We start from the raw sequence: 57,671 nt of genomic DNA, 5'->3' as shown, positions 1-57,671 counted from the left end.
TTAAAAGAACAGGCTGTAAAACTCTATGAGGAGAAGGAAGCTGAGTTCCCAGAGCCGGAGGCTGTCCGTGAATTAGAGCGCGTTATCTTACTGAAAGTCATTGACCGTAAGTGGATGGATCATATTGATGATATGGATCAGTTACGTCAGGGTATCGGTTTACAGGCTTATGGCCAGAGAGACCCGCTGGTGGAGTATAAGATGAGCGGTTATGACATGTTCGAAGAGATGATTAACAGTATTCAGGAAGATACCGTACGTCTGTTATTCCATGTCAGAGTAGAGCAGAAGGTAGAAAGAGAGCAGGTTGCAAAAGTAACCGGAACCAATAAGGATGAAACAGCACAGGGCGTGCCGAAGAAACGTGCGGCAGCAAAGGTTTACCCGAATGATCCGTGCCCATGCGGAAGTGGTAAGAAATACAAACAGTGCTGCGGAAGAAAAGCTTAAGAATAAAAGCACAAAAATTAAATCGACTTATAATAATTAAATTGCATTACATTATAACAGCAAATATGGCAAAAGGAGGAAAATAGATGCATTGCACAAGAAAAGTAACAGAAGATATCATCTGGATTGGTGGAAGTGACAGAAGACTTGCTTTATTTGAAAACATATTCCCGATTCCAAGAGGGGTATCCTATAATTCCTATCTTTTAAAGGATGAAAAAACAGTATTGTTAGATACCGTAGACCGTTCCATTGCAGGACAGTTTTTAGAAAATCTGGCATTTGCACTGGATGGAAGAAATCTGGATTACATGATTGTAAACCATATGGAACCGGATCACTGTGCTTTAATCGAAGAAATCGTAAGACAATATCCGGAAGTAAAGGTTGTGGGAAATGCCAAGACCTTTGGCATGATACAGCAGTTCTATACCTTTGATATTGCAGAACGTTCCGTTACTGTGAAAGAGGGCGAGACATTAAATACCGGAAAACATACCCTTCACTTTGTGATGGCACCGATGGTACACTGGCCGGAAGTAATGGTAACATATGATGAAACGGACAAAGTATTATTTTCAGCAGATGCATTCGGAACCTTCGGTGCATTGAACGGAAATATTTTTAATGATGAAATTGATTTCGACCGCGACTGGCTGGATGACGCAAGACGTTATTATACCAATATTGTTGGAAAATACGGCGGACCGGTTCAGACAACCTTGAAGAAGGCAGCAGGACTTGATATTTCCATTATCTGTCCACTGCATGGCCCAATCTGGCGTTCCAATCTTGGTTACATTCTGGATAAATACAATACATGGAGCAGCTATGAGCCGGAAGAGAAGGCAGTTATGATTGCTTATGCGTCCATGTATGGAAATACAGAAAATCTTGCAAATATATTCGCAGCAAAGCTGGCAGAAGCAGGCATTCACAATATTGCGGTATATGATGTATCCAATACACATGTTTCCACTTTGATTTCAGAAGCATTCCGCTGCAGTCATATTGTACTGGCAGCGCCAACCTATAATGGAAATGTATATCCGGTTATGGAGAATTTCTTAAATGACATGAAAGCACTTGCAGTTCAGAAGCGTACCGTTGCGGTTCTGGATAATGGTACCTGGGCAGCAACAGCTGGAAAACAGATGGCAGATAAGATCACAGAAATGAAAGATATGAAGATTATTGAACCAAAGGTAAGTATTAAATCTTCATTAAAGAACGAACAGCTGGAACAGCTGGATGAGCTGGTGGCAGAGATTAAGAAAGATTTCTAAAGCACTGGAAGTTATCAGAAGAGAAAATGAAATAAAATAAAAACGAACAGAGTAAAAATAAGTACAGAACAAACATTCGGTTTTGTTCTGTACTTTTTTGCTATGGGGTGCTATAATGAGCGGAGAAACGTGGTAATACTAAAGGAAGAGTAAATGAACAGAGGAGAAATTGAGTGGATCATTTTAAATTAGTTTCCAAATATCAACCCACCGGTGACCAGCCGCAGGCAATTGAGAAGCTGGTGAAGGGATTTAAAGAGGGCAATCAGTTTGAAACACTACTGGGTGTAACCGGTTCCGGTAAGACATTTACCATGGCAAATGTCATTGCCCAGATGAATAAACCGACATTGATTATTTCACATAATAAGACACTGGCGGCGCAGCTCTATGGAGAATTCAAGGAATTTTTCCCCGAAAATGCAGTAGAGTACTTTGTCTCCTATTACGATTACTACCAGCCGGAGGCATATGTGCCATCCACGGATACTTATATCGCAAAGGATTCTTCTGTGAATGATGAGATTGATAAACTGCGTCTGTCTGCTACAGCAGCATTGACGGAACGGCGGGATGTTATTGTCGTTTCCAGTGTATCCTGTATCTATGGACTGGGTGAACCAGAGAACTTCCAGAAGATGATGGTATCTCTGCGGCCGGGCATGGAACGGGATCGTGATGATGTTATCCGGCAGTTAATTGATATACAATATACAAGAAATGATATGGATTTCCAGCGAGGCACCTTCCGGGTACGGGGAGACGTTTTGGAAATCTTTCCGGCAGACCGTGGAGAGACTGCTATCCGGGTAGAATTCTTTGGCGATGAAATAGACCGGATTACAGAAATCGATGTATTGACCGGCGAGATTAAGAATAGTCTGAATCATATCAGTATTTTTCCGGCATCACATTATGTAGTGCCAAGAGAGAAAATCCTGCGGGCATGCGATACCATTGAAGCAGAGCTGGAAGAGCGTGTGAAATACTTTAAGGGGGAAGATAAGCTCTTAGAGGCACAGCGGATTGCCGAGCGGACGAATTTTGATATTGAAATGTTAAAAGAGACAGGCTTCTGTAGTGGAATTGAAAACTATTCCAGACATTTATCCGGACAGCCGGCAGGTTCGAGACCGTTAACACTGATTGATTATTTCCCGGATGACTTCCTGATTATGGTAGATGAGTCCCATATTACGATTCCGCAGATTCGTGGAATGTATGCGGGAGACCAGTCCAGAAAGACAACGCTTGTGGATTATGGCTTCCGTCTGCCTTCGGCAAAAGACAACCGTCCAATGAATTTCGAAGAGTTTGAAAGCCAGATAGACCAGATGCTGTTTGTATCTGCAACGCCAAATGATTATGAAGAAGAACATGAACTTTTACGGGTAGAGCAGATTATCAGACCGACAGGACTTTTAGACCCTGACGTGGAAGTGCGTCCGGTAGAAGGCCAGATTGACGATTTGATTGGAGAGGTCAATAAAGAGACTGCGGCAGGACATAAGGTGCTGGTAACGACACTGACCAAGAAAATGGCAGAAGATTTGACAGAATATATGCGTGAAGTGGGTATTCGTGTGAAATACCTGCATTCGGATATTGATACTTTGGAAAGGGCAGAGATTATCCGGGATTTGCGGCTGGATGTATTTGATGTGCTGGTGGGAATTAACCTTTTGCGGGAAGGACTTGATATACCGGAAATTACATTAGTGGCAATTATTGATGCGGACAAGGAAGGTTTCTTGCGTTCCGAGACTTCGCTGATTCAGACTATCGGACGAGCGGCAAGAAACAGTGAAGGTCATGTTATCATGTATGCAGATAAGATTACAGACTCCATGCGGGTTGCGATTGATGAGACAAAGCGCCGCCGTGAGATTCAGCAGAAATACAATGAAGAGCATGGCATTACGCCGACTACCATTCAGAAATCTGTCCGTGAGTTAATCAGTATTTCTAAGAAGGTAGCCAAGAATGAAATGGAATTCAAGAAAGATCCGGAATCCATGGATAAGAAGGAATTGGAGAAGCTGATTGCAGATATTCAGAAGAAGATGAACCATGCTGCTGCAGAGTTGAACTTTGAGGCTGCGGCAGAATATCGTGATAAGTTAATTGAGTTAAAGAAGATGCTTCGCGATTTGTAAGGTAGAGAAAGAGGAAGAAAAAGTGGCAAAGAAAGAGAGAAAATATATCAGGATTCGTGGTGCAAGCGAACATAATTTGAAGCATATTGATGTGGATATACCAAGAGATGAATTTGTGGTACTGACAGGACTCAGCGGCTCCGGTAAATCCTCACTGGCATTTGATACGATTTATGCAGAGGGACAGCGGCGTTATATGGAGAGTCTGTCATCTTATGCAAGGCAGTTCTTAGGACAGATGGAGAAACCGAATGTAGAGAAAATAGAAGGTTTGTCTCCGGCAATTTCCATTGACCAGAAATCCACAAACCGTAACCCGAGATCTACTGTAGGAACGGTAACGGAGATTTATGATTATTTCCGTCTGCTCTATGCGCGGATTGGAATTCCGCACTGTCCGAACTGCGGCAAGGAGATTAAGAAACAGACCGTAGACCAGATGGTAGACCAGATTATGAAGCTGCCGGAGCGTACCAGGATACAGCTTTTAGCACCGGTAGTCCGTGGAAGAAAGGGTGAACACCAGAAGCTCTTTGAACAGGCAAAGCGAAGCGGCTATGTGAGAGTACAGGTGGACGGAAATACCTATGAACTGACGGAAGAGATAAAGCTGGATAAGAACAAGAAACATAATATCGAAATCGTAGTGGATCGTCTGGTGGTAAAGGAAGGTATTGAAAAGCGTCTGACGGATTCTATTGAAAATGTGTTAGAACTTTCAAACGGACTTCTGATGGTGGATATCATTGATGGAGAGACCATGCAGTTTTCCCAGAGCTTTTCCTGTCCGGATTGTGGAATCAGTATTGATGAAATCGAACCGAGAAGCTTTTCCTTTAACAATCCGTTTGGCGCCTGCCCGGAATGTTTTGGACTGGGTTACAAGATGGAATTTGATGAAGAACTGATGATACCGGATAAGAGATTGAGCCTTGCAGAGGGAGCAATTCAGGTGATGGGCTGGCAGTCCTCTACCGATAAGAAGAGTTTTACTTATGCAATCCTTAAGGCACTTTCTGAGGAATATGGCTTCAGTCTTGATACACCATATAAGGAATTGCCGGCAGAAGTCCGGAATATGCTGATTCATGGAACCAATGGAAGGACTGTAAAGGTATATTATAAAGGTCAGCGTGGGGAAGGTGTATATGACATTGCCTTTGAAGGACTGATTAAAAATGTGGAACGCCGCTATCGTGAGACCGGCTCTGATACCATGAAACAGCAGTATGAGGAGTTTATGCGGATTACACCGTGTAAATGCTGTGGCGGACAGAGGTTGAAGAAGGAGTCACTGGCAGTAACGGTTTCCGGTAAAAATATATATGAGATAACAGCAATGTCCATCCGTAATCTGGATGCCTATTTAAAAGAAATGGAACTGACGGAACAACAGCATCTGATTGGTGACCAGGTCTTAAAGGAAATCCGGGCGCGTGTAGGCTTTTTGATGGATGTGGGACTGGATTATCTGTCACTGTCCCGCGCAACCGGAAGCTTATCCGGTGGAGAAGCACAGCGAATCAGACTTGCAACCCAGATTGGTTCCGGACTTGTAGGCGTGGCTTATATTCTGGACGAGCCTAGTATCGGTCTGCATCAGCGGGATAATGATAAACTTTTGAATTCTTTAAAGGGGTTAAAAGACCTTGGAAATACACTGATTGTAGTAGAACATGATGAAGATACTATGCGTGCAGCGGATTATATTGTGGATATCGGACCGGGAGCCGGTGAACATGGCGGAGAAGTCATTGCTACCGGAACAGCAGAAGAGATTATGAAAAATAAGAACTCTATCACCGGTGCTTATTTAAGCGGAAGAATCAAGATTCCGGTACCGAAAGAAAGACGGAAACCAACCGGATTCATTACTGTAAAGGGTGCAAGAGAGAATAACCTGAAGAATATTGATGTGAAGATTCCACTGGGTATTATGACCTGCATTACCGGAGTGTCCGGCTCCGGAAAGAGTTCACTGACCAATGAAATTCTCTATAAACGTCTGGCGAGGGATTTAAACCGGGCAAGGTGTATTCCGGGTGCCCATGATGATATTGAAGGTCTGGAACAGTTAGATAAGGTAATTGATATTGACCAGTCTCCAATCGGAAGAACACCCCGTTCCAATCCGGCTACTTATACCGGTGTGTTTGATATGATAAGAGATTTGTTTGCGTCCACTCCGGATGCCAAGGCAAGAGGATACCAGAAGGGAAGATTCAGCTTTAATGTGAAGGGTGGCCGGTGCGAAGCCTGCTCCGGCGATGGTATTCTTAAGATAGAAATGCATTTCCTGCCGGATGTATATGTTCCGTGTGAAGTGTGTCAGGGCAAACGATATAACCGTGAAACACTGGAAGTAAAATATAAGGGCAAGAGTATCTATGATGTGCTGAATATGACAGTGGAAGAGGCACTGGAATTCTTTCAGAATGTGCCTTCTATTGCAAGAAAGATACAGACCCTTTATGATGTGGGCTTATCCTATATCCGTCTGGGCCAGCCATCTACTGAACTGTCTGGTGGAGAAGCACAGAGAATTAAGCTTGCAACAGAATTAAGCAAACGCAGTACAGGAAAGACTATTTATATTCTGGATGAGCCGACAACAGGACTTCATTTTGCAGATGTCCATAAATTAATTGAAATTCTGAGGAGATTGTCTGATGGTGGCAATACAGTAGTTGTAATTGAACATAATCTGGATGTAATCAAGACGGCAGATTATATTATTGATATGGGGCCGGAAGGCGGAGACGGTGGCGGAACTGTGGTTGCCCAGGGAACGCCGGAAGAGATTGCCAAAGTACCGGAATCCTATACCGGACAATATGTAAAGAAATATCTGGAATAGTAATACCGGATAAGTATAAGACAATGAAAAATGGCATCTGCTAGAAACTGCCAGTGGCGGGTTCGGCAGGTGCTATTTTCTATAGGCACATTCTTTGTTCCTGTTATGTGCACAAAAAAACTGCTGAAACATTCAGCAGTTACAATCTTGGGGAGTACCCTCCGGACATCCCGAGGGACATCCGAAGGGCTGAGTTATGAAAAATTATATTAGCTTAATAGCTAGTACATAAATGATATTATAGAAGACCTGTGACTATTATGTGAACAAAAAGTTAAGACAATTAGAAAGCAAAAGAAAGTTAAGAAGATGTTGCGATTTCATTAAAAATAAGTAAAAACAGAAAAAAACCTTTGAAAAATGCCATTTATTGTATATAATGTGATTATATATGTAAGAATATGATTGAATGCGTAGTCTGCCTTTTTTGTAGATTACTCCACATATAATGAAACAGATGAAAGGGGAAACATTGACATGGTTTCAACAGATATTGGAATTGATTTAGGAACAGCCAGCATATTGGTTTATATTAAAGGAAAAGGCGTAGTTTTAAAAGAGCCGTCCGTAGTAGCGTTTGACAGAGATACAAACAAGATTAAAGCGATTGGTGAAGAAGCAAGACTGATGCTTGGTAGAACACCGGGCAACATTGTAGCAGTAAGACCACTCCGCCAGGGTGTTATTTCTGATTATACCGTAACAGAGAAGATGATTAAGTACTTTATTCAGAAGGCACTGGGAAAGAAAACATTCCGTAAGCCAAGAATCAGTGTCTGTGTACCAAGTGGTGTAACAGAGGTTGAGAAGAAGGCGGTAGAGGATGCAACTTATCAGGCAGGAGCAAGAGAAGTTGCAATTATTGAAGAACCAATTGCAGCAGCAATTGGAGCAGGTATCGATATTGCAAGACCTTGTGGAAATATGATTGTAGATATCGGAGGAGGAACCGCAGATATTGCAGTAATTTCACTGGGCGGTTCGGTAGTAAGTACATCAATTAAAATTGCCGGAGATGATTTTGATGAGGCAATTGTCCGTTATATGAGAAAGAAACATAATCTTCTGATCGGAGAAAGAACTGCAGAAGATATTAAGATTAAGATTGGAACCTGTTTCCCACTGGCACAGCCGGAAACGATGGATGTCCGTGGACGTAATCTGGTAACAGGACTTCCTAAGACAGTAACTGTTTCTTCTGAAGAGACTGAGGAAGCATTAAGAGAACCGACTTTACAGATTGTAGAAGCGGTACACAGTGTTCTGGAAAAAACACCACCAGAGCTGGCAGCAGATGTTGCAGACAGAGGAATTGTGCTGACAGGTGGCGGTTCATTACTTAGAGGACTGGAAGAGCTGATTGAAGATAAGACAGGAATTAATACAATGACAGCAGAAGAACCAATGACTTGTGTAGCAATTGGTACAGGTAAATTCGTAGAATTCTTAGCTGGTAAAAGAGACGACGATTAAGATTTCGGGAGGACTGTAGATGGTAAAAGGATTATATACCGCATGGACCGGAATGTTAGACGAACAGAACCGTCTGGATATTCTGACAAATAATCTGGCAAATGCCGACACAACCGGATATAAGAAGGAAGGTACCACAAATCATACATTTGCTGATACACTGGCAATTAAGATTAAGGATACTTCTGATTATGGGCAGCCGCGGGTACTGGGAAATATCAGTATGGGTGTGCATATTGGCGAAGCATATACCGATTTCAGCCAGGGCAGCTTTAAAGTGACAGACAGAAGTACCGATATGGCATTGGATGGAAATGGTTTTTTTACGGTATCATTTACCAATAAGAATGGTGAAACATCTATGAAGCTTACCCGGGATGGAGCATTTACACTGACCAGAGAAGGCTATCTGGTGACCAAAGACGGTGATTATGTGCTGAACCAGAATGGAGCTTCCACTGGCAATCCTGGTGCAGAGAATTATATCCGGATTAATCCGAATCTGGATTTTGAAGTGCTTTCCGATGGAAGTATTATGCAGAATAATCAGGTGGTTGCAAGACTTGGTGTGGTAGATGTAGATAATTATGACTATATCAGCAAATATGGTGAGAATCTCTATGATGTAGTAAATGGCGGACAGCTTGTGGCATCGAATGCGAGAGTAGAGCAGGGTGCATTGGAAGCTTCCAACATTAATGTAGTATCCGAAATGGTAGATATGATTACAATCACCAGAGCTTACGAGGCTGGACAGAAGATTATCCAGACGATGGATTCAACACTGGACAAAGCCGTAAATAATGTAGGTAAAGTATAAAAAGAACTAAAGAAAAGAGCAAAAGAAGCCGATATAAATAAGTAGGAAACAGGTACGTTTCATAAAAGGCTGGCCACGGATGGCGCAAGAGAGATAAGGAGCGCAGGGCTTATGATGAGAGCATTGTGGACTGCTGCATCAGGAATGATTGCACAGCAGACAAATATTGATTCGATTTCTAATAACTTATCGAATGTAAATACAACAGGTTACAAATCCGAACAGGCAGAATTTAAATCGCTGCTGTATCAGACACTGCAGTCTAAGACAACTTCTGCAAATGGTGATGAAAAGCCGGTTCCGGTTCAGGTAGGACTGGGAACCAGAGTAGCCTCTATTACATCTGATTTTACCAATGGAGCATTAATTGCCAATTCCAGCAATACGGCATTTGCGTTGGAAGGAAAAGGATTTTTCACAGTGCGTGGAGAAGATGGACAGACATACTATACCAGAAATGGTAAATTTGGCTGGGCAATCGGAACTAATGGAACGACACTTTGCAATGAAGCCGGCCTTCCGGTATTAGATAGTAATGGAAATGAAATTGTTCTGCCGGATGGTGTGACGGCATCATCTATCGAAGTATCAAATGATGGAAAGTTCTATTATAAAGATGCGGCAGGCAATACCATAGATATGAACAGACAGATTGGCGTATATCAGTTTACCAATCCGGCTGGACTGGAAAAGGATTCCGGAAGTCTTTTGGTTGCAACAGCAGCATCCGGTAATCCGATGAATGAGCTGACTACTCCGGGACTGACCAGAAGCAAGGTATGCCAGAATTATCTGGAAGCATCCAATGTCCAGGTAGCAGACGAGATGGTTAATATGATTATTGCACAGCGTGCATATGAATTAAACTCTAAGGCGATTCAGGCAGCAGATGAGATGCTTGGACAGGCAAATTCATTAAGAAGATAGTTTTAAAGGCAGGGTAAAATATGAGTATATCGATGGATAATATTTCGACATTACTGAATACAACTGCATCACAGGCAAGTAACAGTTCCAATGGACTGGAGAAGACATTGAATTCAGATTTATCAGGTGCAACGGATGATGAACTGATGGATGTCTGCAAGGAATTTGAAGCTTATTTTTTGGAACAGGTTTATAAGGAAATGAAGAAAACCATTCCGGAGAACGAAGACCAGGATGCCAGTATGAGCCAGATGACGGATTATTTTGAAGACGAGATGATTCAGAAGCTGGCAAGCCAGTCAGTAGAACAGAGTGGCGGAAGTAACAGTCTGGCGCAGCAGCTGTATGAGCAGATGAAGCGTAATTATAATATGGAATAGAATTTAGAAAAGACGATAAAAGGGGCTGTCATTATATGACAGCCTTCTCTTACTTTACAGGAAATTGCTTTCCTGTAAAGTAAAAAACGCTCCGCGAGGATGCACACTGCGGCGTATAAGGCAGATGTCGCAAGCGACCGCCGCAGGCGCAAGAATGTGCCAAGTCACATTCTGTGTTCGATTGGAAAGGAAAGACGATGGAGACAATAACCGGTTATGTAGATCATATCATATATCGAAATGCTGACAATGGCTATACGGTACTGGTGCTGGTTTGCGAAGAAGAAGAGATAACCTGCGTGGGAATCTTTTCGGGAATCAGTGAGGGAGAGAATATCGAAGTGACCGGTGAATATACGGCACATCCGACCTATGGAAAGCAGTTTAAAGCTGAAAGTTATGTGGAGAAAGAACCAACCGATGAACTGTCCATTGAGCGTTATCTTGGCTCCGGAGCAATTAAAGGGATTGGTGCGGCACTTGCAGCAAGAATTGTAAGAAGATTTAAAGGCGATACCTTCCGGATTATCGAAGAAGAACCGGAGCGGTTAGCGGAAGTGAAAGGAATCAGTGAACGGAAAGCAATGGAAATATCAGACCAGGTCTCTGAAAAACGAGATCTGCGTCAGGCAATGATATTTTTGCAGCAGTATGGCATTACACTGAATCTTGCGGTGAAAATCTATAAAGAATACGGACAGGAAGTATACGGCATCATTCAGGAGAATCCATATCGTCTGGCGGATGATATCAGTGGTGTGGGATTTCGGATTGCAGATGAAATTGCTAAGAAAGTCGGTATTCATACAGATTCTGATTTTCGAATCCGAAGCGGTATATTGTATACACTTTTGCAGGCATCCGGAGAGGGACATACCTTTCTGCCGGAGGAAGAACTGACAAAGCGTGCAGGAGAGCTTCTGGGTGTAACAGAAGAAGCAATCGAAAAGCAGTATATGGATTTGTCGATAGAGCGGAAAATCATTATGAAACAGGAGGGCGAACAGGTTCAGATTTATGGTGCACCACTCTATTATACGGAAGTAAATACAGCCATGATGCTTAAGAATCTGGATATTGCCTATGATGTGTCAGATGCAGAGATTACCCAGCGAATCCATAAGATTGAGAAGCAGACCGGCATGGAACTGGATGAACACCAGAAAGAGGCTGTTTCGGAGGCAGTAAGAAACGGACTTTTGATAATCACCGGTGGACCCGGAACTGGTAAGACGACGACAATTAACAGTATTATCAAATATTTTGAACTGGAAGGCCTGGACATTTTCCTGGCAGCACCTACCGGAAGAGCTGCAAAGCGAATGAGCGAAATGACCGGATATGAAGCTAAAACCATACACCGGATGCTGGAATTAAACGGTGGAATGGAAGGAGCGGTAGGATTCGAACGAAATGAAAGTAATCCACTGGAAACGGATGTTGTAATTATCGATGAGATGTCTATGGTGGATATCAGCCTGATGCAGTCCCTTCTGAAGGCAATGGTAGCCGGAACAAGACTGATTCTGGTAGGAGACGTAAACCAGCTTCCGAGCGTAGGACCGGGAAGCGTATTAAAGGATATTATCGACAGCGGACAGTTCCATGTGGTACAGCTTACCAAGATTTTCCGACAGGCATCCCAGAGTGATATCATTGTCAATGCCCATAAAATCAACCGGGGAGAAGAAGTAGTGTTAGATAACAAGAGCATGGATTTCTTTTTCCTGAAACGATATGATGCAGATGTGATTATCAATGTGGTACTGCAGCTGATTATGCAGAAACTGCCTAAATTTGTAAATGCACAGCCTTATGATATACAGGTGCTGACTCCGATGAAAAAAGGAAATCTGGGCGTAGAACGATTGAATGCCATCCTGCAGCGATACTTAAATCCTCCCGCTCCGGATAAGAAAGAAAAAGAGTATGGCGATAAAGTGTTCCGCGAAGGGGACAAGGTCATGCAGATAAAAAATAATTATCAGCTGGAGTGGGAGGCCTTGAGTAAATATGGATTTGCCATTGACCGTGGAACCGGTGTGTTTAATGGGGATACGGGAATTATCCGTGAAATCAATGATTATAAAGAGACAATGACCGTGGTCTATGATGAAGACAAGGTGGTAGAGTACTCCTTTAAAATATTAGAGGAACTGGAACTGGCATATGCCATTACAATACATAAATCCCAGGGTAGTGAATATCCGGCAGTTGTAATTCCACTTCTTGGGGGACCGAGAATGCTGATGAACAGGAACCTTTTGTATACAGCGGTAACCCGTGCAAGAAAGTGTGTAACACTTGTGGGAAATGAAATGTGCTTCTATGAGATGGAACAGAATATTACAGAACAGACCAGATACAGCGGTCTGCGGGCAAGACTGGAAGAAAATGTGTAGAGGTGGTTGACTGTACAGACATGCAGAACCTTCCACCGACCGCTTCTTACGGGTGCCTGGAAAGAAAGAAAAACCAGCCGAAATGCTGTATTTTGCAGAATTCCGGCTGGCTTTTGCGTGTCTGACAACTTGCAAAGCAAGTCATTTGTCAATTTTCGTTTAAAAACCGGCAGATACCAATTACTTGGATAATAAAGCTTTGTCATTGGCAAATTCTTCGCCGCTGATTTCTTCAAATTTCTCTAATAGATCTTCTACGGTAAGATTCTTTTTCTCTTCTCCGGAAATATCTAAGATAACCTGACCTTCATTCATCATAATCAGACGGTTGCCATGAACAATTGCATCACGCATGTTGTGTGTTACCATCAGAGTGGTAAGGTTCTGCTCTGCAACTATTTTATCCGAAAGAGTAAGAACCTTTGCAGCAGTCTTTGGATCCAAAGCAGCGGTGTGCTCATCTAAGAGAAGCAGCTTTGGACGGTTTAAAGTAGCCATAAGAAGAGTCAGTGCCTGACGTTGACCACCGGAAAGCAGTCCGACTTTAGAGGTAAGACGGTTCTCAAGTCCTAAATCCAGCTCTTTTAACAATTCTTTGTAATGTGCTCTTTCTGCCTTGGTAATACCGCTTCCAAGACCTCTGCTTTTACCACGACGGGCAGCGAGAGCAAGATTCTCATCGATTCCCATGGTAGCAGCGGTTCCCATCATAGGGTCCTGGAATACGCGTCCTAAGAAACTGGCACGTCTGTGCTCGGACATTCTTGTAACATCTACGTCATCAATAGAAATGGAACCTTCATCTACAAGAAAGACTCCTGCAATGGCATTTAATAAAGTGGATTTTCCGGCACCATTTCCACCGATGACAGTAACGAAATCACCTTCGTTTAAAGTAAGGGTAGTGCCATTAAGAGCGGTTTTTTCGTTAATGGTTCCCGGATTAAATGTTTTGTAAATATGATCAACTTTAAGCATTGGTTTTGGCTCCTTTCTTTACTGGTTTTGTAAAATATTTCTTCTTCCAGTAAGGAACTGCAAGGAAGAAAGCAACCACAAGTGCAGATAACAGCTTTAAGTAGTTAGTATCAAGACCAAGCCAGATAACAATCTGAAGTACAGCGTAGTAAATAACAGCACCGATAGCGACAGATAAAAGCTTCAACGCAAAGTTGTGGAAAATCTTTTCGAACAATACAGTACCGATAATAACGGCAGCAAGACCGATTACGATAGCACCACGTCCTGCATTGACATCAGCAAATCCCTGATACTGTGAGTAAAGAGCACTGGCAAGACCAACAAGACCGTTGGAAATCATTAAACCGATTACGGTATTGAAATTTGTGTTGATACCCTGGGCACGGCTCATATTCGGGTTGCATCCGGTAGCACGGATAGAACAGCCTCTTGCAGTTCCGAAGAACCAGTACAGGATAGCTATAATGGCGATGACAAAGATAGCAACGATAAATATGGTATTTTTATAAAAAGCCACATTTTTTACATATCGTAAAGATACAATTAAATCGTATTTGTCAGCGCTGATTGCCTGGTTGGATTTGCCGCCAAGAATCTTTAAGTTAATGGAGTATAATCCAAGCTGGGTTAAAATACCTGCAAGGATTACCGGGATTCCCATTTTTGTATGGAAGATTCCGGTAATTAATCCTGCCAGCATACCGGATATGGTAGCGGCAAGGATTGCTATCCAGATATTCTGTCCAGAAGCAATCAGAGTAACACAGACAGCACCGCCAAGACTCATGGTTCCATCCACGGTTAAGTCTGCCACATCCTGTATTTTAAAAGTGATGTATACACCGATTGCCATAATACCCCAGATTAATCCCTGGGCTACAGCACCGGGCATAGCGTTTAATAAATCAGCAATTTGCAATTCCACAATAAGTTCCTCCGGTTTCTAAATAAATAATTCAAAAGTAAAAATTACTCAGACATGTCTAAAGCTTTGTAATCGTCTGGGACAGTGATGCCAAGCTTCTCACAGATGTCAGGGTTGTACTGTTTGGTAACTGCTGGAGCAAATTCAACTTCCATAGTGGATGGGTCTGCACCATTTACTAAGATTTCGTATGCCATTTTACCTGTCTGATATCCAAGGTCATAGTAGCTGATGGATAAGGTAGCAACACCACATCCTTTGCAGATACCGGCTTCACCTGCAATAATTGGAACACCGGCTTCCCCTGCAATGTTATTGATAACTTCTGTATTGGAAGCTGCAGTGTTGTCGGTAGGAACGTAAAGAACATCGTTATCATTTACAGCACTCTGGACAACACTTGCAATATCGTTGGAATCAACGAAAGAATATGCAGTACAGGTGTAATTTAATTTTTCTAATTCTTCTTTGATAACATCAATCTGATACTGTGAGTTTGCTTCTGCGGAGCAGTAAAGCAGTCCGACATTTTTAGCATCCGGGAATAATTCATTTAACATAGCTGCCTGCTCGGACAGAGGAGCTAAGTCAGAAGTTCCAGAAATGTTACGTCCTGTTGTGCCTGACCAGTCAGAAATGTCAAGAGCGGTTGCGTAATCTGTTACGGAAGTTCCAAGAATAGGAATATCTGTAGTTGCAGCAGCTGCAGACTGAAGAGGAGCAGTTGCATTTGCAAGAATCAGGTCTTCGTTTTTGGAAACGAAGGAGTTGACGATAGTTGCACATGTGGCAGAATCACCCTGGGCGTTCTGCTCGTCAAAAACAACGTCATCACCTAATTTCTCGGTAAGATAGTCTTTGAATCCTTTTGTTGCAGCATCTAATGCCTCATGCTGTACGAGCTGACAGATGCCAACGGTGTACTTTGCGTTGGATGAACTTTTCTCTGTAGCGTCAGCGTTTTGGGTATCTCCTGCTTTGGAGCCACAGGCGGTCATGCTGAGTGCAAGAACTGCTGCAACTGAAAGAGAGAGAAATTTCTTCATTTTTTTCATAATAATTTCCTCCTGAAATATGTAATATTTTTTTGATTTAACGCGTTCGTGCGTCTGTGCGTTTATGCATTAAAGCGTTAATTCGAATAGACTAATTATAATAAGTAGAGAAAAATAAGTCAATAAATTAAATCCTATTTTTATCAGGAAAAATTAAGAGAATGTTAATGTTTTTGCAAAAGGGACTGTGCTAATATGTGCAAAGAGAGTTTTGGAAAGGAAATAATGAATATACTTGATATTATATTCCCAAGAAGATGCCCACTGTGTGATGAGGTGATACCGCCGGATGGAAAAATCTGCCCGGAGTGCATCGGAAAGGCAGAACTGGTGAAGGAACCGGTCTGTAAACGGTGCGGAAAACCCATTGGGAATGCCAGGAAGGAATATTGTGGTGACTGTGACCGGAAAAAACATTTTTTTGATTCGGGAAAGGCAGTATTTGTCTATCAGGGGGCAGTGCAACACTCGCTGTATCGTTTTAAATATGCCAATCGGCGTGAATATGCAGCTTTTTATGGAAAAATGGCATGTATACAGTATGCCCGGTGGATTTCAAGACTGGGGATAGATGCAATCATACCGGTTCCGCTGCATCGGAAACGCAGGAGGGAGAGAGGGTATAATCAGGCAGAACTCTTTGCAAAGGAAATAGGAAAACGTACCGGAATTCCGGTAGAAACGAAATTGCTATATCGGTGTATAAATACCAGACCCCAGAAGGAACTTAATGACCAGGAACGCAAGAAAAATCTGAAAAAGGCTTTTACAATCGCACAAAATATAGTACAATTAAGAAAAGTTCTGCTTGTAGATGACATTTACACAACTGGAAGTACCGTGGATGCAGCAGCAGAATGTTTGAAGGTATCAGGAATACAAGAGGTTTATGTACTTTGCATTAGCATTGGCAGGGGACATTAGGAGGAGAAAGAATGGACGTAAGAAACTGCAAAGGATGCGGAAGATTATTTAATTATTATGGGGGCGTACCGTTATGTAAAGCCTGCAAAGATAAACTGGAAGAGAAGTTCCAGGAGGTAAAAGAATATTTGCGGCAGAACCCGAATACTCCGATACAGGTTGTATCGGAAGATAATAATGTTTCTGTAAAACAGATTAAACAGTGGGTGCGTGAAGAAAGACTTGTCTTTTCAGAAGATTCACCACTTGGTCTGGAATGTGAAGGCTGTGGAACAATTATCAAAACAGGGCGTTTCTGTGAAAAATGCAAACGTAAAATGGAAACGGACTTCCAGAGTGTAATAAAGAAAAAACCGGTGGAGCCTCAGTTGGATAAGAGACCGAAGGAAAGAGATAAGATGAGATATCTGTAACTGTAGATTAAGAACTGCCGCAGTGACTGGTGGCAGTTTTTTCTTTTCAGAAGATAATATCTATGTTATACTAAAGAGAGTTTGTTTAGGAGCAGAGTATGATTAGTAAAGAACGCGTCAGACATATGACAAAGCTGTCAGAATTCGAAAATGAAGAAAGTAAAGCCTGCCAGAAAGCAACACAGTATTTTAGAAGAGATTATGTTGCCATGGAGTTGATAAAAAGCTTTTTTGCCGGAACCATTGCGTTCGGACTTCTTTTTGTGCTGTGGCTTTTTTACGACATGGAGAATCTGGTAAAGAAAATTAATGATATGGATATGATTGGATTTGGCATCCGGATTGTAATGGTGTATCTGGTATTTCTGGCTGCTTATCTTATGATTACTTATATTATTTATAATCGTAGATATACAAAGGGGAGAAAAAAGGTAAAGGAGTATTATAACAGACTGAAGAGAGTGAGCAGTCTGTATCGTGAGGAAGAAAATATATCTAATACGGATGACTGGGAGGTTTAGGATGACGGGTTTACTCGAACTGAAGGAGCGGTTAATCCGCTTTTTTGGAAAAAATGAAATATATGTGGTGCCGGTACTTAAGTTTATTCTGGCAACAGTGGTATTTCTGCTGATCAATCAAAATATTGGCTATATGACCAGACTGGCCGGACTTCCGGTAACACTGGTACTGGCACTGTTATGTGCGGTTCTTCCGGTCAATGCTATCCTGTTGTTTGCGTTCATTCTGATTGCTGCACATTTATTTGCACTGTCTATGGATGTATGCGTGGTAGGACTGATTCTTATGCTGGTTATCGCACTGCTGTATTTACGGTTTTCACCAAAAGATGGTTATTATGCAGTGCTGACACCGATAACATTTGCATTACATACCCCATATATCATGCCGATTTCAGCAGGACTGTTACGGACACCGGCATCTGCTGCATCTATTGTGAGCGGAACTGTGATGTTTTATTTCCTGAAGGGAATAAAGGAAAATGAGGCAGTATTAAGTGCAGTGGAAGAGGACAGCAATGCGGCTTCTAAGATGGTGGTAGCAATCAACCAGCTGCTGGGAAATAAGGAAATGTATCTGGTGCTGGCAACTTTTATTGTGATTTTACTGGTGGTTTATGTAGTGCGCCGCCTGTCTATAGATCATGCATGGACAGTGGCATCACTGGCTGGTATTCTGATTGGACTTACTGTGCTGACCAGCGGTTTTGTAATGCTTGGAATCAAGGGACGAATCGTCTGGATTATTGTAGGAGGCGTAATTTCTACGGTGATTGCATTGATACAGCAGTTCCTGTTCTTTAACCTGGATTATAGCAGGACAGAACGGGTACAGTTTGAGGATGATGAATATTACTATTATGTAAAAGCGGTACCGAAGATTTATGTTACAACCAAGGAGAAAAGGGTAAAACGTATCGCAGCCAAGGATGAGGAAAAAGAACGTATTTCCCGCAAAGCATTGGCAGAGGAAATGGATATAGACGAAGATTTGCTGAAATAAGACAGAGAGGAAGTGGAACAGGTGCAGTCATTTTTGACAGTGTTGGAAAATTTTAAAGAAAATTATCTGGCGTGGGTAAGCGTTTTGAACATTACGGTATCAAAGACTGATATTGTAGAAATGCTTATTATTGCATTCCTGTTTTATCACGTCCTGAAATGGATTAAGGATACACGGGCATGGATGCTGTTAAAAGGAATTCTTGTGATTTTAGCGTTTGTACTTGTGGCAGCAATCTTCCAGATGAATACAATTCTCTGGATAGCAGAGAAGACGATTAATGTAGCAATAATTGCAATCGTTGTTATCTTCCAGCCGGAGCTCCGGAAAGCACTGGAAGAATTGGGACGAAAGAAATTTATTTCATCCCTCTTTTCTTTTGATTTTGGGAAAGACGGAGTGGAACGTTTCAATGACCATACGATTGGAGAACTGGTAAAGGCAAGCTATGAGATGGGTAAGGTGAAGACCGGAGCCCTGATTGTAGTGGAAAATGAAATTATGCTGACAGAATACGAAAGAACCGGTATTGCACTGGATTCCCTGGTATCAAGCCAGCTTCTGATTAATATATTTGAAAAGAACACTCCGTTACATGACGGAGCTATTATTGTACGTGGGGACAGGGTTGTCTCTGCAACCTGTTATCTGCCACTGTCTGACAGCCTGGAACTGAGCAAGGATCTGGGAACCAGACATCGTGCGGCAGTTGGAATTAGTGAAGTGAGTGATTCTCTTACAATTGTGGTATCAGAGGAAACCGGAAAGGTTTCTATTGCGATGGGTGGACAGCTGTACCGTAATGTGGATGCGGAGTTTCTGCGCAGCAAACTGAAATTTCTCCAGAGCAGCAATATCGAACCAAAGCGCTTCCAATTACTGAAGAGGAGGTTACGCAATGTTAAAAAAGCTGACAAAACTGGTGACGAATAATTTTGGACTGAAGGTTGCAGCATTATTCTTCTCTGTTGTGCTGTGGCTTGTTGTTGTCAACATTGATGATCCGACACAGGCGAAGAACTTTACCACGTCTATTACGATAACCAATTCGGATTATATGACACAGCAGGGCAAATACTTTGAAGCAAAGGACAGTAATCTGCAGGTAACCTTTAAGGTTTCTACTGTGCGTTCTGTTATGAAGAACTTGAGCAATACTGACTTCCGGGCAGTAGCAGATATGGAAAATGTTGAGCAGGTAGACGGTGTATACCGGGTACCGATTGAGATAACTGCAACACGATATGCGTCTGCGGTGAACTTCCAGGGCAAAACACAGTATATGGAAGTAAATGTAGAAGATCTGATGCTGTCACAGTTTTCTATTAAGGCAAAAACGGTAGGAGATGCAGCTGAGAATTATGCGGTGGGAGATGTGCGGGTATCTCCGAACATCTTAAAAGTAACCGGACCGGAATCGGTGGTGAATCAGATTGATCATGTAGAAGCAACCATTGATGTAACAGGTGCATCCGCAGACTTGACGGATAGTGTAGTCCCGGTTGTATATAATGCAAACGGTGAGGCGGTAGACACCTCAAAGCTGAATTTTAATATTGATAAAGTGACAATTTCGGCTACGATACTTAATATCCGTAAGCTTTCAGTAGAAATTGAACCGAGTGGAACGGTTGCAGATGGATTTGTATGCACCGGAGTGACGATTAATCCGAATAAGATAACGATAAAGGGAACACCGGAAGCACTGAACGCAGCCGGAAGTATTGTGATTCCGTCAGACCAGCTGGATATCAGCGATGCAACTGGCAATGTAGTGAAGACAATTAACATTTCTTCTTATCTGCCGGATGATGTAGAGGTGGTCGATGCTGACAATTTGAATGTTGAAGTAACCGCAGTGGTGGAACAGATTGTATCAGAATCTTATAGCATACCGGTTGAAAACATTGCAATTCAGAATCTGAAAGAGGGTTATGAAGCAGTCTTTGCAGAGAGTACAGTTACAATAACCTTAAAGGGACTGCGGAATGATCTGGATAAACTTATGGCAGACAGTATTAAGGGAAATGTAAATGCAGCAGGACTGGCAGAAGGTAATCATACCGTAACAGTTACCCTGGAACTGGATGACAGCTTATATTCCGTAAATGGAACACAGTCTGCAGTGATAACCATAACAAAGAAATCAGAAGATACATCAGATACCACGAATACCGGAAATGACAATGGAACCCATACGGGTTCGAATGGTGGTACAGAAACGGGAACGGGCAGTACCAATGGAAATAATACGAATAATGGAAATTCGGAGGAAGATTAGAAAATGAGCAGAATGTTTGGAACAGATGGTGTAAGAGGTGTTGCAGGAGCGGAGCTGACCATTGAATTGGCAACAAAGCTTGGGCAGGCAGGTGCCTATGTGCTGACGAAAGAGCAGGAACATCAGCCGACATTAATTGTAGGATGTGATACAAGAATTTCAGGTGGAATGCTTGCCAATGCACTGATGGCAGGAATCTGTTCTGTAGGAGCCAATGCAATCTATGTAGGGGTAATGCCGACACCGGCGATTGCCTATCTGACCAGAAAACATAAAGTAGATGCAGGCGTTGTGATTTCCGCATCCCATAATCCGATGGAATTTAACGGAATCAAATTCTTTAATGGAGACGGATATAAGCTTTCTGATGCGTTGGAAGATGAAATCGAAGAGCTGATCCGCAATAATATGAAAGATGTTGTACTGCCGATTGGATCCGGTGTGGGAAGAATTGACTATCGTTTTGATTTGCGTGATGAATATGTGAAATTTATGAAGAAATGTGTGCCGGTTGATTTGACCGGTATGAAGATTGTGATAGACTGTGCAGAGGGTGCATCCTACTATACATCGGTTAAGACATTAAAAGACCTGGGTGCAGATCTGGTTGCTATCCATACGAAGCCGGATGGAACCAATATCAATGCCAACTGCGGTTCCACCCATATGGAAGAACTTCAGGCAAGGGTTGTTTATGAAAAAGCAGACGTTGGCCTTGCATTTGATGGCGATGCTGACCGTATGCTTGCGGTAGATGAAAAAGGTAACCTGGTGGATGGCGACCAGCTTATGGCAATCTGTGGATGCCATATGAAGAAAAAAGGAACTTTAAAGAAAAATACCATTGTAGTAACCGTTATGACCAATCTTGGCTTCAGTCTGATGGGAGAGCGGGAAGGCATCCACGTAGAGAAAACCAAGGTCGGAGACAGATATGTCCTTGAAAATATGCTGGAGAATGGCTATAATATCGGGGGTGAGCAGTCAGGACATATTATATTTTTAGATGATAATACAACTGGTGACGGACTTCTTTCCGGACTTCATTTATTACAGGTAATGAAGGAAACCGGCAGGAAATTATCTGAGCTGGCAGAGGTGATGGAAGTATTGCCGCAGGCACTTGTGAATGCCAAAGTGCCGAATCACAAGAAAGAAAAATTCATGGAATATGCTGAGATTGCAGAGGCAATCAAGGCATTGGAAGAGAAATTCAATGGGGAAGGAAGGGTACTGATTCGTCCATCCGGAACCGAGCCGCTGGTAAGAGTTATGATTGAGGGAAAGAACCAGAGCGAGATTGAAGAAGAAGCACAGAAGCTGGCTGAATTAATTACCAACACAATGCTGTGATCAGGAGGGGAATAGAAATGGTAAGTCAGAAAGTTAAAATAAAGAATCCAACAGGATTACATTTGCGTCCGGCAGGAATACTCTGCAAGGAAGCAATGCAGTATAAATCGTTAGTAACATTTCATTATCGCGGAAATACCGCTAATGCCAAAAGTGTTTTAAGCGTACTGGGTGCGTGCATCAAATTTGGAGATGAAATCGAATTTGTCTGCGAAGGTGATGATGAGGACGAAGCATTAAAGGCAATGGTAGAAGCCGTAGAAAGTGGATTAGGAGAATAAAAGATGAAAAAAATACTGGTAACTGGATGTAATGGACAGTTAGGAAGAGCAATTCGCAAGGAATATGCAGCAAGTGATGTGGAATTTATCAATACAGATGTAGTAGAGGGAGAAGGTGTTGTATCTCTTGATATTACTGATGTAGATGCAGTACTGAAGCTGGTACGTGCAGAGAAACCGGATGTTATCATCAACTGCGCCGCACATACCAATGTAGACAAGTGTGAGGAACAGTGGGATCTTGCATATAAGATTAATGCAATCGGACCAAGAAACTTAAGTATTGCAGCAACCGAAGCAGATGCAAAAATGATTCATGTATCTACGGATTATGTTTTTGAAGGAAATGGGACAAGACCATACACAGAGTTTGATGCACCAAATCCGGTAAGTGCTTATGGAAAGACCAAGTTAGAGGGTGAAAACTTTGTAAAGGAATTTGCAAAGAAACATTTTATCTTAAGAACAGCATGGCTTTATGGGGATGGAAAGAACTTTGTCAAGACAATGCTGGCATTGGCAGAGAACCATGATGAATTAAATGTAGTCTGTGACCAGGTGGGAACACCTACCAGCGCAGTGGAATTAGCAAAAATGATTCATTATCTGGAAGGCACAGAGAATTATGGAACCTTCCATGCAACCTGTGAAGGAGATACCAACTGGGCAGATTTCGCAGAAGCAATCTTCAAAAGAGCAGGAAAGAATGTAAAAGTAAATCATGTAACCAGTAAGCAGTACAAAGAGATGAATCCGGCATCCGCTAACAGACCGGCATACTCTATCTTGGAGGATTATATGATTAAGCTTACCAGTGACTTTGTAATGGCAGACTGGCAGGATGCACTGGATGTCTATATGAAAGAACTGTTGGGATAATAGGTGAAAAAATGGAACCATTAGTAAGCGTATGTATTCCGGCATATAATAATGCGGAATACATTAAAGATACGATTGATTCAATTCTAAATCAGACATATCAGAATATAGAGCTTGTAATTGTGGATGATAATTCAAAAGATAATACTTATGAACTGATTCAGAAAATCGGGGATGAGAGGATTAAGCTTTATCATAATGATAAGAATCTTGGAATGTCAGGAAACTGGAACCGCTGTCTTTCCTTATGCACCGGTAAATATGCAAAGCTTGTCTGTGCAGATGATATTTTATCACCGGATGCATTGAAGCGGGAAGTAGATGCTTTAGAGGCAAATCCTACAGCAGTGATTGCAGAAAGTGATACCAAGCTGATTGATTTAAATGGAAAAGGAAAAGGCTTTTATAAACGCTATAAGAAGAGCGGACTGGTAGATGGAAAAGAAATCTGCCGGAAGGGCTTCTTTTCACAGGATTATTTCGGAGCACCACAGGCAAATACTTTCCGGAGAGATGTGGCAGAGAAAATCGGAGGATTTGATACAGATTATACCTATATCTTAGACTATGATTTCTTTGTTTCCCTGGCATGTGAAGGCGATGTTTATATCATACACGAACCACTGAATTTCTTCCGTGTGCGAAAAGGTTCAAATACCGGAGAAGTTATGGGGGGCAACAAGGAAAAAACAAAAGTATATGTAGAGGAACATCTGTATTTACTGGAGAAAAACAAAGAACGCTTGAAACTGACACCGAAAGATATCAGGCGCAGTGTTATGATTCGCAAGTTCCGCTGTTTTGCGGCATCTGTATATCTGAAACTGTTTGTGCATAAATAAGCGAAAGGGGACTAAAATGGATAAAATTGCAGTATTGATTCCCTGCTATAACGAGAGTAAAACAATCGTAAAGGTAGTAGAGGATTTTAAACGGGTAATTCCGGAAGCTGTTATTTATGTATATGATAATAATTCCAATGATGGAACGGACGAGCTCGCAAGAAGTGCCGGTGCGGTCGTACGTTATGAATATCAGCAGGGAAAAGGAAATGTTATTCGAAGAATGTTCCGTGAAATTGATGCGGAATGTTATATCATGACAGATGGAGATGATACCTATCCGGCAGAATCAGCACCGGAGATGATAAAACAGGTGCTAGAGCATGGAGCAGACATGGTAGTAGGAGACAGACTTTCTTCTACTTATTTCCAGGAAAATACCAGACCATTCCACAATTTTGGTAATTCCCTGGTGCGTAAATCTATCAATCTTTTCTTCCACACGGATATTAAAGATATTATGACAGGTTATCGAGCGTTCAGTTATCAGTTTGTAAAATCATTCCCGGTATTATCCAAGGGATTTGAAATTGAAACAGAAATGAGCATTCATGCAGCAGATAAGAATATGCAGGTAGACAATGTGATTATTGAGTACCGTGACAGACCGGAGGGAAGTGTATCTAAGCTGAATACCTATTCAGATGGGTTTAAGGTGCTGCGTACCATTGCAAGACTGTACCGGACCTATAAGCCAATGTCATTCTTTGGCATTATTGCATTTATACTGGCTGCTCTTGGAGTTGGTTTCCTGATACCGGTATTGGTAGTATATGCAAAGACCGGAATGGTGCCGAACTTCCCGACTTTATTTGCTTGCTGTTTTACGATATTGGCAGCAACCCAGGCATTCTTCTCGGGACTTATCCTGCAGACCATTGGACAGAAGAACCGGCAGGATTTTGAAATGGAACTGCAGGCAATCGAAGAGAGAAAGAAAAGACTGGATAAAGAATAGAACTGTTAAATCATGTACAAAAATGTGCACAAACTTCTAAAAAGTTGACAAATAAATGAGGACTGTGCCATAATAAAACGATTTTTAAATCAGGAGGAGAATAAGATGAGAACTTATTTAGTAACTGGAGGAGCCGGATTTATTGGTTCAAACTACATTCACTACATGTTTCGTAAATACGACAATGAGATTCGTATTATCAATGTAGACGCATTAACTTATGCAGGAAACTTGGAAAATTTAAAAGACATCGAGAACAGAGACAACTATACATTTGTAAAAGCAGATATTACAGACAAAGAAGCAATCCGCAAAGTGTTTGCAGAAAATGACATTGACCGCGTGGTACATTTCGCGGCAGAGAGTCATGTTGACCGTAGTATCAAAAACCCTGAAGTATTCGTTCATACCAATGTAATGGGTACTGCAGTTATGTTAAACTGTGCAAAAGAAGCATGGGAACTTCCGGATGGAAGCTTCAAGGAAGGTAAGAAATTCCTTCACGTATCCACAGACGAAGTATATGGTTCCCTTCCGGATGATGGAAAGAGCTTCTTCTATGAGACAACACCATATCAGCCACACAGCCCATACTCTGCAAGTAAGGCATCTTCTGATATGTTAGTAAAATCTTATATTGATACTTATCATTTCCCGGCAAATATTACCAATACATCCAATAACTATGGACCTTACCAGTTCCCGGAGAAACTGATTCCGTTAATCATCAACAATGCTTTACACGGAAAGAAACTCCCGGTATATGGTGATGGAATGAACATCCGTGACTGGTTATATGTAGATGACCATGCAAAGGGAATCGATATGGTTCAGGAGCAGGGACGTCTTGGACAGACTTATAACATCGGTGGACACAATGAGAAGCGTAATATCGAAATCATCAACATCATTATTGAAACTTTACAGGAGATTCTTCCGGATGATGATCCAAGAAAAGCAAATGTAAGCAAAGATTTAATCACTTACGTAGAAGACCGTAAAGGACATGACAGACGTTATGCAATCGCTCCGGACAAAATCAAAGCTGAGATTGGCTGGGAGCCGGAGACCATGTTCAAAGATGGTATCAAGAAGACAATTGCATGGTATCTTGAGCATGAAGACTGGATGAACAATGTAACCAGTGGTGACTACCAGAAATATTATGCAGATATGTATAAAGATAAATAAATAGAAGTATAGAAAGAGAAGCGGATAGGAAAATACAAGACCTGTCCGCTTTTTTTATGCGTTTTCGCCAGTATTTCTATAGGTTCTACAGAAATTATTAAGGAAAATATAGATGAAAAATACGATGTAATATGTTATAATTAAATGATTTATTGAGTGAGAGAATGCGTTGGAGAACGTAAACAATATGATTAAGGAGGAGATTATTCCATGAAAGGTATTATTTTAGCCGGAGGATCCGGAACAAGACTTTATCCATTGACAAAGGCAGTATCGAAACAGATTATGCCGGTATATGACAAACCAATGATTTATTATCCATTATCTACACTGATGTTAGCAGGAATCCGTGAGGTGCTGGTTATCTCTACACCAAGAGATCTTCCGGTATTTGAGGAGTTATTAGGGGATGGAAGCCAGCTTGGAATGTCTTTCTCTTATGCAGTACAGGAACAGCCGAGAGGACTTGCAGATGCATTTATCATCGGTGAGAAATTCATTGGAAATGATGCAGTAGCATTGGTATTAGGCGATAATATTTTCTATGGACAGAGCTTCTCTAAAGTGCTTCGCAGTGCAGCAGAGCGTACAGAGAGCCAGCCAGGAGCAACCATTTTCGGATATTATGTAAAAGATCCAAGAGAATACGGTGTAGTAGAATTTGATGAGAATGGTAAAGCATTGTCAATTGAAGAAAAACCGGCTCAGCCAAAATCCAATTATGCAGTTCCGGGACTCTATTTCTATGACAATGATGTAGTAGAGATTGCCAAGAATGTAAAACCATCTGCAAGAGGAGAAATTGAAATTACAAGTGTTAATAATGAATATCTGAACCGTGGAACCCTTCAGGTTGAGACCTTAGGAAGAGGATTTGCATGGTTAGATACCGGAAACCATGACATGCTTCTTGATGCAGCAGACTTCGTAGCAGCATTCCAGAAACGTCAGGGATTATATATTTCCTGTATCGAAGAGATTGCATACAAGAGAGGATTCATCGATAAAGCACAGTTAGAGAAGCTGGCGCAGCCATTACTTAAGACTGCATATGGTCAGTATCTGATAGACGTTGCTAACGGATTATAAAATAGAGTTGGGTATTATTGTAGAAAAGCGAGGAAGAGAAAAATGGGAAAAATCAAAGTAACAAACGACTGTAATGGAATCAAAGGATTAAAAGTAATTGAACCTGCAGTATTCGGAGATGCAAGAGGATATTTCATGGAGACCTATAACTATAATGATTTCAAGGAAGCAGGAATTGACTGTGAATTCGTACAGGACAACCAGTCTGCATCCAAGAAAGGTGTGCTCCGTGGACTTCATTTCCAGTTAAACTATCCACAGGACAAGCTGGTGCGTGTAGTAAACGGTGAAGTATTTGACGTCGCAGTTGACTTAAGAGAAGGTTCTGAAACCTTTGGAAAATGGTTTGGAGTTACTTTGTCTGCTGAGAATAAGAAACAGTTCTTCATTCCAAAGGATTTTGCACACGGATTTATCGTATTAAGTGATTATGCAGAATTCTGCTATAAAGTTACTGATTTCTATCATCCAAACGATGAGGGCGGACTTCTGTGGAATGACCCGGATATCGGAGTAGAATGGCCGATGCCGGAAGGAATGACAGAGGCAGACTTGATTTTATCCGACAAAGATAAAGTATGGCATGGCATCAAGGCATATGCAGAGAATAAGAATAACTGCAAGAAAGACTGATAGGCAGTTGAAGTAACATAAGGAGTAAATGATATGTCTAAGAAGAGACTCGCAGCCAGCCTGCTGGTGGTACTGTTTGGTATATTGGCGAACATCCTGGTTTTCAGATATGAACCGGCTTTAAGTGAGAAGAAGGTTACGGTAAAGGTAACACTTACATCCGATGAAGAAAATTATATGGAGATGTTCTATCTGACAGACGGACAGAAAATGCCGGATGATTTCAAGGCAGAACAAAGCAGCGGAGTGAATTATAAAAAAGCTGGAACAGAGAAAACGTTAGAATATACCGTGCCGGCAGATGCTTCATATCTTCGCTTTGATTTGGGAAGCGGAGCATCCGAGACAACTATTTCCGGCATAACCGTTGAAAGTAATGGAAAAACTGCGGTAATAGATCAGAATGTTTTTTCAGAAACAGTGCGTCTGCAGGAAGTAAAACAGAATAATGTTTCAGACGGTATTAACCTGACAGCAGAAAAAGAGGATCCTTACCTGGTATGGAATACAGAGAACTGGGGAATTGCGAAGCTGGTAAAGGACAGCCTGTGGCTTCGGTATCTTCTGGTTAAAATCCTTGCGTGTGTTGTATTAGATATCATTCTTATTGTTACATTAAAAGCAGGTAAAAAGCTGATTGTTCTTCCGAAAGAAGTGTATCAGAACAGAAAGCTGCTCTGGAATTTGTCAAAGAATGATTTTAAAACTAAATTTGCAGGTTCCTACCTTGGTATTATCTGGGCATTTATACAGCCGATTGTAACGGTAGTGGTATACTGGTTCGTATTTGAAAAGGGATTAAAGGCTGGCGGAATCAACACCAGAGCCGGAATTGATGTTCCGTTTGTACTCTGGCTGGTTGCAGGTCTGGTGCCTTGGTTCTTCTTCCAGGATGCATTAAATGGTGGAACCAATGCACTGATTGAATACAGCTATCTGGTTAAGAAGGTTGTATTTAAGATAAGTATTCTCCCAATTGTGAAAGTAGTATCTGCACTGTTTGTACATGTATTCTTCGTAGTATTTACGCTGGTGCTGTATAGTGCATATCACTATTATCCGGATTTATATACATTGCAGATTGTGTATTATACCTTTGCCATGTTTATTATGGTATTGGGAATCGTGTATGCAACCTGTGCGATTGTAATCTTTTTCCGTGATTTAACACAGGTGATTAACATTGTTCTGCAGGTTGGGATGTGGATGACACCGATTATGTGGAACATTGATACCATGGAATTATCTCCAGTGCTGATTACCATATTCAAACTGAATCCGATGTACTATATTGTGGCAGGATACCGGGATGCGTTGATTAATAAGGCGTGGTTCTGGGAAAATGCACCACTGACTTTATACTTCTGGCTTCTGACAGCGGTATTATTCGGTATCGGAACCATGATATTTAAGCGGTTGAAGATTCATTTTGCAGATGTATTATAGGAAGGCATAGGATATGAGCGAAGTAGCAATTAGAGTAGATGATGTAAGCAAATTATATAAGCTTTATGATAAACCTTCAGACAGACTGAAGGAATCGTTAGGCTTGACACGAAAGAAATTATATAAGGAACATTATGCACTGCATAATGTTTCTTTTGATGTAAAAAGAGGAGAAACCGTTGGCATAATCGGAACCAACGGTTCCGGAAAATCTACGATTCTTAAGATTATTACCGGAGTCTTGAATCCATCCGGTGGTCATGTAGAGATTGATGGAAGAATTTCTGCACTGTTGGAGCTGGGCGCAGGCTTCAATATGGAATATACCGGAATTGAGAATATCTACCTTAATGGAACCATGATTGGTTTTTCCAGGGAAGAGATTGATGCAAAGATGCAGGATATTCTTGATTTTGCAGATATCGGTGACTTTGTGCATCAGCCGGTCAAGACATATTCCAGTGGTATGTTTGTGCGGCTGGCATTTGCGGTAGCGATTAATATTGACCCGGAAATCCTGATTGTCGATGAGGCGTTGTCGGTAGGAGACGTATTCTTTCAGGCAAAATGCTACAAGAAATTTGAAGATTTTAAGAAAATGGGAAAAACCATCCTTTTTGTCAGCCATGATCTGGGCAGTATCAGCAAATACTGTGACCGTGTTGTACTTTTAAACAGAGGAAAGAAGCTGGCAGAGGGTACACCAAAAGAAATGGTAAGCATGTATAAGCGAATCATGGTCAATCAGGATAAGGCGGAGGAAATCGCAGCACACCAGATGGACATGAGCTCCTTGGAAGAAGATGATGAAAAGGAAATCAAAGAGGCTGCCTGCGAAGGACAGTGGAAGAATCATTACAATCTGAATCCGGATGTGGATGAATATGGCAATGGTGCCGCTGAAATTGAAGACTTTGCCATAATAGATGAGAATGGTAATTATACCAATGCAATTGTAAAAGGAACACGATTCCGGCTGAAATCCAAAGTAAAATTTAAACAGGATGTTCATGATCCGATATTTACCTATACCTTTAAAAATATACAGGGTGTGGCAATAACCGGAACCAATACCATGTATGAGAAGAAGGATGTTCCATTGGCAAAAGAAGGGGAGACTTATGTTGCAACCTTTGAGCAGGATATGTTCCTGCAGGGAGGGGAATACTTATTGTCCATGAGCTGTACCGGATATCGTGACGGTGAGTTCCAGGTATACCACAGATTATATGATGTATGCAATGTGACGGTGGTTTCAGATAAAAATACCGTAGGTTTTTATGATATGAATTCTGTTACGACAGTGGAGAAGATAGAAGAGTAAGAGAAAGTTGTAGGGTCAGGATTTGAATATAGTAGAAAAGGCAGAAAAAAATAATACTGAAAACCAGAAAATGGAAGAACTGCTCAAAATAGTGCAGCAATATACTGAGGATGATTTTCAGAAAATTATATCTGAAAAGAAGGACTTCTTTTTTCTATATCATCTTTCGCCTATGCGAAGAAATATTCTGGAATGGTATCCTTTTAAGAAAGATGCAAAAGTATTAGAAATAGATGCAGAATGCGGGGCTGTTACAGGATGTATTGCTGATAAAGTATTACAGGTGACAAGTCTTGAAAACAATGATTTGCAAAGACAGATAAATGAATGCAGAAATAGTAAAAAAGAAAATCTCAGAGTGTTTACAGGAACATATGACAAAATGGAAAATGAGTTAGAGAGAGATTATGATTATATTGTAATGGTCGGCTCATTTGCAAAAGCACCTGATTATTTTGCTGATGAAAAACCATATCATACATTTATAAAAAGTGCATTTAATCATCTGAAAGACGGTGGAGAAATACTAATAGCGTGTGATAATCGTATAGGAATGAAGTATTGGTCAGGTTGTCAGGAAGAATTATATTCTGATTATTTTAGTGGAATACAGGACTATATAGGTTTTGATAACCATAAGATGAGAAACTTTTCAAAAAAAGAAATAGAGAATATATTACAGGAAATAAGCAATCTGGAATATAAATTTTATTATCCATATCCGGATTATAAGTTTCCGATGGCAATATATTCTGATGAATATCTGCCTAAGAAGGCGGAATTAAGTATGAATATAAGAAATTTTGACAGAAGCCGTCTGCTTTTATTTGATGAGACAAAAGCATTCGATGGAATTATTGGTGCCGGACTTTTCCCGGAGTTTTCCAATTCTTTTTTGCTTAGGATAAAAAAAGGAGACTAAAAGAGAATGGATAAAATTCTTTTTGTTAAATATTCTAATGATAGAGCCAATCAATTCGCCATTTGTACAGAGATTTTTGCAAATGGGGATAAGAAGCTTTTAAAAAAAAGAGCGACAACGGAGAGCGCAAGAGAACATATAAAAAATATAGCATCATATTATGCACCTTTAAAAAGACAATTTGAAGGAGCCCTTAATGTTTCCGGATGCCAAAAAGAGTATGATGAAATAAACTTTGAGATGGTAGAGGGGAATGGATTAGATAAAATTATTGACTCATATTTTGAAAAAAATGAGATGGACAAAGTTTTTCAAATCATATCAGAGTTTGCTCAAAAAATATATGGATTAAAAGATAAGGATGTATTTACAATTACACCCTCTTTTGAAAAAGTTTTTGGTATGGTGCATTTTGAAGAAACACAGTATGCTTTAAAAATAACAGATATTGATATGCTGTTTGATAATATTATCGTAAAGGATAATAACTGGACAGTTATTGATTATGAGTGGAGCTTTCAATTTCCTATACCGGTAAAATTTGTTATATATCGTACATTAGCTTATTGGTATGCCCGCCTGGAAAATAGAAGAAATATGGAACAGGATTTTTTGATGGAAATGGTTGGAATAACTCCACAAGAACAGATTCAATTTGCAAAAATGGAAAAGAAATTTCAACAGTATATCATGGATGATAATATTCCATTACGAGATATGCCGAAAATGATGAACCATAAAACTGTAGATTTAAATCACATCCTTTCCGCAGTTGAACTTGAAGAAACTATGCAGGTATTCTATGGAAAGGATAGGAATTTTAAAGAAGAAAATTCTTACTTTAAAAAAGTGCAGGAATTAGAAGATGGAAACCTGAAGGTGAAAGTAGAAATTCCAGAGGGAATGCAGCAACTCCGACTAGATCCGGTTGAGGAGCCATGTATCATTAGCATAGAACATATTTATAATGCGCAGGGCGAAGAAAAAGAAAAGATAGAAACAAATGGTGTTGAACTCTCAAATAAGATTTTTTTCTTTGAAACGAGTGATCCGCAGATTTTATTGCAGGCAAGAGAAGAAGATGGATGCTTAAACATCGTTTATAGAAAAATAAATTTAAATGCTTTTTCAAAAGATATCATTCATAATATAGATTTTATCATTAGGGATGAGAGAGAAAAGAATCGACTGGGACAAGCTGCATTACAATTAGAAGTAGAAGAAAGAAAGAACAAAGAAGCTTTATTGAAGAACCAAATAGAGATAAATAATGAACTATCAAAAAACAATGAGAATTTAAAACTTGAAAAGGAAAATTTAAATTTCCAGATAGAACAATATAAAGAAATGTATGAAGCAATCATAAATTCAAGGTCATGGAAAATAACAAAACCTATCCGTGATATGGCAGATAAAATGAAAAGGGTTAAGAAAAAATGATAAGAGAACATGTTGCAATTGAAGAAAAAGAATATATTTATAGTATTGATAAAATTTGTTGCTATGTCAATGATGATAACAGGGCATATTTACAAATTGTAGGTTGGGCATTTCTTAAAAGTGGCAAAAACAAAAATTTGCAGGTTTATATAAATAATAAGCAAACTGAAATGTATATGAAATATATAGACAGAGCAGATGTCCAAAAAATGTATAAAGACTATAATATTAACTTAAATTCCGGCTTTGTAATAGATGTGGAATTTGAGGTGGAGAATCAGAACGAGTGCAATATTGGTATTGGATATGAAAGTGGACAAATATTGTTTGAGGCAAACTTAAAGGAATATATGGAATTCGAGGTAGAGCCTGAAATCAAGTATTATATCGAGCAAACCGTATATAATAATGAAATTATATCTATTGATGGCTGGGGATTTACCACATCAGTTATTGATATGCAGAAAATAGACAGTGTACCAGTAGAGTTGAGCGTTATAAATGAAGATGGTCAGCAGGAAACGATTATGTTGAAAAGAAAGTATCGGGCTGATGTAAATGAAAATTTTGGGTTAGAGAAAAGTAAAAAAGAATTTGGATTTGAGGTAAAGTGGAAAAATACGCAAAAAAATAAAGGCATTTACACTGTTGTTTTAAAAGGCGGAAAAACTTCTGAAAAATTTATTGTGGAATGCAATAAATTAGTAGATCAGGCCAGGGAAGAAAACAGAAAATATGAAAATTTTTTCGACATGTTAAAGAATAGAGATGAAGAATTGTTCATAGATGATTGGCATTATCTGGTAAACTTTGGATGGAAGAAGTATTGTGACAGAATAAAAAAGCGGTTTCAGGATACAGAAGAGGTTTATAATGTCTGGAGAAAAAAATATATCCCGAATGCCAGAAAATTGAAAAAGCAGAGGGCAGAAAAGCTGGATTATGAACCATGTATCAGTATTATAGTGCCTACATATAAAACACCGGAAAAATTCTTGAAGGAGATGATTGATTCCGTAAGAAATCAGAGCTATGAAAACTGGGAATTGTGCATTGGAGATGGCAGCGTTACAGAGGATACCGTTAAAAATGTTGTTGAAAGTTATCAGAAAAAGGATAAGCGGATAAAGATGCTTTGCCTTTCAGAAAATCTCGGAATAGCAGGAAATACCAATGCGGCGTTGTCTATCGCAACGGGAGATTATATAGCATTACTGGATCATGATGATATACTGGCACCAGATGCACTTTATGAAGTCGTAAAATGGATGAATGAGCATTATAAAGATGAAACAGATGTCATTTATACCGATGAAGATAAAGTTTCCTTTGATTTAAAGGATTATTTTGAACCTCATTTCAAATCAGATTATAATTTGGATTTGATTCGGAGTAATAACTATATCTGCCATTTATTTGTGGCTAGAAAAAGTATTGTGGACCAGGTGGGTGGCTTCCGAAAAGAATATGACGGTTCACAGGATTATGATTTTATATTGCGTTGTATAGAACAAAGCAAGCATGTAGAACATGTTCCGAAAGTATTGTATCATTGGCGTTGTCATCCGGGCTCAACAGCAGCAAATCAGGAAAGCAAAATGTATTGTTATGAAGCTGGAAAAAGAGCAATAGAAGACCACTTAAAACGCAGGGGAGAGGATGGATGTCAGGTTGTGATGACAGAGCATCTGGGATTTTATCATGTGATATATCCAATACGTGAACATAAGAAGGTATCAATTATTATACCGAATAAAGACCAGAAAGAAATACTGGAGCGTTGTATAGAGTCGGTTATACAGAAAACAGATTACAAAAACTATGAGATTATTATTGTAGAGAATAATAGTACAACAAATGAAATATTTGAATATTATAAAACAATAGAGCAGCGTGAAAACATCCGGGTTGTAATATGGAAGGACAAGTTTAATTATTCTGCAATAAATAATTTTGGAGTAAAGTATGCGAATGGAGAGTACCTTCTGTTTTTGAATAATGATATAGAAGTAATCAGGGAAAACTGGCTGAGTGAAATGCTTGCAAATGTTCAACGTAAAGAAGTTGGAATCGTAGGAGCAAAATTGCTTTATCCGGACAATATGGTGCAGCATGCAGGTGTTATTATTGGCATGGGTGGAATTGCCGGGCATCCTTTATCCAGACATCCGGCAGATGATTGTGGTTATTTCGCAAGAGGAATTATCCAGCAGAATCTGAATGCTGTAACAGCAGCGTGTATGCTCACGAAAAAAGAAGTTTATGAGAAAGTGAAGGGATTTGAAGAAAAGCTGGCAGTGGCTTTTAATGATATCGATTTATGCCTGAAAGTAAGAAAAGCGGGCTATTTAATAGTATATGATCCAGAAGCGTTATTGTATCACCATGAGTCTATTTCCAGAGGAAAGGAAGATACTTTGGAGAAACGAAATCGTTTTGAGGGCGAAGTAGATTATATGGCGAAAAAATGGAAAGATGTTTTAGAAAAAGGTGACGAGTATTACAATCCTAATTTAAGCTTGTTATCCGGAAATTTTGAACTGAAGAAAGAATCGGAGATGCAATGAAGAGAAAAGTAAAGAAAAGAGCGCAAAGGTTATTAACATTAGTGCTGGCAGCATGTTTCATGCTGGCACAACCGACAGAAGCTACGCAGGTAGTAAATGGGGTCAATTCTACCATAAATACATATTATGACGGTGGATACAGTATTATGGGACCGACAACGGTTACCATTGGACAGATGATTAATTATTATCAGGCAAATCAGGCTTATCCGGCATTTTACGCCAATACGGATGCACCAAATATTTATGTATTCTGCATGATGTATATGGAAGAATGTAATGCCGAGGGCGTCCGTGCCGAGGTGGCATTCGCGCAGGCAATGAAGGAAACAGGATTTCTCCGTTACAGAGGAGATGTCCATATTGAGCAGTTTAACTTTGCAGGACTTGGTGCTACCGGTAATGGCAATCCGGGTAACAGCTTTCCAACCGTTCGTATGGGAATCCGTGCCCAGGTGCAGCATTTAAAAGCATATGCGACATCAGAACCATTGAATCAGGAAGTCGTAGACCCGCGTTACAGCCTTGTAAATAAAGGCAGTGCACCATATGTAGAATGGCTTGGCAAACATGAGAATCCAACGGGAATCGGCTGGGCAACTGCATGGGGCTACGGAAACAGTATTGTAAATGATTATATTGCAAGAATGCGGAATTATTCTACCTATTCCACCTGGTATCAAGGAGTGAACTATGAGGCAGTATACAACCCGGATTATTATATGTTACATAATCCGGATGTGGCAGCCGTATGTGGCGGAAGTTCCGACAGTCTGCTTTCTCATTTCCTGAATTATGGAATGAAGGAAGGACGGCAGGGAATTGTATATTTTGATGTAAATTCTTATAAACGCCGGTACAAGGATCTTCGAATGGCTTTTGGAAATGACCTTAAATCATATTATCTTCACTATGTATATTATGGACAGAGTGAACACAGAATTGCATCCGGACCGGTTGACAACTTTGATGCGGTAACGGTTTATAATGGAGTGGATTATTCTCCTGTCTATGATTATAATTATTATGTAAATAAGTATCCGGATATCCGGGCAGCCTTTGGAGATGATGATATGGCAGTTCTTGCTCACTTTGTAAATTATGGAATGGGCGAAGGACGGCGGGGTAATGAGGCATTTGATATAAATTCTTATCGGAATGCGTATTCTGACCTTAGGGCAGCTTTTGGAATGGATTTAAAACAGTATTATCTGCATTATCTATATGCCGGTAAATCGGAAAAACGTGTAACCAGTGGCGTAACAGAACTGGTTAATCCGTTGACTGTATATAATGGGGTAGATTATTCTTCTGTATACGATTATAATTATTATATCAATCTTTATCCGGATATAAGAGCAGCCTTTGGAAATGATGACAGAGCAGTCCTTGCACATTTTGTAAACTGTGGAATGGCAGAGGGAAGAAGAGGAAATGCAACCTTTGATGTAGCTGCTTATCGTAATAAGTATGCGGATTTGCAGCAGGCATTCGGAAATGACTGGAAGGGGTATTATGAGCATTATGTGCAGTATGGAAGATTAGAGGGCAGATAAGAAAGTGATGTAGATGAAATGGGCAATACGAAGAGTAGAAAACGAGCAGTAATTCTTATTTTAATAAGTGCATTATGCTTAAGTGGATGTGGAAAAGAAGTGCATGAAACTGCATTTACAGACAGTGTTGCACCGGAAGATTATGGCTTGGAAATGGAGACAGTTCCTATTTCCGTAGATGGAGTAAAGGGAAGTTACACCTTCCTTTATATGACGGATGACCAGGCAATCTTTGAAAACAGAGATGATCTGGGCTGGTTTGGAAATACCGAAACCCGTGCATTTCGGGATGATGCAGGTATTCCATCAGGAGAAAATATAGAGCATTGGATACAGTATGCCAATGACAGCAAGGTCGATGCATTTCTTACCGGCGGAGATATGATTGATTATGGCTCTACAGAAAACATACAGACCGTTCAGAAAAAAATGTCAGAGCTTACGATGCCATACTTATATACCTACGGAAATCATGATTCCTATATTCCGTGGGAGAATACCTTTGTGGATACGGATGAAACATTCCTTAAAGTATTTAAAGATAACAACTGCGAGTTTCAGAGCCTTGATATGGGAGAGTTCTATGTTGCATCTATCCGGGATTATCAGGTAGATGGATTTGCACAGATTTCAGCAGAAGCTCTAGAGGGATTTCAAAGCTTATATAAAAAGGGAAAACCGATTATTTTAATCTGTCATGTTCCAATTTATACAGCCGGGGCAGAAGATTTGAGGAAGACACTTCAAAATGAGTATGGAGAACTGGTTGTGCAGTATGATGCCGGTGATTTTGGAACAGTAAATAAATCACTTCTGTTGGGAGAAGATTGTGGCTATGAATTAACGCCGGAAACAGAAGAATTTTTAAATCTGCTGACAGCAGATGGCAGTCCGGTGGTAGCAGTTCTGGCGGGACATCTGCATTCCGGTTGGAGTGGCAATCTGACAGACCATATTTATGAATATGTGGGCAAACCTGCTTTCTTAAATCAGGGAGCATTAGTTAAGGTACAAGGAAGTGAGTAGAAAGGATTGGGATAGATTTATGGAATGGATGATACAATGGACAGATAAAAAGAAAGAGAAAGTTGCAGTTGGTCTGGCGGTTCTGCTCTGCTTTATTGTACATCTCCTTACAAGCACACAGTTTACTGGCTGGTTCTCAGGTGATGTATATGGGTATCTTTCCCATGCAGCAACGTTCACTGGAAGAAACTGGTCAGGCGTATTGAGAAATGCAAGTTCTTTTTATTCATGGGGATATAGTGCCTTGCTGGCAATTCCGATGGCATTTAGCAGCAATATAATAACAGTCTATCGGGTGGCAATGCTTTTCAATGTGCTGATAAGCTGTGGAGTACTGCTTTTGTGTTATAGTATTGCAAAAATGTTGGCGCAGGATGTAAATAAGTACCTGTTACTCTTATGTGCAACAGCAGTATCACTTTATACCAGTTATATTTTCCAGGGAGCAGTTATGCTATCGGAGATGTGGCTTTATTTCTTTGTGCTATTAAGTATTTATTTTGTGCTTAAATATTTAAAAACATATGCTATACGGTGGGGAATCTGCGCAGGGTTGGCAGTTGGATACACTTATATTATTCATAACCGTTCATTGGCAGTTGTGATTGCTTATGCAATAGTTGTGCTGGCACGGAGTATCCGGCAGAAAGATTGGAAGAGCTTGCTGATTCTTCTGTTGCCGCTGGCATTTATGCTTGCACTGAATCAGGGAGTATTGCAGTACCTGAATGTGCATGAGAAACAAGGACGTTCTTATACATATAATACATATGCAAGTCAAGCACAAAATGTTGGAAGCAAAGTTAATTTTTATTTTTTGATTTCCGGAATACAATGTATATTGGGAGAAATTTGGTATGCAATAATAGGGTCATTTGGCATTGTTTTGATTGGAATTTGCAGTGGAATAAAAACGTACATTAAAGAAAAAAAAGAAAAGAATGATTTGAAATATTTCTATGTATTTGTTGGACTGGCATTGGTCGGAACAGAGATGGTTTCAGTTTTAGATTTGGCATTAGCAAAGGTACCGCTTGATACATTGAGATATGATGTTTACATATATGGAAGATACTGGGAAACAGTATTTGCTTTCTTTTTGCTGCTAGGAATGATAGAATGTTGTAGAGGCATTGAAAGAAAAACCTGGATAGCGATTATTTCAGGTAGCGTTGTATTGTCTGTTTTTGTAGAATATATGACGAGGATATATCAGAATAATGCATTTAATTATTGGGCAATCCCAGCAGTGTTATTGCCATATTTCTCGACACAGAATCGCTTTACAGTAATGCAAAGCAGTATTGTTGGAATTACGTTTATGATATTTATTGCAGTCATATATTATAATTATAAAAAAATGGGAAAAATCGCTTTGATAGGCATATGGACTGGTATGTGTGTATTTAGTGGATATAATGCAAATTATCATGTAGCGGAATTGTATAAGGATACACCAAATGTCATTAATATGCCGCTTTATGAGACTCAGTTTCAAGTAGCGTGTGATTATTTGAGTGAGAATGGAATAGAAGAGTTTGCTGTGTGTGCAACAGATGGTTATCGTGCAGTTGCTTTCCAGATAAAATTTATGGAAGCAAAAGTTACTGGAATCACGGAAGGTGAGCTGGATGAAATAGAAAGTGGAAAGACATATGTTGTGGATAAAATGGCATGGGCAGAACCAATGGAAGGTACCGTGTTATATGAAAATGAAAATTATTACATTATAAGAAAAAAATAAAGTGAGGAACTAAAAGATGAAACTGATTATACAGATTCCCTGTTATAATGAAGCAGAGACACTTGAGGTAGCATTAAATGATTTACCAAAACATATTGATGGAATTGATAAAATAGAGTATCTGATTATCAATGATGGAAGTAAAGACAACACCGTTGAAGTAGCAAGAAATTGGGGCGTGCATTATATTGTGAGCTTTAAGAGAAATAAAGGACTTGCAAAGGGGTTTATGGCAGGTCTTAACGAATGCCTGAAACATGGAGCAGACATAATAGTGAATACGGATGCGGATAATCAGTATTGCGGTGAAGATATAGAGAAACTCGTAAGACCTATTATTGATAAAAAAGCAGATATAGTCATAGGGGAAAGACCTATTGATCAGACAAAACATTTTTCGCCGCTTAAAAAGAAATTACAGCATTTTGGAAGCTGGGTTGTGCGTAAGGCTTCTAATTCAGATATACCAGATGCACCATCTGGATTCAGGGCATATAGCAGAGAAGCAGCGCTTAAGATGAATGTAGTGAATGAATATACATATACACTGGAAACAATTGTACAGGCTGGGCGTGGTAAGATTGCCATGACATCAGTGCCGATACGTACGAATGCTGAACTGAGACCGTCAAGACTGTTCAGCAGTATGTTTGGTTATATAAAGAAATCCATGCTTACAATAATCAGAGCTTATATGATGTATAAACCATTGATGGCATTTACTACACTTTCTACAATTCCTATTTTAGGTGGAATTATATTGGGAATCAGATATATTGTTAGATTAGTGAACGGTGTAGGAGGAGGAAATGTACAATCGTTGATTTTATGTGCTATGCTTATCATTATAGGGGTACAAACTTTTGTAATGGGTATGCTTGCTGATGTAATATCTGCAAATAGAAAAATAATGCAGGATGTACAATATAAGGTAAGAAAAATGTACTATTCTTCTGATGCATGCATGGATAATACATTTGATGAGGCAAAAGATGAGGCTCCATTATCATAAAGAAAATTTTATTTATGCATAGGATTATGTATTTAATCTAAGAAAGTAGGAAGGAAAAATAAAATGAAAATAGTAATGGTTGGCCCTGTGTATCCTTATAAAGGCGGGATAGCACACTACATGGGAATGATGTGCAAGACTTTTGCGAAAAAGCATGAAGTGATTGCATTATCATATAAGATGCAATATCCTAAATTTATGTATAAAAAAGAACAAAAGGATTATGAAAGCGATACATTTAAAGTTGACGGCACGAACTATTGTATAAATACAGCAAACCCTTTTAACTGGGTTCATGTTGCAAAAAAGATAAATAAGTTATCTCCGGACTTAGTGGTTTTTCAGTGGTGGCATCCGTATTTTGCACCTTGTTATCAAATAATATGTAGCTTATTAAAGACAAAGGAAATTTTATTTGTGTGTCATAATGTTTTTCCACATGAAAGATTTCCTATGGATAGACTGCTAACTCAAGCTACTCTGAAGAAGGGAAAGTATTATATTGTTCATTCCAAGTTAGATGAAGTGGACTTACTTTCGGTAAAAAAAGATGCACGTTATAAAAAGGCTGTAATACCCACATATAATGTTTTTAATAAGAGTCAACTGGAAAAAGATGATGCAAGAAAAATATTAAATGTTGCTCAAAATGAATTTGTGTTATTATTTTTTGGATTGATTAGAGAATATAAGGGATTGAAGTACTTATTAAAAGCATTGAGTATTATAAAAAATAAAATACCTAATGTTAAGTTATATATTGTAGGTGATTTTGGAGGAGAAAAGGATCATTATTTAAAAATAATAAAAGATTTAAACATAGAGAATTATATATTAATAGAAGATGCATATGTCTCGGATGATGATGTAGAAAAGTACTTTACAGCAACAGACATGGTTATTCTACCATATGAATCTGCAACACAAAGCGGAATTGTTCAAATTGCATATGAGTTTTTAAAACCTGTAGTTGTTACAAATGTAGGGGGATTGCCAGAAGTTGTTGCGGATGGAAAGACAGGCTATGTTGTTCCGCCATTTAATGCAGAAGAACTTGGACAGGCGATAGTTAAATTTTATAAATGCAATGATAAACGGCATTTTGAAAAGGAAATAGAAAACGAAGCGTACAAATTTAGCTGGGATAGAATGAACGAAATATTAGATGAAATCGTAGAAGGAGGCAATTAATGGTTATATCACAAACTCCGTTTAGAATGTCATTTTTTGGCGGGGGAACGGATATGGAAAATTATTTTAGAAAGTATGGAGGGGCAGTTTTGTCAACAACATTCGATAAATATTGTTACGTTACTGTTAGACATCTGCCGAGATTTTTTGATTATAAAACCCATTTAACATATTCTAGAATGGAATATGTAAATACATATGATGAAATTCAACATCCTGCAATTAGAAATGCAATGAAAATGTTGGATATGCATGAATTACGATTGACATATGAAGCTGATTTACCAGCACAGTCAGGACTAGGTACAAGTAGTTCATTTGCGGTGGGAATGTTAAATGCCTTTTATGCATTAAAAGGAAAATATGTAGATAAGAAAAAATTGGCAGATGAAGCAATTTACTTAGAAAGAGAATTATGTGCGGAAGCTGGCGGCTGGCAGGATCAGATAGCGGCAGCATTTGGAGGCTTTAATAGAATAGATTTTAATGAGGATGGATATAAAGTAAGTCCGGTTATTATTTCACCAGAGCGAAAAAGTATGTTGAATTATAATTTAGTTATGTTTTTTACTGGATTTACGAGATTTTCATCTGATATACAAAAAGCGAATAATGCAGGAGAGTCGAATGAAAATAAAATAAAAAAGTTAAAAGAAATGTATTCTTTAGTAGATGAAGCTGAAAAGATTTTGGTGGAAAAGAATAGCGATTTAGATGAATTTGGCAGACTGCTTGATTACACATGGAAACTCAAAAGAACTACCGGGGAAAAGGTTAGTACAGAAAGCATTGATGCATTATATAAGAAAGGAATCGAAGCAGGTGCATTAGGAGGGAAACTACTTGGCGCTGGTGGAGGAGGTTTTTTGATTTTTTATGTTAAGCCAGAAAATAAACAGAATTTAATTAATGCAATGAGTGGTTTATTGCATGTTCCGTTCGAATTTGAAAATGGTGGCTCGAGAATTATACAGTATACAGCAGAAGATTATGAGGGATAAAAAGTGAACATAGGAATAGTTGGGAGCACAGGATATATCGCACAATTCTTAATTGAACATTTTGAGACTTGTAGCAATATTGCCAAGGTGGTAAAATTTGATAAAAGCGATTTAGCTGATATATATTTAGATTTACAAGATTGCGAAAAATTTAATTTTGATTTATTGGATGGATTATCATACCTTATTTTTACAGCAGCAATTTCTGGACCGGATATGTGTGCAAAGGAATATGAAATGTGCTGGAATATAAATGTGATTGGAACAACAAAATTTATAAGTGAAGCAATAAAAAGAAATATAAGAGTACTATTTTTCTCAAGTGATGCAGTATTTGGAGATATTGATGGATTCATCTATAATGAAAAAAGTGAAACAATGGCAAAGACTCCATATGGTAGAATGAAAAAAGCGGTTGAAGATGAATTTAAACAATCAGCTTATTTTAAGGCTATTAGATTATCGTATGTAGCTTCGAGCAAGGATAGATTTGTATCGTATTGTATGTCCTGTATGGAGAAGGGAGAGATAGCAGATGTTTATCATCCTTTTTACAGAAATTGTATTGTGGTATCTGATGTTGTCAAAGTTGTAGAGTGGATGATTAATAACTGGGAGGAATTTACGGATTTTGTGTTGAATGTTGCTGGAAATGAGCTGATAAGCAGAGTGAGAATTGCAGATGAAATCAATAGAATTAAAAAAGGTAAGCTAAAATACACAATATCTGTACCAGATGAAGGTTTTTATCAAAATAGGCCAAGCATAACTCAGATGGAAAGTTTATATCTATATGATATGAATATATTAAAAAGAGAAAGTTTTACAACAAAAATACAAAGAGAAATGGAGAATGAATAAAAATGAAAAAGAAGGCGTTAATAACAGGAATTACAGGAATGGTAGGTTCACATTTGGCAGATTTTCTATTAGAAAATACGGATTGGGATGTTTATGGTGTCTGCAGATGGAGAAGTCCATTAGACAATGTTAGTCATTTGTTAGAAAGAGTAAATGAGAAAAATAGAGTATTTTTTGAATATGCCGACTTGAATGATCAGGTGTCATTAATTACTGTAGTAAATAGGATAAAGCCTGACTATGTGTTCCATTTGGCTGCACAGAGTTATCCATTAACCAGTTTTACAGCACCAATTGATACACTTAATACTAATATTCTGGGAACTGCCAGACTGTTAGAATCAATACATTTGGCAATGGAAGAAGATCCTTCATATAAGCCGATTATTCATGTATGTGCATCATCAGAAGTGTTCGGAAAAATTCCAAAAGAAAAAAAACCAGAAGCAGGAATTAATGAGGAATGTCCATTTCATCCAGCTTCGCCATATGCAATATCAAAAGTTGGAACAGATTTGTTGGGAAGATATTATGCAGAGGCTTATGGGATGACGGTTATGACTACTCGCATGTTTACACATACAGGACCACGAAGGGGCGATGTATTTCATGAGTCCACATTTGCAAAGCAGATTGCTATGATTGAGGCTGGATTAATAGAACCAAAAGTTATGGTAGGTAATTTGCAATCACTTAGGACGTATGCTGATGTCAGAGATGCTGTAAGGGCTTACTATATGTTAGTTACTGTCAATCCTATTGCTGGAGAATATTACAATATAGGTGGATCATATACATGTGAAGTTGGTGACACATTGAATACTTTGATTTCGTACTCGACAATGAAGGATAAAATAGAAGTTGTTACTGATCCGGAAAGATTAAGACCGATAGATGCAGATTTACAGGTGCCAGATTGTAGAAAATTTAAAGAGCATACTGGATGGGAACCTCAAATTCCATTTGAACAGACAATGCATGATTTGTTAAATTATTGGAGAAAAAGAATAAGCAATGGAGAAAATTTTTTGACAAGATAATATGTATTATTAATGGAGATCATAATCTTGAAGAATTTTTTGATAGTACTGAATTATAACGATGCTGAGACAACGTTGGAATTTGTAGAAATGGCAAAAATGTGTAATGCAATTGATAAAATTGTTGTTGTAGATAACTGCTCGACAGATTATTCATTGTCTAAATTGACCTGTTTGAAATCAGATAAAATAGATGTTATACAGACTGATAAAAATGGTGGATATGCATATGGAAACAATTTTGGATGCAGATATGCTGAAAAAAATTATAATCCCAAGTTGTTCTTTATATCAAACCCAGATGTTCGGTTTGAGAATCCTGTATTGCAAGAAATGGATAAGCTATCTAATAACCACAAAGATATAGGGGTTGTTGCACCGATAGTAAATCAAGGATATAATATTTGGAATTTACCAAAGTTTTGGGGACTGATAGAATCTATTTTTTTGATTTGGTTCAACTTAGACAAAAGAAAGATAAAAAGAAAAATGCTAAGTAGTAAAAATCATTTTGAAACAGTTGGTGTAGTTGAGGGTTCTTTTTTTGCAATTTCGCGTGAGGCATATGATAAGATTGATGGATTCGATGAAAAAACATTTCTTTATTGCGAAGAAAATATTTTGGCAAGACGGCTTCTGCGGAACGGTTATAAAGAGGCTGTTCTGCCAAAATGCAGGTATGACCATTTTCATTCGGTATCAATAAAAAAACATTACGGTGGAAAGGTAAAGGCGTTTAAAAATTTTCATAAAAGTATGCTTATATATTTGCAAGACTATTTGGATGGAGGCATTGTTGAACGAATAATATTTGAGATATGTTTTGGCCTGGGATACATTGAAAGATATATGTATGATATATATATGAAAGTTAGAAAGTAAGTTACGGAGGTTAGTGTAAGTATGAAAAAAGTCTTATGGGTTTCGCTAATGGTTCCATATGATTCGGTATCACATGCAAGCGGTAAAACACAAAATTGGTACTTAAAACAGATGGCAAAAGAAAAAAACATTAACTTAAGGTTAGCTACTTTCTGCAAACCAGATGAGATAGGTAAAATAGATTTGGATTTGTATGGAATAAATTATAATATGTATGTCAGACCTAGAGGTGGAATTGTTAATGAATTAAAAAGAGGATTGGCATGGATATCGAAACTGGAAATTTGCAATAAATATGCGGGATTGACAACAATTGATTATAGAATAGGAATGCGAAGAATGCTCCGGGAATTGGAGGACGAAAATTATGAACCGGATATAATAATAATGCAGTGGACAGAAATATTATTCTTTTTGCCGATTTTAAAAAAAATATGGGCAAACGCAAAATTTGTTGCTATAGAAGAAGATGTTTCGTATCTGGGAATGCAACGGAAACGTGATTTCTATAAAAATGTGTTTCAGAAGGCATTTTTTGCATGCAAAGCTAGACGAGTAAAAAAATTAGAAATACGGTATTTAAATCAATGCAATCTTGTTGTTTTTAATAATGAAAAAGATTATAAATTATCTTGTGGCGATGGATATGTGGGAAAGAGCATAATATGGTCTGTTTTTTATCAAAATTTGTCTGACAGAAAATTATGCAATAACGGTAGTAACGAAGTGGTTTTTTATGGAGCAATGGCACGGGAGGAAAATTGGAAAAGCTGTGTATGGTTTATAAAGAATGTTTTGCCTGAAATTGAAGACAAGGAAATTAAATTTGTTGTTATTGGAAGCGGACCTAAAGCTAAACTATTATCATATGCTAGTGACCGGGTCATAATCAAAGGATTTGTTGAGGATGTAGGTAAAGAACTAGCGCAATCTATGTGCCTGGTGGCACCATTGGTTATGGGAGCTGGAATAAAGGTGAAAATATTAGAAGCAATGAGTTTGGGACTTCCAGTATTGACTAATGATATTGGTATAGAGGGAATTCCAATGATTGATCAAGTTGACTATTACCATTGTGAAAAACCTCAAGATTATATAGATACTATTAATAGAATATGCAAAAAAAGAGAAGATGCAAGTTACATTGGGTGCAATGCAAAACAGAAAATAATTAGTAAATTTAATTATGATAATGATGCAAAAAAATTCATAGAACAAATCTTAGGTTTGTAGGAGAGAGGATGAAGATAATAAATGGCTTAAAAGTTAAAGAAAAAAAATATAGTGGAGTTTTAATGATATTAATTCTGAGCTTTTTATTACATTTAATTCCGATTTTTATTGTTAAGACTCCAACATCAGGACCAGATGAGGTGATTTCTTTAGCATCAGCCGCAAAACTGGCAGGATATGACTGGAGCTATTTAGTTACAAAATTTGGCACAAAATATGGATGCGGCAGCGCCTGGTATTTAGCACCATTATTTTATTTTATAACAAATGGGAAAATTATATATAATCTTGCAAGAACTGTATTGGCTTTCATACTGGCGTTACAGTCGGTCGTTTGTTGGTTAATCTTGAAAAAAATTTTTGAATATGATAATGAACTTGAAATAGCTGTGGTTTCATTAGCGGGTTCTTTTTTTTCAAATGCTACTGCTGATATTTTCTGTAACGAAGCCATATTAACACTTAGCACATGGTTATTTATTTATTTTATCCTAAAAATTTATAAATATGGAAGCAATTTAAAATATTCTCTTATATTGATAGGCGTATTTTCATATTGTTGTATCTGCCATGCAAGGACATTGATTTATTTACCTTCAATCTTGGTGGTTGTATTTTTTTTGTCTTTAAAAAAGAAGAAAAGTTTTCTTGATTATCGAGCAATTATTATTGGTAGTGCTTTTCTGCTTATTGCATGGAAAATTAACCGATATGTTGGAATGCAACTGTATAGAAATGAACAAGCTCTTAATGAATTGGCTTCGGCAGCAATCGGTCAGAGTGGTAATGCGGGATTAGTAAAAAATTTTATTCTGACGATTAAAACGTTTGGAATACGAGATACTTTAAAAGGAATATTAACCGTATCCGCTACTAATGCATATGCAATCTTAATTTTTACTGGTTTTGGTTTTGCAGCTTCGATTGTGTGTTTTTTCTTTTTCTTGAAAAAAAGAAAAAGAAAAAACACAGAGGAAATGGCGAATGTTGTTAGTATGTTTTGCATGATCGGGCTGGGCGTTAGTATTTTGGCAATGGGAGTTATAAATTGCTGGCATGGAATAAATTTAATGCAAGGTGATGTTTACAATGATGGAAGATTTTTTTTCTATTTAAGGTATTATATTAATTTTTTACCGCCAATGGTTATATCATTATATGTATACATGAAAGAAGATGACACAAAAAAATTACTTACAAAAGCTATATTGCTTGCATTAATTTTATATTTATTATTTAGAGTGGTATTTTTAAGAACTTTTGATATAAATGGAATAGAAGAATTTGATGTTGGAAAATTGTTTGAAGCATTTTCAATGGGCAAAGTGATTTCTTATTCTTTAGCATTTAAGATAAGCTTGCTGATAAGTATTATTTTGATAATGGTTTGTAAAAAATCGAACAGTATTTATATTTATTTTACATTAATAGTCAGCATGCTTTTTTATCAACAGCTGTATCAGTGTATATTTTTCAGGGGAAATATTTCTGAAACAACACAAGAATATACTGATAAATTTGTGGCATATAGCGAAAATGAAACATTAAGAACATATTTGGATAATTTCGGCAAGATTTATGTACATTCAAATAAAGTATATAAATTAGAATACTATATACAATTAATTATTCCGGAAATACAAGTTAAGCGATATGAAGAGAACTATGAGGATGATAATGAAGTAAAAATAGTATTTTCTAACGAAGATTTAACTACTTTTTTGGATAAAAAGTTATATTGCGTTAAATTAGATACAAATGAATATCTTTATACAGATACATATAAGGTACATAAAGATATAAATATGATAATAGCACAGATAGAGGAAGGATAAATGAATATAGGAATTTTAACATATGCAGGTGGATTGAATTATGGTGCACAGGCACAACTGTATGCGATGACAAATTATTTGAAGGAAAAAGGACACAATATTACAGTATTAATGTTTAAACCCAAATATTATTTTGTAAAAAATATAAAAATTGCATTGAGGGTAGAACCAAATTGGCAGAGGCATCCAAAGCATATTATGCAATCAATAAAAAGAATGAAAGCATTTAATAATTGGATAAAAAATATTCCTAATCAAATAGAGGTGAAAGACGGAAAAGAAGTAGATGGTTTGGATTTAGATTTAGTGATAGCAGGAAGCGATGAGATTTTAAATTGCAAACATCCTTTTTATGATGACATATATATAGGAAAAGATATAGATAAAACTGCATTGATTTATTATGCTCCAAGTACAGGAGCTTTATCAGTTGATTATGTGTTATCAGATGAACAGATAATGTGGTTTCAAAAATTTAAAAATTATTCCGCTAGAGATGTAGTTACAAAAAAATTTATTGAAAATAATGAACATCAAGAAGTTACTGTTGTATTGGATCCTACATTTTTATGGGAATTTAATGAAATTACATGTAAAACAAAGCTAGGGGAAAAAAGTATTGTATTATATTCATTTGATTCAATCGCTGATTATGCAGACGAAATAATTGATTATGCAAATAAACATGAATATGAAATTGTTTCTCTTGCAAGAGAATATAGATGGGCAAATATTAATTTGCCAGCAGCAACCGAGCAAGAGTGGATAACGTGTTTTCGTAATTGTGAAGTTGTTATTACGGATTCGTACCATGGCTTAGTTTTTGCTTTGAAAAATAAAAAGAAAGTTGTTTTAATATCGAGAGAAGACAAATTAAATAAGAATAATGGATTACTGGAATTTTTAGGAATACAAATGAGTTATTATAAAAAAGGTAGTATTGATAGATATTTACACACTGAGACTCTTGATTATTCAATAATAAATGAAAACATAAAAAAAAGAAAAATTGAATCTGAAAAGTATTTAAGTGAGGCATTGGAAAATATATGAATATAATATTAAAGATAATAATAGCTGTTTTGTTAATATATCTATTAAACATTTTGTTTTTATCGGTTTATTGCAGAATAGAACGAAAAATAGATAGCATGGTAAAACAAAAAACTAAAAATTCTAATCAAAAAACAGAAAAAATAGAAAATAGCAAGTCTTCTTTGAAAGAAAGAAAACTTGTGAATGCATTAAAAACTTTTTATAAAAATGCGGATCATTATTTTTATGGATGGATGCGGTATTGTCAGATGCGCATGAGTAAATATCCGAGTAATAGAATTAGAAAGATATTATATAAAAGAGTTTTTTGCATGGATATAGACAAAAAAACTGTCATAAGTGCAGGATGTGAGATTCGTTCTCCGTGGAATGTGCACATGGGAAATTGCATCATTGCGGGCAACTGCATAATTGATGGAAGATCAGGAATTATAATAGAAGACAATGTTGTTTTAGGCATGAATGTACATATTTGGACGCAAGAGCATGATGTCAATAGCCCAAGCTTTGCAGTTACACCTGAACATAGAGGTGAAGTTGTAATTGGTGAACGGGCATGGGTGTGTTCGGATTCTACCATATTGCCAGGGGTAAAAATAGGAGAAGGAGCTGTAATAGCAGCAAAGGCATTAGTCTGTAAAAACTGTGAACCATATGGCATATACGGAGGAGTACCGGCAAAAAAAATATCTGATAGGACAAGAAATTTGACATATGTTTTGTCAGGAAAACCGCATTGGCATTTTAATTAAGCATAATCATAAGGAAGGTGTATTTTGGAAGAAGCATTTACTTTTAATTATATAAAAAAAATAGAATGCACTGGATGTGAAGCATGTGCGAATATATGCCCTGTTGGAGCTATGGAGATGCGAAAAGATGAAAGTGGTTTTTTCTATCCATATACAAATTATAAGAAATGTATTGCATGTGGAAAATGTACTAGTGTATGCCATAGGGCAAAAGATAAGCAGGAGAATAACATAAATGAAATTGAAACTTATGCAGGATACTCAAAAAAGAAACAGATAGTATATAGTAGTTCTTCAGGTGGGTTATTTAGAATTTTTGCAGATGAATTCATGAAAATGTATCCCAATGGAAAGGTATGTGCCGTTATTTGGGATGAAGATTTTAAGGGAGTTCATCATGAATTGGGCGGAGAAGAACTTCTAGAAAGGATGCAACGCTCGAAGTATGTGCAAAGCAGGAAGAACCTGATATATAAAAGAATAAAAGAATGTTTAGAAAGAGAGACTCCTGTATTATTTGTGGGTTGTCCTTGTGAAGTTGCAGCTTTATCAACATTTTTGGGAAAAGAATATGACATTTTGTATAAGATTGATCTTGTGTGTCAGGGACCAACAGCACCTTCAGTTCTAGAAAACTATATAGAAAATTTAGAAAAAAAATACAAGTCTTCTGTAAAATCTATTAATTTAAGATTGCCGGCGGGGATAAATTGGATACCACAATGGAGCGATATTAGATTTGATAATAAGAAGAGATATGTCAGGGCATTTTATGAAACTGATTTGGGGATAGCAGTCCATTATATGCAAAGAGAATCTTGTTTTTCTTGTTATGTACGAGGAAAAAATAGATTTTCGGACATTACGTTAGGAGATTATCATGGCGTATCACCACAAGAACCATACTATAATGCTAAAGGAACATCAATATTATGCATAAATACAGCTAAGGGGAAGGCATTGCTAAAACTTGTTAAAGAGCAGGTTTATCTAGAAAAAGTAGAATATTCAAAGGTTGAAAAATACAATAAGCGTTTGACTGAACCAAGGGTAAGAGATGAAGCAGATAAAATCTTCTTGATTACGTATAAGAAAGAAGGATTAAAAAGAGCAATTAAGAAAACCTTGTCATGGAAGAAAAAGGTAAAATATTACTTACCAACGGTATTGGCAAATAAAATTAATGGCTATAAAGGTTGTGGAAAAAATGAAGAATAAACAGATAGTATATGGAACAGTCATTAACTATGCTACAGTTTTTGTGCAAATGATCAGTACAGTTGTTGTAACGCCTTATTTGATAAAAATATTTGGCGATAATGATTATGGAATATATAAAATTATAGTGTCGTTAGCGGCATATTTGATTATTTTAAATTTTGGCGTAGGAAACACATTGATACGTTTTTTGTCAGAATTGAGAGCGAAGGGTGAAGATAAAGGAGATGCAGCAAAAGCATTAGTTTCATTTTCAACAGCATTGAATTTTGTGGCGGGATTATTTGCTGTTTTAGTTGGATGTCTGATATTCCGTTTTATCCCTAATTTTTTTTCCAGCAGCTTATCAACGAGAGATTTGCAGCTCGCTAGAAATATTTTTATTATATTGTTAATTAGCGCTGTTTTTTCAATTCTAACAGATATATATATGTCTTATCTGTTTGTATATGAGAAATATACATATGTAAAAACAGTGGATTTGTTGAAATATCTGTTGAGGGTAGCATTGATATTTTCGTTGATAAACAAAGGAAAGTCGGCTACACTTATAGCGTATATAGATTTGTATGTATCAATATTTACATTTGGTGCAAACTTTTTATATGCGATTTGTAAAGGGAAAATGAAAATTGGCTTTTGCAATCTAAATAAAAATATGCCTATTTCTCCTAAAAAATTCTTTTCATATTCACTATTGTTTTTTTTTAATCTTATAATTGAACAGCTGATATGGAATACCGATTCAATAATAATTGGTATGCGATTAAATGCATCAATGGTTTCTATTTTTTCATCAGGAGCCATTATTTCAGCAGCTTTTAACAGTATGACACAAATTATTAGTACAATGATATTCCCAAAGATAGTTATGAAATTTAGTGAGAACAACCCGAAAGAAAAATCTACAGAAGTGATGATAAAGATAAGCCGGTTACAAGCATTTATTGCGTTCTATATACTGGGTGGATATTTAGTGGTAGGGAAGTTTTTTGTAACAGATATCTGGCTTGATTCTAGGTATGAATTGGCATGGACTACTAGCATGATAGTGATGGTAGGAACAATATTTAGCTCATTAATGGGAAGCGGACACTTGATTTTAAGAGCTATAAATAAACAGACATATTTTTTGGTGTGTGAGTTTGTGATATTTTTGGCTAATGTTGTGGCAACATATGTATTAGTTAAACCATTAGGAATAAAAGGTGCAGCCTATTCTACAACAGCAGCGTATGTTATAGGAATGTGTGTGTTTATAGTCCCATATCTCAAGAAAACGATTGGCTTGGATGTAAAAAGATATTTCCAAAATATTGTGCCAATTGTTGCTTCAATGGTATGTATGAGCATAGTATTATATGTTATTTCTAATAGAATTGGTATTACAAATAAGTTTGAAATGATTATATGGGGAATAATTTATACAGTGTTATATATAGCACTTGCTTATATGGTAAGTTCTGATGAGGAAAAAAAGGCATTAAAATCCATATAGATGAAGGAAGTAAATAAATGATAGTTTTAGGAATATTATGTTTGATAATAATGGTATTTATTTTATTGAATTATAGATATAAGAATTCGTTTTATTATCAAAATTTAGTTGAATTTGAAAATCGTCCTGTGAGAAAAATATATTGGTCCGACAAAATCAAAATGGTTAATTTGGGAAGTGTACATGCCAGATTTGCATTTCAGTACTTTAAAAATGAGGGAGTTAGTCTGGCCCGTGCACCACAATCTTTATATTATGATATTCAGTTACTGGAAAATTATTCGAAGCATATTCCACGAGATACAATTGTGGTTGCTTTTTTTCCTATTGGTTTATTTGCTTTAAAAAATTATACATCATTGAATCAAATTGCAAAGTATTATTATGAACTGCCCAAAGATAGAATAGAAAAATATTCGCTTCTCAAGTATATAATTGCGGTAAAATATCCAATTTTGTATGCAGGGAAAAAAGCAATATATAGTATTGTAAATAGAAAAATTGACTCAGAATGGTCATATCAAAAATGTGTTGTATCTGAAGAAAGATTGAAAAAAATAGCACAGGAACATTGTGATGTCTGGAAGAAACAGTTTCAATTAGAGAATTTGACAGATGCAGATACAACTCATTTAATACCATGCTTTGAATATAATCGAAAGTTATTAGAAAGATTGGTGGACAAATGTAAAGCACAGGGATGGAAACTTGTTTTTGTGACTGGTCCTATGGCACGGCAGATGAACGAAATGTTTTCTGAAAAATTTTTACAAAATTTTTACTATTCGAATTTTCAGGATATAGCAGAAAAAAATAATGTTTTACATTTAGATTATAGACTGGATGATACATTTCAAGATGATAATAATTTGTTTTGGAATGGAGTTGATTGGTTATCTGAGACTGGAAGACGAGTTTTTATGGAAAAATTAGAGAATGATTTATATAAAAATGGATATTGGGAAGGAGACCAGCCATGAATAAAATTAGCCGTACTTTAAAAAAAATGTTTGGTAAAAAGGTTTATGTAGATATTTCAACAACTCAAAGTGGAAATTTGCTAAGAGATAAATGCGTGGTTATTACTGGTGGTTCTGAAGGGATTGGAGCAGCTATTGCCCGCAAGTGTATTAGTCAAGGGGCAAGAGTTTTGATAACAGGGAGAGATGAGGTAAAATTACATAACTTTGCAGATGCAGTGGATAGAGATAAAGTCAGCGTTTTGAATTGGGATATATCCGATTGCACAGTTATAGAAGAAAAATTCAAACAAGTACTTAATGAATTGGGACAAGTTGATATTTGGATTAATAATGCCGGAATATATAGGGATGTTAATTACAGTTCATGCAGGTTACGGGATTGGGATGAGATAATGTCGACCAATATCAGAGGACCATATTTCGCTACAAACAGAGTGGCTAATTATTTTATAGAAGAAAAAATCAAAGGAGTTATATTAAATATTTCGTCTGAGACAGGAAAAGTAGCAGGCACAAATCCATATGGTTTTTCGAAAAATATAATTATGCAATATACAGAGGGGCTTGCAGTAGAATTAGGGAAATATGGAATTCGTTCGAATGCAATTGCCCCAGGTGGAGTTGCTACAAAGATTGCGGGAAGGACAACAGGTGACGAATTATCATTTCCTGCATTAGGTGGAAGATTAATTACATGTGAAGAAATTGCGGAGTTAGCATTGTTTTTAGTAGCACCTTTAAGTTCATGCATTAATGGACAAGTGATTTATGCTAACGAAGGTAATACTATTGTTATACCAAGTGGAAATATTTATTAGGAGAAAAGAATAAATGTTAGCAATCATAATGGCAGGTGGTAGAGGAACTCGTATTTCAGCTATTGCCCAAGATATACCAAAACCAATGATTCCAATATGTGGAGTGCCGGTATTGGAGAGAGAAATAGTCTGTCTTAGAAATCAGGGATTTACAGATATTATCCTTACTGTGAGTCATATGGGAGAAGTAATTATGGATTACTTCAAGGATGGAAGTCAGCTGGGAGTGCATATTAGTTATTACTTTGAAAAAGAGCCGCTGGGCAATGCTGGGGCATTATTCCGGTTGAGACAGGAAATAGAAGAATCTGGAGATGATTCGTTTTTACTATTAAATGCAGATGCTATATTTGACGTTGATTTTAATAGAATGGTAACATTTCACAGAGAAAAGAAGGCTGAAGTGACTTTATTTACTCATCCGAATGCACATCCTTATGATAGTGGACTTATTATTGTTAATCGCAACGAACAGGTGGACAAATGGTTGGCAAAAGAGGATAAGAGACCTAGGTGGTATCAGAATAGAGTGAATGCGGGCTTACATGTTATTGCGAATAGGGCTATAGATGAATATTTGAAATTACTGGCAGATGATGAGAAGATGGTTGCCTCAGATGCAGGAGTGCATAGTGATAAGATGGCAATCGTACCCATTGGAAAAGTTGACCTTGATCGTCAGATTTTGAAACCATTATCTGGAACAGGAAAGATGTATGTATACGATAGCCCGGAATATGTAAAAGATATGGGGACACCAGAAAGGTATTATGGTGTATGCAAAGATTATGAAAAAGGAATTGTTCAGGCAAAAAATTTGTCAAATAAGCAGAAGGCTATTTTTTTGGATCGGGATGGTACGATAAATAAATATGTAGGATTTTTGAGAAATATTGATGAATTTGAATTGTTGCCAGGCGTGATAGAAGCAATCAAAAAAATTAATGCATCAGGTTATCTGGCTATTGTAGTGACTAATCAACCGGTAATTGCACGAGGCGAAGTGTCTTATGGAGAACTGGAAGAGATTCATAATAAGATGGAAACACTTTTAGGAGAGAAAGGTGCATATATAGATGCAATTTACTATTGCCCACATCATCCAGACAAGGGATATGATGGTGAAATACCAGAGTTGAAGTTTGAATGTGATTGCAGAAAACCAAAACCTGGGATGTTGTGGAAGGCAGCAACTGATTTTAATGTTGATTTGTCAAAATCATGGATGATTGGTGATGGAGAAAATGATGTATTGGCTGGAAAAAATGCTAGGTGTAAGACTGGATATATAAAACGTGAAAATAAGCTGATAGAAGCTGATATAACAGGTGAATCTTTGCTTGAGGTAATTACGAAAATTCTTAATTAGAATTTTATGAAGGAGAAATATGAGACATTTAGAAAAAAAATTAGGGAAACATATTGATTTGTTGATACAGCGATATCCTGTTTTAGAGTTGTGCAGGCAGGATATAATAGATGGTTATTTAGTTATGGAGGAGGCTTATGAAAATAACCATAAGCTTTTGATTGCAGGCAATGGTGGCTCGGCTGCTGATTCAGAACATATTGCGGGAGAGCTTATGAAACGTTTTAAAACTCCGCGAAAAGTATCAGCAGAATTTGCCAAGAAACTTTGTGAGGTGGATTCAGAGAGAGGACCATCTTTAGCTGAAAATCTGGAATGTGGTCTGATGGCTATTCCACTTGTTGCACATGAAGCACTTACTACTGCGTATATTAATGATGTGGATGGACTTGGTGTATTTGCACAGCAATTATTCGGATATGGAAGAGAAGGGGATGTTTTTCTTGGAATTTCTACATCAGGGAATAGTAAAAATATTATAAGTGCAACTGTTGTTGCAAGAGCATTGGGAATTAAGATTGTTGGACTTACGGGGGCAAAAGGTGGAGAACTTGCAAGTGTTTCGGATGTGGTAGTAAAAGTTCCAGAGACAGAAACCTATATGATTCAAGAACTGCATTTGCCAGTATACCATTGTTGGTGCTTGATGTTGGAGGAACATTTTTTTGGATAGTTATGTTCGTTATAAAAAAGGGTTCAAGTACGAAATAAAAAAGTAAGTTTGTAAGGAAGGAAATATGATATGAGGGAAAAAGTTGTGAATAGTGCAGACTATATTATAAAAATATTGTCTGTTCTTGTATCAGTATACTTTGTC

51 protein-coding genes (2 of these 51 only partly in view) are annotated in these 57,671 nt (G+C 37.9%); 48 read left to right on the top strand and 3 right to left on the bottom strand.

Annotation, left to right across the window (positions count from 1 at the left end; all coding sequences use genetic code 11):
• The 9 genes from secA to recD2 form a co-directional block, all read left to right on the top strand.
• Positions 1 to 450: the 3' end of a preprotein translocase subunit SecA gene (gene secA, locus OCV43_RS02395; protein ID WP_022244526.1), read on the top strand. 2,121 nt of this gene lie to the left of the window's left edge; the window shows 450 of its 2,571 coding nt (coding positions 2,122-2,571); its start codon lies off the left edge, out of view; its stop codon occupies positions 448 to 450.
• Positions 451 to 536: 86 nt separating this feature from the next.
• Entirely contained in the window at positions 537 to 1,736 is a 1,200-nt protein-coding gene (locus OCV43_RS02390) for an FprA family A-type flavoprotein (protein WP_262623320.1), read from the top strand.
• Positions 1,737 to 1,909: 173 nt separating this feature from the next.
• The gene (uvrB, locus tag OCV43_RS02385; RefSeq protein WP_022244524.1) at positions 1,910 to 3,892 is read left to right on the top strand and encodes an excinuclease ABC subunit UvrB; all 1,983 of its coding nucleotides are present in this window, start codon (positions 1,910 to 1,912) and stop codon (positions 3,890 to 3,892) included.
• A 22-nt stretch (positions 3,893 to 3,914) separates the two neighbouring features.
• Positions 3,915 to 6,749, top strand: coding sequence for an excinuclease ABC subunit UvrA (gene uvrA / locus OCV43_RS02380; RefSeq protein ID WP_262623319.1), 2,835 nt, complete (start codon positions 3,915 to 3,917; stop codon positions 6,747 to 6,749).
• A 477-nt stretch (positions 6,750 to 7,226) separates the two neighbouring features.
• Positions 7,227 to 8,222 carry a rod shape-determining protein gene (mreB, locus tag OCV43_RS02375; RefSeq protein ID WP_022244522.1) on the top strand — a complete coding sequence of 332 codons (996 nt, stop codon included), beginning with the start codon at positions 7,227 to 7,229 and terminating at the stop codon, positions 8,220 to 8,222.
• A 19-nt stretch (positions 8,223 to 8,241) separates the two neighbouring features.
• Positions 8,242 to 9,042, top strand: a complete 801-nt coding sequence (locus OCV43_RS02370) for a flagellar hook-basal body protein (RefSeq protein ID WP_262623318.1) — start codon at positions 8,242 to 8,244, stop codon at positions 9,040 to 9,042.
• 111 nt (positions 9,043 to 9,153) lie between these two features.
• Positions 9,154 to 9,969, top strand: a complete 816-nt coding sequence (locus OCV43_RS02365) for a flagellar hook-basal body protein (protein ID WP_022244520.1) — start codon at positions 9,154 to 9,156, stop codon at positions 9,967 to 9,969.
• Positions 9,970 to 9,989: 20 nt separating this feature from the next.
• Complete coding sequence (locus tag OCV43_RS02360) at positions 9,990 to 10,349, top strand: rod-binding protein (RefSeq protein ID WP_118639069.1); 360 nt, start codon at positions 9,990 to 9,992, stop codon at positions 10,347 to 10,349.
• A 197-nt stretch (positions 10,350 to 10,546) separates the two neighbouring features.
• Positions 10,547 to 12,751 (top strand): SF1B family DNA helicase RecD2, encoded by a 2,205-nt coding sequence (recD2, locus tag OCV43_RS02355; protein ID WP_262623317.1) that lies wholly within the window; start codon positions 10,547 to 10,549, stop codon positions 12,749 to 12,751.
• Between the two features lie 180 nt (positions 12,752 to 12,931).
• Here the strand turns inward: recD2 and OCV43_RS02350 are convergent, their stop codons facing one another.
• The 3 genes from OCV43_RS02350 to OCV43_RS02340 all read right to left on the bottom strand — a co-directional run bounded on the left by OCV43_RS02350 (position 12,932) and on the right by OCV43_RS02340 (position 15,712).
• The gene (locus OCV43_RS02350) at positions 12,932 to 13,729 is read right to left on the bottom strand and encodes an ABC transporter ATP-binding protein (RefSeq protein WP_022244517.1); all 798 of its coding nucleotides are present in this window, start codon (positions 13,727 to 13,729) and stop codon (positions 12,932 to 12,934) included.
• Positions 13,722 to 14,624, bottom strand: coding sequence for an ABC transporter permease (locus tag OCV43_RS02345; protein WP_416390268.1), 903 nt, complete (start codon positions 14,622 to 14,624; stop codon positions 13,722 to 13,724). Before OCV43_RS02345 ends, OCV43_RS02350 begins: the two co-directional genes overlap by 8 nt.
• 77 nt (positions 14,625 to 14,701) lie before the next feature.
• On the bottom strand, positions 14,702 to 15,712 hold the full coding sequence (locus OCV43_RS02340; protein ID WP_331494957.1) for an ABC transporter substrate-binding protein: 1,011 nt from the start codon (positions 15,710 to 15,712) through the stop codon (positions 14,702 to 14,704).
• 225 nt (positions 15,713 to 15,937) lie between these two features.
• On the opposite strand from OCV43_RS02340, the gene OCV43_RS02335 reads away from it, so the two are divergent.
• The 39 genes from OCV43_RS02335 to OCV43_RS02145 form a co-directional block, all read left to right on the top strand.
• Complete coding sequence (locus OCV43_RS02335; protein WP_243088555.1) at positions 15,938 to 16,636, top strand: ComF family protein; 699 nt, start codon at positions 15,938 to 15,940, stop codon at positions 16,634 to 16,636.
• Positions 16,637 to 16,647: 11 nt separating this feature from the next.
• Complete coding sequence (locus tag OCV43_RS02330) at positions 16,648 to 17,049, top strand: hypothetical protein (protein ID WP_022244513.1); 402 nt, start codon at positions 16,648 to 16,650, stop codon at positions 17,047 to 17,049.
• A 98-nt stretch (positions 17,050 to 17,147) separates the two neighbouring features.
• Positions 17,148 to 17,570 carry a hypothetical protein gene (locus OCV43_RS02325; protein WP_262623316.1) on the top strand — a complete coding sequence of 141 codons (423 nt, stop codon included), beginning with the start codon at positions 17,148 to 17,150 and terminating at the stop codon, positions 17,568 to 17,570.
• A gap of 1 nt (position 17,571) precedes the next feature.
• On the top strand, positions 17,572 to 18,573 hold the full coding sequence (locus tag OCV43_RS02320) for a hypothetical protein (protein ID WP_262623315.1): 1,002 nt from the start codon (positions 17,572 to 17,574) through the stop codon (positions 18,571 to 18,573).
• Positions 18,574 to 18,594: 21 nt separating this feature from the next.
• Positions 18,595 to 19,506, top strand: coding sequence for a diadenylate cyclase CdaA (gene cdaA, locus OCV43_RS02315; RefSeq protein WP_022244510.1), 912 nt, complete (start codon positions 18,595 to 18,597; stop codon positions 19,504 to 19,506).
• Positions 19,472 to 20,854, top strand: a complete 1,383-nt coding sequence (locus OCV43_RS02310) for a CdaR family protein (RefSeq protein WP_262623314.1) — start codon at positions 19,472 to 19,474, stop codon at positions 20,852 to 20,854. Before cdaA ends, OCV43_RS02310 begins: the two co-directional genes overlap by 35 nt.
• Positions 20,855 to 20,857: 3 nt before the next feature.
• Complete coding sequence (gene glmM, locus OCV43_RS02305; protein WP_227710416.1) at positions 20,858 to 22,207, top strand: phosphoglucosamine mutase; 1,350 nt, start codon at positions 20,858 to 20,860, stop codon at positions 22,205 to 22,207.
• Positions 22,208 to 22,224: 17 nt separating this feature from the next.
• A complete protein-coding gene (locus OCV43_RS02300; RefSeq protein ID WP_022244507.1) occupies positions 22,225 to 22,488 on the top strand; it encodes an HPr family phosphocarrier protein in 264 nt (87 codons plus the stop codon).
• Between the two features lie 3 nt (positions 22,489 to 22,491).
• Positions 22,492 to 23,367 carry a dTDP-4-dehydrorhamnose reductase gene (gene rfbD / locus OCV43_RS02295; RefSeq protein WP_022244506.1) on the top strand — a complete coding sequence of 292 codons (876 nt, stop codon included), beginning with the start codon at positions 22,492 to 22,494 and terminating at the stop codon, positions 23,365 to 23,367.
• Positions 23,368 to 23,378: 11 nt separating this feature from the next.
• Positions 23,379 to 24,209: a glycosyltransferase family 2 protein gene (locus OCV43_RS02290; RefSeq protein WP_262623313.1), complete on the top strand. Its 831-nt coding sequence runs from the start codon at positions 23,379 to 23,381 to the stop codon at positions 24,207 to 24,209.
• Positions 24,210 to 24,225: 16 nt separating this feature from the next.
• Positions 24,226 to 25,167, top strand: coding sequence for a glycosyltransferase family 2 protein (locus OCV43_RS02285; RefSeq protein ID WP_118639076.1), 942 nt, complete (start codon positions 24,226 to 24,228; stop codon positions 25,165 to 25,167).
• A gap of 105 nt (positions 25,168 to 25,272) precedes the next feature.
• A complete protein-coding gene (gene rfbB, locus OCV43_RS02280) occupies positions 25,273 to 26,358 on the top strand; it encodes a dTDP-glucose 4,6-dehydratase (RefSeq protein WP_022244503.1) in 1,086 nt (361 codons plus the stop codon).
• A gap of 210 nt (positions 26,359 to 26,568) precedes the next feature.
• Positions 26,569 to 27,447 (top strand): glucose-1-phosphate thymidylyltransferase RfbA, encoded by an 879-nt coding sequence (rfbA, locus tag OCV43_RS02275; RefSeq protein ID WP_227700516.1) that lies wholly within the window; start codon positions 26,569 to 26,571, stop codon positions 27,445 to 27,447.
• 42 nt (positions 27,448 to 27,489) lie between these two features.
• Positions 27,490 to 28,080, top strand: a complete 591-nt coding sequence (gene rfbC / locus OCV43_RS02270; RefSeq protein ID WP_022244498.1) for a dTDP-4-dehydrorhamnose 3,5-epimerase — start codon at positions 27,490 to 27,492, stop codon at positions 28,078 to 28,080.
• Between the two features lie 33 nt (positions 28,081 to 28,113).
• Positions 28,114 to 29,526, top strand: coding sequence for an ABC transporter permease (locus tag OCV43_RS14165; protein ID WP_227700517.1), 1,413 nt, complete (start codon positions 28,114 to 28,116; stop codon positions 29,524 to 29,526).
• A gap of 13 nt (positions 29,527 to 29,539) precedes the next feature.
• Entirely contained in the window at positions 29,540 to 30,850 is a 1,311-nt protein-coding gene (locus OCV43_RS02260) for an ABC transporter ATP-binding protein (RefSeq protein ID WP_118177098.1), read from the top strand.
• A 22-nt stretch (positions 30,851 to 30,872) separates the two neighbouring features.
• Positions 30,873 to 31,772 carry a class I SAM-dependent methyltransferase gene (locus OCV43_RS02255; RefSeq protein ID WP_227700519.1) on the top strand — a complete coding sequence of 300 codons (900 nt, stop codon included), beginning with the start codon at positions 30,873 to 30,875 and terminating at the stop codon, positions 31,770 to 31,772.
• 6 nt (positions 31,773 to 31,778) lie between these two features.
• On the top strand, positions 31,779 to 33,212 hold the full coding sequence (locus tag OCV43_RS02250) for a hypothetical protein (RefSeq protein WP_262623312.1): 1,434 nt from the start codon (positions 31,779 to 31,781) through the stop codon (positions 33,210 to 33,212).
• A 209-nt stretch (positions 33,213 to 33,421) separates the two neighbouring features.
• Positions 33,422 to 35,779 (top strand): glycosyltransferase family 2 protein, encoded by a 2,358-nt coding sequence (locus OCV43_RS02245; RefSeq protein ID WP_262623311.1) that lies wholly within the window; start codon positions 33,422 to 33,424, stop codon positions 35,777 to 35,779.
• Positions 35,776 to 37,335, top strand: a complete 1,560-nt coding sequence (locus OCV43_RS02240; protein ID WP_262623310.1) for a glucosaminidase domain-containing protein — start codon at positions 35,776 to 35,778, stop codon at positions 37,333 to 37,335. Before OCV43_RS02245 ends, OCV43_RS02240 begins: the two co-directional genes overlap by 4 nt.
• An 18-nt stretch (positions 37,336 to 37,353) precedes the next feature.
• Positions 37,354 to 38,361 (top strand): metallophosphoesterase family protein, encoded by a 1,008-nt coding sequence (locus OCV43_RS02235; RefSeq protein ID WP_262623309.1) that lies wholly within the window; start codon positions 37,354 to 37,356, stop codon positions 38,359 to 38,361.
• Positions 38,362 to 38,380: 19 nt separating this feature from the next.
• The gene (locus OCV43_RS02230) at positions 38,381 to 40,105 is read left to right on the top strand and encodes a hypothetical protein (protein WP_227700524.1); all 1,725 of its coding nucleotides are present in this window, start codon (positions 38,381 to 38,383) and stop codon (positions 40,103 to 40,105) included.
• A 16-nt stretch (positions 40,106 to 40,121) separates the two neighbouring features.
• A complete protein-coding gene (locus tag OCV43_RS02225; protein ID WP_118056500.1) occupies positions 40,122 to 41,117 on the top strand; it encodes a glycosyltransferase family 2 protein in 996 nt (331 codons plus the stop codon).
• 63 nt (positions 41,118 to 41,180) lie between these two features.
• Positions 41,181 to 42,308, top strand: coding sequence for a glycosyltransferase (locus OCV43_RS02220; RefSeq protein ID WP_262623308.1), 1,128 nt, complete (start codon positions 41,181 to 41,183; stop codon positions 42,306 to 42,308).
• Entirely contained in the window at positions 42,308 to 43,309 is a 1,002-nt protein-coding gene (locus OCV43_RS02215) for a GHMP family kinase ATP-binding protein (RefSeq protein WP_118056498.1), read from the top strand. The genes OCV43_RS02220 and OCV43_RS02215 overlap by 1 nt, the downstream gene beginning before the upstream one ends.
• 3 nt (positions 43,310 to 43,312) lie before the next feature.
• Positions 43,313 to 44,170, top strand: coding sequence for an NAD-dependent epimerase/dehydratase family protein (locus tag OCV43_RS02210; protein WP_262623307.1), 858 nt, complete (start codon positions 43,313 to 43,315; stop codon positions 44,168 to 44,170).
• Positions 44,171 to 44,172: 2 nt separating this feature from the next.
• Positions 44,173 to 45,210 (top strand): GDP-mannose 4,6-dehydratase, encoded by a 1,038-nt coding sequence (locus OCV43_RS02205; RefSeq protein ID WP_227700526.1) that lies wholly within the window; start codon positions 44,173 to 44,175, stop codon positions 45,208 to 45,210.
• Between the two features lie 27 nt (positions 45,211 to 45,237).
• Complete coding sequence (locus tag OCV43_RS02200; RefSeq protein WP_227700527.1) at positions 45,238 to 46,092, top strand: glycosyltransferase; 855 nt, start codon at positions 45,238 to 45,240, stop codon at positions 46,090 to 46,092.
• 21 nt (positions 46,093 to 46,113) lie between these two features.
• Complete coding sequence (locus OCV43_RS02195) at positions 46,114 to 47,325, top strand: glycosyltransferase (protein ID WP_227700528.1); 1,212 nt, start codon at positions 46,114 to 46,116, stop codon at positions 47,323 to 47,325.
• An 8-nt stretch (positions 47,326 to 47,333) separates the two neighbouring features.
• Positions 47,334 to 49,160, top strand: a complete 1,827-nt coding sequence (locus OCV43_RS02190; RefSeq protein WP_262623306.1) for a hypothetical protein — start codon at positions 47,334 to 47,336, stop codon at positions 49,158 to 49,160.
• Positions 49,161 to 50,213 (top strand): polysaccharide pyruvyl transferase family protein, encoded by a 1,053-nt coding sequence (locus OCV43_RS02185; protein ID WP_262623305.1) that lies wholly within the window; start codon positions 49,161 to 49,163, stop codon positions 50,211 to 50,213. It begins immediately after the preceding gene.
• Positions 50,210 to 50,968, top strand: coding sequence for an acyltransferase (locus OCV43_RS02180; protein WP_262623304.1), 759 nt, complete (start codon positions 50,210 to 50,212; stop codon positions 50,966 to 50,968). The genes OCV43_RS02185 and OCV43_RS02180 overlap by 4 nt, the downstream gene beginning before the upstream one ends.
• Before the next feature lie 24 nt (positions 50,969 to 50,992).
• The gene (locus tag OCV43_RS02175; RefSeq protein WP_262623303.1) at positions 50,993 to 52,186 is read left to right on the top strand and encodes a Coenzyme F420 hydrogenase/dehydrogenase, beta subunit C-terminal domain; all 1,194 of its coding nucleotides are present in this window, start codon (positions 50,993 to 50,995) and stop codon (positions 52,184 to 52,186) included.
• Complete coding sequence (locus tag OCV43_RS02170; protein ID WP_262623302.1) at positions 52,176 to 53,684, top strand: oligosaccharide flippase family protein; 1,509 nt, start codon at positions 52,176 to 52,178, stop codon at positions 53,682 to 53,684. Before OCV43_RS02175 ends, OCV43_RS02170 begins: the two co-directional genes overlap by 11 nt.
• 17 nt (positions 53,685 to 53,701) lie before the next feature.
• Positions 53,702 to 54,664: a hypothetical protein gene (locus OCV43_RS02165; protein WP_227700534.1), complete on the top strand. Its 963-nt coding sequence runs from the start codon at positions 53,702 to 53,704 to the stop codon at positions 54,662 to 54,664.
• The gene (locus tag OCV43_RS02160) at positions 54,661 to 55,485 is read left to right on the top strand and encodes an SDR family NAD(P)-dependent oxidoreductase (RefSeq protein ID WP_227700535.1); all 825 of its coding nucleotides are present in this window, start codon (positions 54,661 to 54,663) and stop codon (positions 55,483 to 55,485) included. The genes OCV43_RS02165 and OCV43_RS02160 overlap by 4 nt, the downstream gene beginning before the upstream one ends.
• A 13-nt stretch (positions 55,486 to 55,498) precedes the next feature.
• Positions 55,499 to 56,854: a D-glycero-beta-D-manno-heptose 1,7-bisphosphate 7-phosphatase gene (gene gmhB, locus OCV43_RS02155; RefSeq protein ID WP_227700536.1), complete on the top strand. Its 1,356-nt coding sequence runs from the start codon at positions 55,499 to 55,501 to the stop codon at positions 56,852 to 56,854.
• Positions 56,855 to 56,873: 19 nt separating this feature from the next.
• Positions 56,874 to 57,527 carry a D-sedoheptulose-7-phosphate isomerase gene (locus OCV43_RS02150; RefSeq protein ID WP_118056486.1) on the top strand — a complete coding sequence of 218 codons (654 nt, stop codon included), beginning with the start codon at positions 56,874 to 56,876 and terminating at the stop codon, positions 57,525 to 57,527.
• Positions 57,528 to 57,596: 69 nt separating this feature from the next.
• Positions 57,597 to 57,671 carry the start of a hypothetical protein gene (locus tag OCV43_RS02145; RefSeq protein WP_227700537.1) on the top strand. Its footprint extends 1,641 nt past the window's final position, so 75 of the gene's 1,716 nt are visible here — the first part of the coding sequence; the start codon lies at positions 57,597 to 57,599; the stop codon falls past the right edge of the window.

Origin of the sequence: Roseburia amylophila, assembly GCF_025567465.1 — a bacterium.
Classification (GTDB): Bacteria; Bacillota; Clostridia; order Lachnospirales; family Lachnospiraceae; genus Roseburia_C; species Roseburia_C amylophila.
The sequence above is the reverse complement of the archived record's forward strand: the minus strand, read 5'-3'. Positions and strand labels throughout refer to the sequence as shown.

Excerpts from the sequence above, each read along its gene's own strand:
- OCV43_RS02390 (WP_262623320.1), top strand. The coding sequence starts at position 537 with ATGCATTGCACAAGAAAAGTAACAGAAGATATCATCTGGATTGGTGGA.
- mreB (WP_022244522.1), top strand. The coding sequence starts at position 7,227 with ATGGTTTCAACAGATATTGGAATTGATTTAGGAACAGCCAGCATATTG.
- OCV43_RS02370 (WP_262623318.1), top strand. The coding sequence starts at position 8,242 with ATGGTAAAAGGATTATATACCGCATGGACCGGAATGTTAGACGAACAG.
- OCV43_RS02365 (WP_022244520.1), top strand. The coding sequence starts at position 9,154 with ATGATGAGAGCATTGTGGACTGCTGCATCAGGAATGATTGCACAGCAG.
- OCV43_RS02360 (WP_118639069.1), top strand. The coding sequence starts at position 9,990 with ATGAGTATATCGATGGATAATATTTCGACATTACTGAATACAACTGCA.
- recD2 (WP_262623317.1), top strand. The coding sequence starts at position 10,547 with ATGGAGACAATAACCGGTTATGTAGATCATATCATATATCGAAATGCT.
- OCV43_RS02350 (WP_022244517.1), bottom strand. The coding sequence starts at position 13,729 with ATGCTTAAAGTTGATCATATTTACAAAACATTTAATCCGGGAACCATT.
- OCV43_RS02345 (WP_416390268.1), bottom strand. The coding sequence starts at position 14,624 with ATGCCCGGTGCTGTAGCCCAGGGATTAATCTGGGGTATTATGGCAATC.
- OCV43_RS02340 (WP_331494957.1), bottom strand. The coding sequence starts at position 15,712 with ATGAAAAAAATGAAGAAATTTCTCTCTCTTTCAGTTGCAGCAGTTCTT.
- OCV43_RS02335 (WP_243088555.1), top strand. The coding sequence starts at position 15,938 with ATGAATATACTTGATATTATATTCCCAAGAAGATGCCCACTGTGTGAT.
- OCV43_RS02330 (WP_022244513.1), top strand. The coding sequence starts at position 16,648 with ATGGACGTAAGAAACTGCAAAGGATGCGGAAGATTATTTAATTATTAT.
- OCV43_RS02325 (WP_262623316.1), top strand. The coding sequence starts at position 17,148 with ATGATTAGTAAAGAACGCGTCAGACATATGACAAAGCTGTCAGAATTC.
- OCV43_RS02320 (WP_262623315.1), top strand. The coding sequence starts at position 17,572 with ATGACGGGTTTACTCGAACTGAAGGAGCGGTTAATCCGCTTTTTTGGA.
- OCV43_RS02310 (WP_262623314.1), top strand. The coding sequence starts at position 19,472 with ATGTTAAAAAAGCTGACAAAACTGGTGACGAATAATTTTGGACTGAAG.
- glmM (WP_227710416.1), top strand. The coding sequence starts at position 20,858 with ATGAGCAGAATGTTTGGAACAGATGGTGTAAGAGGTGTTGCAGGAGCG.
- OCV43_RS02300 (WP_022244507.1), top strand. The coding sequence starts at position 22,225 with ATGGTAAGTCAGAAAGTTAAAATAAAGAATCCAACAGGATTACATTTG.
- rfbD (WP_022244506.1), top strand. The coding sequence starts at position 22,492 with ATGAAAAAAATACTGGTAACTGGATGTAATGGACAGTTAGGAAGAGCA.
- OCV43_RS02290 (WP_262623313.1), top strand. The coding sequence starts at position 23,379 with ATGGAACCATTAGTAAGCGTATGTATTCCGGCATATAATAATGCGGAA.
- OCV43_RS02285 (WP_118639076.1), top strand. The coding sequence starts at position 24,226 with ATGGATAAAATTGCAGTATTGATTCCCTGCTATAACGAGAGTAAAACA.
- rfbB (WP_022244503.1), top strand. The coding sequence starts at position 25,273 with ATGAGAACTTATTTAGTAACTGGAGGAGCCGGATTTATTGGTTCAAAC.
- rfbA (WP_227700516.1), top strand. The coding sequence starts at position 26,569 with ATGAAAGGTATTATTTTAGCCGGAGGATCCGGAACAAGACTTTATCCA.
- rfbC (WP_022244498.1), top strand. The coding sequence starts at position 27,490 with ATGGGAAAAATCAAAGTAACAAACGACTGTAATGGAATCAAAGGATTA.
- OCV43_RS14165 (WP_227700517.1), top strand. The coding sequence starts at position 28,114 with ATGTCTAAGAAGAGACTCGCAGCCAGCCTGCTGGTGGTACTGTTTGGT.
- OCV43_RS02260 (WP_118177098.1), top strand. The coding sequence starts at position 29,540 with ATGAGCGAAGTAGCAATTAGAGTAGATGATGTAAGCAAATTATATAAG.
- OCV43_RS02250 (WP_262623312.1), top strand. The coding sequence starts at position 31,779 with ATGGATAAAATTCTTTTTGTTAAATATTCTAATGATAGAGCCAATCAA.
- OCV43_RS02245 (WP_262623311.1), top strand. The coding sequence starts at position 33,422 with ATGTATAAAGACTATAATATTAACTTAAATTCCGGCTTTGTAATAGAT.
- OCV43_RS02240 (WP_262623310.1), top strand. The coding sequence starts at position 35,776 with ATGAAGAGAAAAGTAAAGAAAAGAGCGCAAAGGTTATTAACATTAGTG.
- OCV43_RS02235 (WP_262623309.1), top strand. The coding sequence starts at position 37,354 with ATGGGCAATACGAAGAGTAGAAAACGAGCAGTAATTCTTATTTTAATA.
- OCV43_RS02230 (WP_227700524.1), top strand. The coding sequence starts at position 38,381 with ATGGAATGGATGATACAATGGACAGATAAAAAGAAAGAGAAAGTTGCA.
- OCV43_RS02225 (WP_118056500.1), top strand. The coding sequence starts at position 40,122 with ATGAAACTGATTATACAGATTCCCTGTTATAATGAAGCAGAGACACTT.
- OCV43_RS02220 (WP_262623308.1), top strand. The coding sequence starts at position 41,181 with ATGAAAATAGTAATGGTTGGCCCTGTGTATCCTTATAAAGGCGGGATA.
- OCV43_RS02215 (WP_118056498.1), top strand. The coding sequence starts at position 42,308 with ATGGTTATATCACAAACTCCGTTTAGAATGTCATTTTTTGGCGGGGGA.
- OCV43_RS02205 (WP_227700526.1), top strand. The coding sequence starts at position 44,173 with ATGAAAAAGAAGGCGTTAATAACAGGAATTACAGGAATGGTAGGTTCA.
- OCV43_RS02195 (WP_227700528.1), top strand. The coding sequence starts at position 46,114 with ATGAAAAAAGTCTTATGGGTTTCGCTAATGGTTCCATATGATTCGGTA.
- OCV43_RS02190 (WP_262623306.1), top strand. The coding sequence starts at position 47,334 with ATGAAGATAATAAATGGCTTAAAAGTTAAAGAAAAAAAATATAGTGGA.
- OCV43_RS02185 (WP_262623305.1), top strand. The coding sequence starts at position 49,161 with ATGAATATAGGAATTTTAACATATGCAGGTGGATTGAATTATGGTGCA.
- OCV43_RS02180 (WP_262623304.1), top strand. The coding sequence starts at position 50,210 with ATGAATATAATATTAAAGATAATAATAGCTGTTTTGTTAATATATCTA.
- OCV43_RS02170 (WP_262623302.1), top strand. The coding sequence starts at position 52,176 with ATGAAGAATAAACAGATAGTATATGGAACAGTCATTAACTATGCTACA.
- OCV43_RS02165 (WP_227700534.1), top strand. The coding sequence starts at position 53,702 with ATGATAGTTTTAGGAATATTATGTTTGATAATAATGGTATTTATTTTA.
- OCV43_RS02160 (WP_227700535.1), top strand. The coding sequence starts at position 54,661 with ATGAATAAAATTAGCCGTACTTTAAAAAAAATGTTTGGTAAAAAGGTT.
- gmhB (WP_227700536.1), top strand. The coding sequence starts at position 55,499 with ATGTTAGCAATCATAATGGCAGGTGGTAGAGGAACTCGTATTTCAGCT.
- OCV43_RS02150 (WP_118056486.1), top strand. The coding sequence starts at position 56,874 with ATGAGACATTTAGAAAAAAAATTAGGGAAACATATTGATTTGTTGATA.